Source organism: Neomoorella stamsii (assembly GCF_002995805.1).
GTDB lineage: Bacteria > Bacillota > DSM-521 > Neomoorellales > Neomoorellaceae > Neomoorella > Neomoorella stamsii.
Genome location: NZ_PVXL01000025.1, coordinates 1 through 56387 on the forward strand (window position 1 = coordinate 1; position 56387 = coordinate 56387).

Here is a 56387-nt window from a genome sequence, read left to right on the forward strand (position 1 = left end):
CTCCATGGAGCACCCAGTTGGCCATTGTCTGCCGGGAAAGGTCTATACCCAAACCTTTAAACTGCTGCTCCTGGCGGTAGAGGGGTAACCCTGCCCCGTATTTCTGGGTCATAATGTAGGCCATGAGTGAGGGAGATACCGGGCTCCCGGGAAGTATAGGCGCCGGAATAGGTGCCGTGACAACGGGAGTGGTTATCTCTTCCCGCTCGCAGCGGCGGCAGGAATAGACGTAGCGCACATGCTTAACCACTTTCACCTGGGCCGGGATGACTTTTAGTTCCTGCCGCACCTCGGTGCTCATTTCATGTAAAGGGCCGCCGCAGCACGGGCAGACCCGTTCTTCTTCCGGCAGGCGGTGCTCTACTATTTCTATCGGCAGGTCTTCCAGGTTCATCTCCCGGCGGGTACGCCCTTTGCGGCGCTGGTAGGTGATGGTTTCCAAATCCGGCTCAGGTGCCTCCGGCCGGGCTTCCACTTCCGCCTCATTAAAAAGCAAGAGCTGCTCTTCTTCTAAAGGCCTGGTCCGTTCGCTGGAAACACCGAATTGCCGCTTCTTGCTTAAACGGAACTGCTCAATAAACCAGTTTAGCTTGGAGGTCAGTTCGGCATTTTGTTGTTCCAGCTGCATACATTGCTTTTCCAGCTGCAGGCAGCGGCTTTGCAGCTCTTTTATGGTCATGGCGGCGATAGATTGCGAAGTGTTCATGCATTAATAATTCGACGAATCGCGTCGAATTCCTCTAGAATCAACCACAAACAGAAAATATTTCTTTCTGGCGATTTCTATTACAAGATGGTGCGCGCTTTTACCTCAGGATGAGCTTTAGGCTGTTTTAAAGGAAGGCCGTCAAGCAGCCAGCGCAGCTCCCGGCGGCTTATGGTGATGGTTGCCGAAGTGGTATCTTGAGGCCAGGGAAATTTGCCCTTCTCCAGGCGGCGGTAATAAAGCCAGAAACCGTTATGCTCCCAATGGAGGATCTTTAGTTTATCGTGCTTGCGGTTACAGAAAACGAAAAGGCAGGAAGAGAAGGGGTCCAGCTCAAAGCTTTCCTTGACTAGCACCGCCAGGCCGTCAATGGACTTGCGCAAATCCGTTGCGCCGCAGGCGAGATAAACCCGCTCGATGCCTAATTCGTTTAGCATAACTCTACCAGCACCCGGACCACCTGAGAGAGCAAGGCCGGAGCAAGGCCGGATCAAAGCCGGGTCTTACCTCGATGTTGACCGGTCCTATTTTGACCAGTAAAGCATGGTCCTTTTCTATAGATGCCTGGTCGCTTATTTCTACCGGCAACCACCGGTTTGATTTTCCCGGGGAAACTACGTCCTGGTTCTTATACTTCCGCAGCCAGTACCATAATTGCCTGGGGCTAACGTCTTCATGGGCGGCGCACCATTCTTTAACGCTTTGCCCGCTGGCCTGGTATTCGGCTATCCGGGTTTCCCATAGTGCTTGCCGTTCGGCTTTGGTCATAATAAAAAATCCTCCTCAGGTTGTTTTCTGAGGAAGATTATCCCTTAAACTTGGGTATTGCGCCAAGGTGGGTTGTATTTGACGCTTACGCTGATCTGGACCCCGTGCACTTCAAAGTAACGGCCACTAAAACCTGTATACCAAACGATGTTGATGTCGAGATGCCGGTAGAAAATGTGGCCGTTATATTAGGCCGGTTTCTTTTCCGGGTGATGTTGCCAGAGGGAGATAAGTACCCCGCCCAGGGCTAAAATTATACCTATAGCATGATACCAGGCTAGCTTTTCCTTAAGGATTAAAGCTGCGAGGGCAATAGCAAAGAGGGGGGTTAAGTTGTTGAACATGGCCACCGGTCCGCAGCCAAGGCGGTTGATAGCCTCAAAGTTAAGTAACAGCGCCAGACCGGCAATGATACACCCCATATAGATAAGTAATAGCCATCCCTTCCAGGGCAGGTACCAGCCTTGGTGGACCACCTCCCACAGAGCCCCAGGAAGCAGGAAAAGGGTGCCAAAAAAGAGGCTCCAAGTACTGGTAATGATTGCTGGATAACGCTGCATCATTTTTTGCACCAGGATATTAGACAGGGAAACGGCAATAACATTAGCCAGGAGAACCAAATCAGACGATTGGAAGCGTAAAGTTAGTATGCGTTCAAGGGAGCCCTGGGCAGATACCAGGGCCAAGCCAGTGAAGGCGATTATAATTCCCGAGATTTGGTAACGACTGGGCTTTACGTGCCAGCCCATGGCCAGCAGGACCAGGGTAACGGCCGGGAAGGTCGCAATGATTATGGCGGCATTAATTGCCGGGCACTCTTGCATGGACCAGGCAAAGGTACCATAGGCCACGCTGATCCCAAGAAAACCTACTATAGCCAGATAAGGCAGGTCCTGGAGGCGCGGTTTATGGGGTTCCCGCCAGGTAAAGGGTAGCAGTATTATAAGGCCCAGTAAACCCCGGATGGCGGACAGGGCCATGGGTGGTACCATGGGGGCGACCAACCGGCCGGCTATAACATTGCCCCCGTAAAGGAAAGTAGCGAGGAGAATGGCTCCATAGCCCAAGTGGCGAGATCTTTTGTTGTGATGACAGGAAACGGTTAGCTCCTCAGTTTCCTGGTATAGAGCCATGCTTATGTAACCTCCGCAAATAACTGGTAGCAATCCTATATTAGCATAGCACCGGGGACAGGCTACAGGCAAAGTTACCCTGCAGGGGTTGATGGCCGAAAAACGGCCTGGATAACTTACTGACGGGAAAAACTTCTCGCTAGAGCAGCGTACCAGTAAGTTAGAGCCAAACGATAGCAAGTACAAAACGTTTTAAGTTCAACCGCCTAATACTCGGGAGAAGATAATCGAGGTGGTCGGTGCACATATTCCGACCACCTCGATTATTAATAGGGTTGTTAACTTGGTAGCAGCTCAAATTGCGATATGCGCCGGCACTTTACCTCGGGGACAAATTCTTTCTGCAGCGTTCCGGGAAGGAAGACAGCGTTAATTCGTCTATAAAAAGCAAAAGACCAAGGCTTTCACGCCTTGGTATTATTGGTGCCGAAGGCGGGGGTCGAACCCGCACGGCCTCGCGGCCACCGGATTTTGAGTCCGGCGCGTCTGCCAGTTCCACCACTTCGGCCCATTCGCTATATCATTTTAACATAGACTTCATATTCCTGCAAGGCCTAAAAGGATAAAGGAAGAGAGATGTCGAATAGGAAAGAAGCTGGAAGGTGGTGGCAGCCGTGGTCCCGGATGAGGAATTGCTGGCCCGGAGCCAGAAGGGCGATATGGAGGCCTTTACCCTCCTGGTAGAGCGTTACCAGAAGATGCTCTACACCATTGCGTACCGTTTCCTGGGCAATCACGAGGATGCCGGTGATGCCGCCCAGGAGGCCCTGGTGCGCGCCTATAAAAACCTGCCGGGCTTCCGGGGCCAGTGTTCCTTTAAAACCTGGCTGCAGCATATCATTGCCAATGTCTGTCGCGATGCCCTGCGCCGCCTCAGCCGGCGGCCCACCCTTTCCCTGGAGGGCCTGCAGGAAACAGAGGGAGTACCCTGGGAACTGGCCGCCGGGGAAGCAGTCACTTCACCGGAAGAAATTATCCTGGCTAGGGAAGGGGAGGACCATTTACATAAATTAATCCAGGCTCTCATGCCGGAATACCGCATGGTAATCATCATGCGGGATGTGCAGGGCTTTAGCTATGAAGAGATAGCGGCCACCCTGGGCTGCTCTGTGGGAACAGTTAAATCGCGCTTGAGCAGGGCGCGGCAGTTTTTACGGCAGCACCTGGTACGGGAAAGGGAACATTTTGCGAAGCAAAGCGTCTATATAAGCAAAGGGGGTGAGGGGCGATGAACTGCAGCCAGTACCGGGAACTCCTGTCACCATATCTGGACGGCGTCCTGGCGGCAACCCAGCGCCGGGCCGTGGAGAATCACCTGCGCCTGTGCAACTCCTGCCGGGAAGAACTGGAGGCCCTGCGCCAGACGGTGAACCTTCTCCAGGCCTGGTCGGAAGAAGAACTGGATTTACCGGCCGGTTTTGAGGAGCGTTTGCGGTCGCGACTTGAGGCGGCCTGCCGCCCCTGGTACCGGCGCTTGCCGCAAAGATGGCTTTCCCTGGCAGTAGCAGCAGCCATTGTGGTGGCAGTGGCCATTACGGCCTATGCTGATTATTTCCATTTTCTCCATCCATTCCAGGTGAGGGAAGCAGCACCTACGGTTACGCAGGGAGAACAGGGACAGGTTAAAGCTTTGCAGGCCCCGGTTGTCCCAGCACCAGCAAGGGATTTCTCTATGATAGTTACAGACCAAGAAAATAAACCACCAGCACCAGCAATAACCCCCTCGCAGGAAGAATCCCGGCCGGCGCAGCCCCAAAGGCGACAGACGGCGAAGCCCCCCAAACCCCAGCCAGTTTTCAACAGCATGGAGAGAAATCCGGTTGCCCAGGCCAGTACCAATGTTAACTCCCGGGGACAAAACCTTGATGCGGCATTAGGAGAGAACCTGCAGGTAGGAGAGGGACAAAAATTACCTGGTGAACAGGTAACTGGTCCTGAGGACAAGCAAGCCCAAAAGCAAATTACTCCAGGGGTTAACAGGCCGGAAGTAAATAAGGAAAAGAATGAGGCCACCCTTGATGCCAGGATGTCCTCGCATAATAATATTGAATCAGCAGGTATAAACCAATCTTTGACAGTACCGGCAAAGGTATATAAGGAACCAGCCCTAACCGGCATACCGGAAGTGCTTTCCAGACCACCCTTACCTTAAGGGTGGTTTTTTGATGGTTGGCCCCGGCAACTTAGCCGCAACTGGTGAAAATAATTGCCACCGGAAACATAAAAAGATAAAATATAAGCAGCGTTTTTAATAAAGAAGGGTGACGGATGCCCGTAAAAAGAGCAAGATTACTCCTGGTAGACGGCAACAGCATTATTCACCGGGCCTTTCATGCCCTGCCACCGCTCCAGACAAGTGCCGGCGTCCAGACGAACGCCGTTTACGGCTTTGCCACCATGCTGCAAAAGGCCTTTGACCTGGTAGCGCCGGACTATGTAATCGTAGCCTTTGACCACAGCAAGGTTACCTTCCGCCACGACCTGTATAACGAATATAAAGGGACGCGTCCTGAGACCGCCCCGGAACTCAGGCCCCAGTTTGCCCTCGCCAAACGCCTCCTGGCAGCCTGGAAACTGGCAAGCTGCGAAGTAGAAGGCTACGAGGCTGACGATCTCATCGGGACTTTAAGCCATAAAGGGAAAGAGGCCGGGCTGGAGGTTTTAATCCTGACCGGTGACCGGGATGCCCTGCAACTGGTAGATGACAGGGTTAAGGTCCTCCTCATGCGGCGCGGCCTTTCGCAGGTAGAATTATTGGACCGGGAGGCCATTAAAAAAACTTATGGCCTGGAGCCCGGCCAGCTCATTGACGTCAAGGCCCTCATGGGTGATGCCTCCGACAATATCCCCGGCGTACCCGGGGTAGGGGAAAAGACGGCCGTGCAGCTGGTCCGCCAGTATGGCGACCTGGAAGGGGTCCTGGCTCATGCAGGTGAGGTCAGGGGGCGGAAAGTAGCGGCCAATCTGGTGGCCTATGCCGGCCAGGCCCGCCTGGCCCGGCAGCTGGCTATCATTCGCTGCGACGTGCCAGTGGAGCTTGATCTTGAAACCTGCCGCCGTGAGAAACCGGACTATGAGGCCGTCCTGGCCCTTTACAAGGAACTGGAGTTCAACAGCCTGGTCAAGGATGTCTTAAAAGCCATGCAGGAAGAAGGGGCGGGGGTGGCGCCTGGAACCAACGTTAAATCCCTGAACCTACCAGAACATGTTACTTTGAGCAGCCTGGAAGAGCTGGCTGTACTCGCCAGGCGCCTGGCCGGGGAGCAGGAAGTTGCTATCGAGCTGGCCCTGAATAACGCCAATTATTTAGACGCAGCAGCTTTAGCCGTGGGACTGGCCTGGGAAGGCGGGGTAGCCGTCCTAGATACGGCAGGGGTGCCGGGCGCCGACCTGGCTGGGGCACTGGAACCGCTGCTGCAGGCAGGGCCCGTCTTTCACGATGCCAAGGCAGCCCTGGTCTGGCTGAAGGAGGCCGGGGCACGGGTTACCGACCCGGGTGGCGACACCATGCTCGCCGGCTACCTCCTCAATCCCACTGCCTCCCGCCATGATTTGCCGGAACTCTGCCTGGAACACCTGAACCTGGCCCTGGTGGATGATGAATCTTTACTGCTGACTATTGCCCGGCGGGCCGTGGCTACCAGGCTTTTGCACAGGGAACTGATTGCCAAATTGCAGGTAGCCGGCATGGAAGAGCTTTATCGGCGGGTGGAACTTCCCCTGACCCGGATTTTAGGCGAGATGGAAAGCTACGGTGTGGCTGTTGACCTGGAAACCCTGGACCTTATGGCTGCCGAACTGGAGGGCAATATTGCCGCCCTGACGGAAGAGATCTATCGCCTGGCCGGGGAAAAGTTTAATATCAACTCGTCGCGGCAGCTGGGGAGCATCCTCTTTGAAAAACTGGGCCTGCCGCCGGTAAAGCGGACCAAGACCGGTTTTTCCACCGACGCTGCCGTGCTGGAGGAACTGGCCGCGAAACATCCCATTGCCGCCAAACTGGTGGAATACCGCCAGCTCACCAAGTTAAAGTCCACCTATGTGGACGGGCTGAAACCCCTGGTCAACCCCCGGACGAAGAGCCTCCATACCACCTTTAACCAGACGGTGACGGCTACCGGCCGCCTGTCCAGCAGCGAGCCCAATTTGCAAAACATCCCAGTGCGCCTGGAAGTGGGCCGGCGCCTGCGCCGGGCCTTCGTTTCCCATGCTCCCGGCCGCCTCCTCCTGGCAGCCGATTACTCCCAGATCGAGCTTCGGGTGCTGGCCCATATCTCCGGTGATGCCGGCATGATTGCTGCCTTCCGCCGGGGGGAAGACATCCATGCCCGGACGGCAGCCGAGGTCTTTGGTGTCCCCTTAAATGAAGTTACGCCGTTCATGCGGCGCAGCGCCAAGGCCGTGAATTTTGGCATTGTTTACGGCATCAGCGATTTCGGCCTCAGCCGTGACCTGGGCATCAGCCGCAGCGAAGCCCACGCATATATTGAGCGTTATTTCCAGCGTTACCCCGGTGTCAGGGCTTACATGGAAGAGGTCGTTGCCAGGGCGCGGCAGGATGGCTATGTAACTACCCTCCTGGGGCGGCGCCGCTACCTGCCGGATCTCTTCAGTTCCAACCATACTGCCCGGAGCTTTGGGGAGCGGGCAGCCATGAATACTCCCATCCAGGGCAGCGCGGCCGATATTATTAAAATCGCCATGGTTAAGATTTTCCGCCTGCTGGAGGAGCAATACCCGGCCGCCCGGATGATCCTTCAGGTTCACGACGAATTGATCTTTGATGTCCCTGAGGAAGACCTGCCGGCAGTAGCCGCCCTGGTTAAAGAGAATATGGAGAATACCCTGGAACTCCAGGTTCCCCTCCAGGTGGACTTAAAATACGGCCCCAACTGGTATGATATGGAACCCTATGATGGAGCGATAAAAGATGCCGGAACTGCCTGAAGTGGAAACCATCAAACGTACCCTGATCCCCCATCTCCAGGGGCAAACCATTGCCGGGGTTGAGGTTTACCACCCCGGCGTTATTGCTGTTCCCGACGCCGCCACCTTTAGCCATTTGCTGGCAGGTAAAAGGATAACCCGGCTCGACCGCCGGGGGAAATATCTCCTCTTCCACCTGGCGGCCGGCTATTGCTTGGTAGCCCATTTAAGGATGACCGGGCGCCTTATCTTGACGGCGGCGACTGACCCCTTGCTGCCTCATACCCATGTGGTTTTCCACCTGGCCGGTGGTACCACCTTGCGCTGGCTGGATACCCGCCGTTTTGGCCGCTTCTACCTGGGCCAGGAAGACGAGGTAATGGTAACGGCCGGGCTGAAAGAACTGGGGCCGGAACCACTGGACCCGGCCTTTGATGTCGCTACCCTGGCAGCCATCTGTGCCGGCCGCCGCCGGCCGGTAAAACAGGTTCTCCTGGACCAGCACCTCCTGGCCGGGATTGGTAACATCTATGCCGATGAAATGCTCTTCCTGGCCGGGCTGCACCCCTTAAGACCGGCGGGCTCCCTGACAGGGGATGAACTGGTGCGCCTGCATCTGGCCATGCAGGCCGCACTAGAGCAGGGTATAGCCAATTCCGGCACCTCTTTCAGGGATTACGTCGATGGCCGCGGCCAACAAGGGAAAAATCAGGATTACCTCCAGGTTTACGGCCGCGCCGGCCAGCCCTGCCGCCGTTGTGGTCGTACCCTGGAGCGGGTAAAAATAAGCGGCCGCAGCACCGTATTTTGCCCCGGTTGCCAGGTTTAAATGACAGGCACGTATCCCACCTTCTACCCGTATATTACTGTATAGAGCACAACAGGGCAAAGGGTGGGATAAATTACCATGTTGCTGGCAACGCTACTTTTAGCCCTGGCCGCCAGCCTGGATGGCCTGGGTGTGGGGCTTTCCTATGGCCTGAGGAAGATTAAGCTGCCCTGGCTTTCCCTGGGGCTGATTGCTCTGGTATCCACGGCGGTCAGCGTCCTGGCCATGGCCGGCGGCCACCTGGTGGCCAGGATATTTAATCCAACTCTTGCCGGGCGCCTGGGCGCTGTTATATTATTAACCCTGGGACTGAGCATTATTTTTGAGGCCTACCTGAAAAAAGACGAGCCCGGGGCGGCAGGAGAGACTTTAATAAAATTGCGCCTTCACCGCCTCGGCCTGGTAATCCAGATTTTAAAGGAACCCTGCCGGGCTGACCAGGATTTTTCTGGAAGTATTAGCAGCCAGGAGGCCATGACCCTGGGGCTGGCCCTGGCCCTGGATACCCTGGGGATAGGCTTTGGCGCCGCTGCCGCCGGTTTTTCCCTCTTCCTGACGCCTGTATTCATTGGCTGCTGCCAGTTGCTCCTGGTCCAGGCAGGCCTGGTCCTAGGGCGACGCTGGCAGCCAGAAAAAGCCAGCTGGCGGGGGGCAGCCCTCCCGGGATTAATTTTAATCGCCATTGGACTCTGGCGATGGTAGGAGCAATGTTGATGTTCATCATCGGCCTTACCGGCGGTATTGCCAGCGGTAAAAGTACTGTGGCCGGGATTTTAAAAGAACTGGGGGCTAAAGTCATCGACACCGACCAGGTGGCCAGGGAGGTAGTGCTTCCCGGTGAGCCTGCCTACCGGGACATTGTCGCCGCCTTTGGCCGGGGGATTTTACAGCCTGATGGCCACCTCAACAGGCGGGCTCTGGGCCGTATAGTTTTTAGTGATGCTGCCGCTCGGGAACTGTTAAACGCCATTACCCACCCCCGCATCCGGGAGAAAGTCCAGGCGCAAATAGCGGCTTTACGGCAGGCTGACTCGGAGGCGGTGGTGGTTATTGAGGCACCTCTCTTAATTGAAGCCGGCTTGGACGACATGGTGGATGCCATCTGGGTGGTAACCGCACCGGCAACGGTGCGGTTAAAAAGATTGATGGAACGGGACAACCTCTCGCCCCAGGAAGCTGAAAGCCGTCTCAAGGCCCAGATGGGCGAAAGGGAAAGGTTGCGCCACGCCACCCGTATTATTCCTACCGGTGGCGATTTGAGCGCCACCCGTGCCGCAGTCCTGGCAGCCTGGCAGGAACTTCAGCGGGCGGAAAGGTTGTCATGAAGAAAGGATCCTGTTGGCAATGTTAAAAACCTGGCGCCGTTACCTGTGGCTGCTGGTACTGGTGGCGCTGCTTTCTTTCCTCCTTCCCCGGGCGGCCCGGCTCCTGTACCCCCTCCCTTACCGGGAAATTATCGTAACCTATGCCCACCGGGAAGGGCTGGACCCCCTCCTGGTAGCAGCCGTCACCCGGGTGGAAAGCAAATTTTATCCCCGGGCCCAGTCCGAACAGGGCGCCCGGGGGTTGATGCAGCTGATGCCGGAAACAGCCAGGCTGGCTGCCGGGCAGCTGGGGTTACCCTACGATCCTGACCGGCTCTTTTCCCCGGAATATAACCTGCGCTTGGGCAGCTGGTACCTTGCTGCCCTCCTGCGGGAATTTGGTAACCTCACCCCGGCCCTGGCTGCCTATAACGGCGGCCGGGGTAACGTCCATAACTGGCTGGAGAGGGGCATCTGGGACGGTAACAGCCGCAACTTAAGCCAGGTTCCCTTCCCCGAAACCAGGGAGTTTGTCCGCCAGGTGCTCCAGAATTACCGGATATACCGTATCTTATATCCCGATGTGCGGTAGCAGGTATTTGGCCGTGGAAGCAGAATAATATAGGGAAACCTTTGGCAAAATGAACTTACAGGTCGAGGAGTGGATTTTAATGGCGACGGAGGTCATGGATTCCCTGGCCAAGGTACGGCAGCTCCAGGTAGCACCTGGCAGGCGCTTCTATTCCGCCCAGCATGACGAGATAGCTAGCGGGGCAACTACCGACATATATTTTGTCCGTACTTATGAGATTCTCCAGGCACTGGGTAAGGTTGATACTATTGTTACGGCAGAAATTTTTCCTCGCCGCGCTGGCATCCTCTGCGGCGTCAATGAGGTCCTGGAGTTGCTGCAGGAGAAAAGGGTTACCATCTGGGGGCTACCGGAGGGGAGCACCTTTTCCCCCAAGGAAGTGGTCATGCGGATCCAGGGGCCCTACAGTGAATTTGGCCTCTTTGAGACTACCCTCCTGGGGATGCTGGCCAGTTCCAGTGGCTGGGCTACTGCCGCCCGGGAAATCAAGGAAGCAGCCGGCGAGCATCCCTTTTTCTGCTTTGGTGCCCGCCACGTCCACCCGGCCGTGGCCCCGGTCATGGAGCGGGCGGCCATTATCGGCGGCGCCAGTGGCGCCAGCTGTATTCTAGCAGCCAAACTGGCCGGCAAGGAGCCCCAGGGGACGGTCCCCCACGCCATTTTCCTCATTATTGGCGATACTGTCGAGGGAGCCCTGGCTTATGATCGCCTTATGCCCCCTGATGCTAAACGGACCATCCTCGTCGATACCTTTAAGGACGAAGCGGAAGAAGCCCTGCGGGTAGCGGTAGCCCTGGGGCCAGCCCTGGCCGGGGTACGCCTGGATACCCCCAGCGAGCGGGGCGGTGTTACCCCGGAGCTGGTGCGGGAGGTGCGCTACCGCCTGGATACCGCCGGCTTTAACCATGTGAGGATTTTTGTCTCCGGCGGCCTGACACCGGAGCGTATCCGCGCCCTCATTGAAGCCGGAGCCGATGCCTTTGGTGTGGGTAGCTATATTTCGGGGGCAGCGCCCATTGATATGACTATGGATTTAAAGGAGGTTGACGGCCGGCCGGTGGCCAAGCGCGGCCGCCTGCCCGGAATTATCCCCAACCCCAGGCTGGAAAAACTCAAGTAGAGAATGGAAAAAGTTAAGCCAGGCCTGTGTTACGCAGGAGTGCCTGCCAGTACAAAGCCGGGTCTTGCAGGTCATTCAAGCCAGTCTTATCCTTGACAGGAATACCGTCCAGGGTTTATAATTAACCATGCCAGACGTGCGGCGATGGCGGAACTGGCAGACGCGTACGTTTGAGGGGCGTATGGGTACACCCGTGCGGGTTCAATTCCCGCTCGCCGCACCAAATATTGATTTAAAAGGGCTCCAAAACTTTAAAATTAAATGGGACGTATCGCGGCTGACGAACCGCATACGACCAAGGGTAGTAAACCTCCTTAACCTGCTTACTTAAATACGTTAGCAGTGAGGAGGTTTATTACTTTATAGCGAAAAGGCAACGCAAAGTCAATCCCCCCTGGCAAGACCGCTGATGGTTGTTAATCACGGCCTGATTGATTATACTGATACCCGCTTCTTAACCCAGGAAGTTTTTACGATATTGCTGCCGGTGAAAGACGCTGCGTCGATATCCTGGCAGAGGCCCGCTACAATAATGGTAAAATCCGGCGCCGCCGTTTTCAATGACCCCGTCCAGGGGTCTTATCTTTTTCCCTTGATGAATATACATTAACGATGTTGAACGCGAGGGGGATGAAGGTGGTCCGGGTTTTATTCTTGCGCCGGCGGTGGATGAAGCTAGCTGTTGCAGGCGTCATCCTCTTGGCCGGTATGGTCTTTTTCCTGCTTAATCAGAAAGGCCTGCCGGTAATGGCGCCTCCCGCCCCTGGTGAGTTAGCGGAGCACCTGACAACCATTTTCACGGCCCGGGCCAGGGCCCTGGTCAACGGTAATTATGAAGGGCTGGAGGCTTTTTATGACGCCACGACGACCAGCGGCCGGTTTGCCCTGAACCATGAAATCGGCCGCATTAAATACGTCCAGGAGTGGTTGCAAAAACGCCAGGTAACCTTGACTGGCAGTCACTTGGACCTGGCCGTTGTCGACAGCGGTAGCAAAGGGGATAAGGGCTGGGCCTCGGTATCCCAGCATCTGATCCTCAGTTACCGGCACCAAGGAGAAGCGTCAAAAGCAGTAAACCAGATGGGATTCCGTACCCTCCACTGGGTGGAACTGGTCAAGCGGGACGGCTGTTGGCTGATCAACCGCGACTGGTACTGGGATCCCTTTGAAACCGATGACCTGAAACCAGAAATCGCCCCCGGTACGGCTGTATGCAAGGTGCTACCGCCGCCGGTAAAGAGTAAATACCGCCGTGAGGCGGCGGTGGCCTATGCCGACCGCTACAGCGGCGTGCGCCTGGGTCCCGGGGATGGTCGCTATAACCAGGCTTACCGGGACTTCACCGGCCTGGGTGGCGATTGTACCAATTTTGTTTCCCAGGTGTTAAGCGACAAAAACGCCGGCGCTTTACCCCGGGACTGGGTATGGAATTACCATAACGGCGAGGGCAGCCAAACGTGGGCCCAGGCCGAGGCCCTGGTCCATTACCTCCTGGACAGTGGCCTGGCCGTAAGAATCATGCGGGGTAATTTTGAGGAGGTTACCAGGACTCAAACCACCTACCCCCAGGGGGCCGTCAATGCCCTCCAGCCGGGGGATATCATTGCCTATGAAGAAAAGGGCGAGATCAGCCATGTGTCGGTGGTTGTCGGCCGGGATTCCGCCGGTTACCTCCTGGTCAACAGCCATACGGCTGACCGCGCCCGTGTCCCCTGGGACATGGGCTGGGACAGGCGGACGATCTACTGGCTACTGCAGGTGGTCTATTGACCCTCGTTTTACCAGCCCGTGTCAAGAATAAGGAAAGTCCAGCGGCCCGCATAAACCTGTGTTTAAAGGGGATAAACTAGCAAAAACATTTATTTTTACCTGGAGGTGACGGCATGCCTGATCAGGAAAAAGAATGGGAAAAGTGGAAGGCTTCCCTTTCTATGGTGGTTAATCTGGGCGAAAAACTGGGTTTTGAGGAAAAGACCATGAACAATATAGCTTTTCGCCTGGGCAACTGGCTGGCGGAACACGTTGATCCTATGAACCGGGAGCAACGGGTCATTAAAGAACTATGGGACGTTGCCAGCGATGATGAAAGGCGGGTCCTGGCGGCCCTGATTACCAGGATGGTGAGCGATGGCCGTCGCCAGGAGGATATGGTCCATTAAAAAGAGGGGGAGCTGAAACATAGCTCCCCTTTAGTACTTGGCTTCCCTATAGTCCGGGAACCAGGACTGGGCCCATCCCCGGTCATGATTAAATTTCTTTGATAGCATCGGTTGGACAGGACTCAATGGATTCTCTGGTACAATCCTCGGCGTCTTCCGGTACTTCCTCCACGATAACGTGAGAAAGCCCTTCATCGTCCCAGTCAAAAACACCGGGGCACAGGTCGATGCAGGTGCCACAGGCAATGCAGAGATCCTGATCAACGCTAACCTTCAAAGTCATCCCCCCAAGTCTATTCCCAAAGTATTTGCTATTGTGCACCGCCGCCCGCCATTTCATACTAGCGAGTTGCCTCTTTAGTACGCGGTGTTTTCACCCAGGTCTGGGGCTGGCGGTTCAAAGCCTTCATGATAGAAGCCGTTGTGTAGGGTAGCGGCAGGAAGAAACTGGCGAAGGGCAGGGCCAGGAGCTGCAGCGCCCCACCTAACTGCTGCCACCAGGTAACCGGCGCCATATGGCGGCTGAAGTGGCCATAGGCATAAAAAGTAAAGGCAAAGTAAATAAATACCAGGTAGTGAAGCACAGTACGAAAGCCCAAGGGCAGGATGGAAGGATCCAGCCCGCCGTTCAGTCCCAGGAAAAGAATGGACAGTGGTACCAGGACGGCGCCCTGGTAAAGGAGCCATTCTCCCTGGCCCTTCCAAAAGAGATTGTACAGGAGGGGCCCCCGTTTATCCCAGGAATACTGGTAGGCATAGCGGAATTTATCGCAGACCTGGAGGTGGCCGCTACCCCAGCGCAGCCTCTGCCGGAAAAAGGCATGGAAGGTAGCGGGAGTCTGTTCGGTGCTGTAGTAAGGGAAGTATTCGGCCCAGACGCCTGTTTCCAGGTAGGCCCTTACTCCCAGTTCCAGGTCCTCCGTCAGGGCGCGGTGGTCATAGCCGCCAATACGCTCCAGCAGGCGCCGCCCCACGAAAAGGTTGGTCCCCCCTACGAAGGGCAACTTCTTCATCAATACCGGCAGGTAGATTTCATGGGAAGTGGCCTGGTAAATGGCAGCTATTTTAGTGATGACGCCAAGCTGGTAGAAATTGCGGACCTGGAAAACCGGCCCCTGCCAGATACGCTCCCGGGGGTCGTGGAGCCATGACCAGGCTATGTAGAGCAGGACATCGGCTTCGGGATGGCTTTCGGCATCGTAAAAGCCACAGATGGTGGTCCTGGGGTCGACAAACTCCAGGCCGTAGTTCAAGGCCCGGCCTTTAGTTGATGGAATACTGTAGCCCCGGCGCGAACCCCTGAAGCGCCCGTCAAAATCATAGGGAACGGTACAGTGTTTCAGCTGCGGTACATCCTGGCGAACGGCAAATTCCCGGATCTTGGCCTCCACTACTTCCATGGTCGTGGGACCGGTGTGTTGACCGGAAGCTTTGGCCAGGGCTTCTTTTTCGTCGGTAATTACCAGGATCTCGTAATGGTCATTGGGATAATTTAAAGACGCCAGGTGTTCAATGGTATTGGCGATAACGTCGGCCTCGTTGCGGGCCGGGACCAGAATCGTAAAAAAAGGTAGCTCCAGGTTTTTGCTAGCTGCCAGGGCCGCCACCTTTTCCCTGTCAAGGGCTAACCGCTTGCTCCAGTAATTACGGTAGGAATACCACTTCCAAAAGAAATACCTCAGGAAGAGGGCGAAAAAAAGCAAGTAAAAGCCAACAGCAATTAGATATAAAACCTGGGCAGGGCTTATTATTTCCCAATCCATCCTTATCTCCCCCAATCAGGGTAATTGCACCGCCAACTATTATAGCATTAGAAGCCATTACCACCAATTGGTTTTAATGACGGTACAAAGGCAAGAAGTATTCTTCAGGTAGTAAAGGACTTATTTGCCGGGGCTTTTGTCTCATTTGCTTATCATACTGCTTTATCCCTTTTCCTGGCAGCATTATATTGACGGCGTAACGGAAAAATAATATAATCCAAAAGAGGTGAATGACCTTGGGAAACGGGTCTATAGTCATGGCCTTCGCCGCCGGGATGCTATCCTTTTTTTCTCCCTGTATTATACCTTTATTGCCGGCCTATTTTACTTACCTGGGCGGTTCGGCGGTAGCTACCGGTAAGGCAGAGGACATGGACCGCTCTTTTTTAGCCGGCCGGGCGGCCCTCTTTACCGCCGGCTTTTCCCTAATTTTTATCCTCCTGGGGGCCTCGGCCGGCGGCCTGGGCTCCCTGCTCCAGCTGTACCGTCCCTTTTTAAACCGTGCCGGGGGAATCCTGATTATATTCTTCGGTTTGCAGGTAGCCGGAATTGTCCGCTTGCCCTTTTTAAGTCAAGAAAAAAAGTGGTACCTGCAGCCCCGGGCTCCCGGTGCCGCCCCTTCCTTTCTGCTGGGGATGGCCTTTGCCGCCGGCTGGACGCCCTGCATCGGCCCGGTCCTGGCTTCTATTTTGATTTATGCCGGCAGCCAGGCCACCCTTTTTAAGGGTATGCTTCTCCTCACCTTTTATTCCCTGGGACTGGCAGTTCCCTTTATAGCCAGCGCCCTGGCCCTAGGACCGGTTTTACGCCTTTTACGCCAGTTTTCCCGTTATTTACCCATTATATCCCTGGTAAGCGGGATTATACTTATTATTATGGGGCTGCTGGTCTTTTTCGGGCAGCTAAATACTTTTATCTAGGAGGAGTCTCCATGCCGAAAAACTGGAAGGTGCCCCTCATAATCATTGTCATTATGTTTGCTGTCCTGGCCGCTTCCTTCATCCTGCCGGGCCGCCAGGGCAACAAGGTCCTGGCACCCGCATTCACCCTGCCAGTCCTGGATGGCGGCCAGGTCAGCCTGGCAAGCCTTAAGGGCCAGGTGGTAGTATTGAACTTCTGGGCCACCTGGTGCCCCTACTGTGTCGCCGAAATGGAGGAACTGGACGCGGCGGCGGGGAGACTGGCGGACCGGGGGCTAAAGGTCCTGGCCATCAATATCATGCAGCGGGAGACAGAGGCCGGCATCCGGGCCTTCCTGGGAAATAAGGAGCATAATTACCTTGTACTCCTGGACCACGACAGCCGGGTAGCGAGGAGTTACGGAGTCGGCGGTATCCCTACTACCTTTATCATCGACCGCCAGGGCCAGATCCGCCGGGTCAAACAGGGGCCCCTGGGGCCAGGAGAACTGGATAATCTTGTAAAGGATCTTCTTTGACCTGCCTGTTACCTGGAACAAAATGGGCATCAATGGCTTAGTTTTCATCATGAGTAGAAACTAAGGGAAACAGCCCCATTCTTATTATGGGGCTGTTTCCCTTAAAGTTTAGTAAGACTAAAAACAGTGGCTTTATAGACCCAGGTAACCGCGCATCATGGCGGGGCCGTAGAAGGCAGAATTCTGGTTACCCTGGTTGGGGTTATTACTGAAACCTCCCATGAAACCGCGGCCCCAGCCGCCCATCATGCCATAGCCCGCCCCGCCATGGCAGGCGCCGGGAACTATACCATATTTGCTATGGTATTCTTCCATGTCCCGGATCCCTTCCTTAATCGCCTCACCTTGTTCCTTAGTTAGTTCGCCTGCTTCGACATACTTGTCGACAATTTTCTGGCGCAGCTCGATAATCTGCTGGTACAAGGCATCAATCTCTGCTTTTTGCTGGTCGGTAACTGCCGCAAAGGCTACCGGCGCCAGCACCCCCAGCATTAAAATTATGGCGAGGACGATGGCAATTTTTTTCGTCACCCGCGCCACCTCCTTTCGAGGTATATTCTATCCGGCAGGTATGATAAAAATATGGGCAAAGTATGAAGAAAATTTGAAACTTGACAGGGCTGGAGCTTTTAATTTATACTTTGTTCGATAATACTATAAGTTAATTTAAATTATATCCCAGGAGAGCGAAAGAGAATGCGCGTCTGTGGTAAACGCATCCGGGAACTGAGGGAAGAACGGGGTTATTCACTTCAGGACCTGGCCAGTAAAGCGGAAGTCTCAGTTTCATACTTGAGTGAAATCGAACGGGGGGCCAAAAAGCCTTCCCTGAAAACTTTAGAGAAAATTGCCAGGGCCTTAAATTTCCCCCGGGAACAACTCGTGGAGGCCGGTAGCGAGAGGGGCATCGCCCTGGGGGACAGGGTCCGGCTCTTGCGGGAAAAGCGAGGCAAAAGTTTGAGCACCCTGGCCGAGGAAGCCGGCATCTCCATTTCCTACTTGAGTGAAATAGAGAGGGGTAATGTTTACCCGGCCATCGATACCCTGAAAAAAATTACTGCCGCTCTGGATGTACCCTTAAGTGCAATTATCGGTACGGGCGGTTCCCTGGGGCATAAATTGCGCCAGGCCCGGGAAGAACAGGGTCTTACCCAGGCTGACCTTGCTAGGGCCGCCGGGGTTTCGGCCGGCCTCATCGGCCAGATTGAACAGGGGAAGGTACAGCCATCCTTAAAAACCCTGGAAAAAATAGGCGGAGTCCTGAATATTTCCCCCTGTTATTTTATAGCTGACGATGCCGGGTTGGATGAAGTACTTAACCAGATGAGCCCCGAAGTACGCCGGTTGCTCATGGAACCCAAGGTACAGTCTGTATTGCGCCTGGTATGTAATTGTACCGAGGATGAACTCCGCTTTATCCTCAATTTTATCCAGCTCTATAAACGCTGCCACTAACCCGGAAGACGGAGGCGGGTGATAATTTCCTGGAGGGTGGTCGCCGAGTGCCTGAGGGCAGCCAGTTCCCCGGCTCCCAGGGGAATGGCCAGGATTTTTTCCCGCCCCTGGCTGCCTACCAGGCAGGGGAGACTGAAGGCTACTTCACCCTCAAGGCCGTAAAGACCGCGGATAACGCTGGAAACGGTGAGGACGCTTTTCTCATCCCGGAGAATGCTTTCGGTAATCCGGCTCAAGGCTAAGGCTACGCCATAGGCAGTAGCCCCTTTGCGTTCGATGATTTCATAAGCGGCCTCTCTGACCTGGCGGCTTATTCCGGTCCGGAAGGTCTCTTCTTCAGTGGTACCGTCCAGGAGGTAAAACTCCTCCAGGTCAACCCCGGCCACATTGGCCAGGCTCCAGATGGGCACTTCGGTATCGCCGTGCTCGCCGATGACATAAGCATGGATGTTGCGGGGGTCGACATGGAGGTGGCGGCTCAATAGGTGGCGGAAACGGGCACTGTCCAGGACAGTCCCCGAGCCCAGGACCTTGTTTTCCGGAAGTCCTGAAATCTTCCAGGCCACATAGGTCAGGACATCTACCGGGTTGGCCACCATGAGGATTAAAGCATCGGGGCAGTATTGTAAAAGGGGCGGCAGGACCTCGCGGACAATGGCCGTATTGCGGTGCACCAGGTCCAGGCGAGTTTCCCCGGGTTGCTGGTTGGCGCCGGCGGTGAAAATAATAATGCGGGCGCCCGCGCAGTCGGCCGGGCCGCCGGCATAAATTTTTACGGGGCGAATTAAAGTGGCCGCGTGGGCGAGGTCCATAGCTTCCCCTTCAGCCCGGCGACGGTTAATGTCGACAAGGACCATTTCTTTGACGATGGGGCTGAAGAGGAGGGCAAAGGCGGTACTGGCGCCGACATAGCCGGCGCCGATGATGGCTACCTTGGCAGGGCCCTGCAGGGGCATAATATCACCTCAAGGCATATTCTCCACTGTTACCAGGAGAGTTATGCAGGAACTGGAGCCGTAAATTTATGAACCTCAATTACTGGTTAACTTTTATTACCACGGTAGAAAAAGGCACCCTTTCCGCGGCAGCCGAGGAGCTGCATCTTACCCAGCCGGGGGTCAGCAAGCAGCTCCAGGCCCTGGAGGATTACTACGGCCTGCGTTTACTTGAACGCCGGGGTCGCGAAGTGCGGCTGACGGCTGCCGGGAAGATCTGTTACCGGCATGCTAAAGCCATTGCCCGCCACCTGGAACAAACCCAGCGGGAACTGGCCGAACTGGCCCGGCTGGTGAAGGGCCGCTTACTTTTGGGGGCCAGCACTACGCCGGGCCAGTATATCCTGCCCAGGCTGATTGGCGGTTTCCGGCGGGAATATCCTCGGGTGGAGGTGGTGGTGGAGATTGCCGACTCCCAGGAAGTCATCCGGCGCCTCCAGGATGGAGAAATTGACCTGGGGGTTGTCGGCGCCGGGGGCCGGGGCCGGAGCCTTTCCTATAGCCGCCTGGTAGAGGATGAACTGGTCCTCATTGTCCCCCCGGGGCACCGCCTGGCCGGGGTTACAGCCGCAACTCCCGGGGATTTACAGGGTGAGCCCCTGGTCTGGCGGGAGGCCGGTTCCGGTACCCGCAGGGTGGTGGAAGAACGCCTGCAAAAAGCCGGTTTCACCGTCGATCCTGCCCAGGTCGTCATGGAGCTGGGCAGTACGGAAGCCATTGTCAGCGCCGTGGAGGCCGGCCTTGGTATTTCCCTGGTTACCTGCTGGGCGGTGGAAAAAAGCGTCAAACTCGGCCGCCTGGTTACCGTTCCCCTCCAGGGGGTAAATTTGAAACGCGAACTGTACCTGGTCCGGCGCCGCCAGCCCTTAAGCCCGGCCGCCGAGGCCTTTACCTGCTTTCTGGAAAAACACCATCTCCAGCTCCCGTTGCCTGTTAATAGTTGATCGATAGTAAAGGTTCTTCTCAATATCTTGACGGGACAAAGGGATAAGGGTATGATAAAATAAATTAAATACCATCTCCGAGCCGGTGTTACCTAAGGGCTGCCAGCCTATGGGACACCGGCCTGGGTCGCATTACCCACGGGGTAGGCCGGGAAACGGGCCTGCCTCCCCCTTGCTCGGAAAGGAGATGCAGCGTGGCAGGGTCAATGTTGCCCCGGCATCCTTTGCGAGCCGGGGCATTTACTTATGTGGGGCCGGCAGGCTCATAAAATTGCGGGAGGTTGATTAACTTTGAGACGAATCTTGAAGATGGCAGTCATTACTATGCTGGCAATGCTGGCAGTTCTTTTTTTAGCTGGTTGTACCTCGCAAAAGGAAAGTGTAACTCCGGGCAGGCAAGGAGAAACTAAAGAACTACAGGTCTTTGCCGGGGCGGCCAGTAAACCTCCCCTGGAAGAGATTGCTACGCTTTTTATGCAAAAGTACGGCGTTAAAGTAAACCTTACCTTTGGCGGTTCGGGTACCGTCCTTTCTCAGATGAAATTGTCCCGCCAGGGCGATATTTACATCCCCGGTTCTTCTGATTTCATGGAGATGGCCAAGAAAGAGGGCGTTGTGGACCCCAAAACCGAACAGATACTGGTCTACCTTATACCAGCAATTAATGTACCAAAGGGCAACCCGCAAGGAATCCGGTCTTTAAACGATTTAGCCCGGCCCGGGATGCGGGTGGGCCTGGCGCGTCCCGAGACGGTTTGCGTAGGCCTTTATGGGGTAGAAATTCTGGAGAAAGCTGGCCTGGCTGACAAGGTTAAAAAGAATATTGTTACTTACGCGGAAAGCTGCGAGAAAACAGCCAACCTGGTAGCCCTAAAGCAAGTTGACGCCGTTATGGGCTGGGATGTCTTCCAAAAGTGGGACCCGGCTAAGATTGAAACTATCTATTTGCCACCGGAACAGGTAACCCGCATTGGTTATATTCCCGCAGCCATCTCTAGTTTTTCCCAACAAAAGGAGTTGGCCGCCTTATTTTTGGCTTTTCTCACCTCAGAACAGGGTAAAGAGGTTTTTCGGAAATACGGTTACCTGGGAAGCGTCGAAGAGGCGCGTAAATTTGCTCCGGAGGCCCCGGTAGGCGGCGAATACCAGTTGCCTGCAGGCTGGCGCTAAGCTACCAGGCCAGGGTTTTAAGAATGAGGGTGAAGAAGGAAAGTGGGCCGGAAAAAAATTGCCGCCAAGGCCTTTACCATGGCTTTTAGCGGCCTTCTTACCATGGTGTTAATGTATATCTTGCTGCTTTTATTCTCCCAGGTTAGCTATTTGAACAAAGAAGTACTTCTCAGCAGCCTAAAAGATAGGGAGGTTCATTTTGCCCTGGCCCTCTCTTTAGAATCGGCCCTTGTAGTGGCTGCGCTGGCCCTTTTAATTGGCATCCCTGCCGGTTATGCCCTGTCGCGCTTTACCGTGCCGGCTAAAGCGGTTATCGATACCATTATGGATCTGCCGGTGGTCATCTCACCCGTTGCCCTGGGGGCGATGCTGCTGATTTTTTTTAACACAGCTCCGGGGTTGTTTTTTCAGGAGCATTTTTTCCCGGTAGTTTTTAACGTGACCGGCATTATTGTGGCTCAGGCTACCATTGTCATTTTTCTGGCCATTCGTTTGATGAAATCTATTTTTGACGCCATCGACCCGGCCTATGAAATGGCGGCCCGGGTCCTGGGGGAAAGCAGGGCCGGGGCCTTCTGGCGGGTGACTTTGCCTATGGCCAGGCCCGGTATTATGGCTACCTTTATTCTCTCCTGGGCCCGGGCCCTGGGTGAGTTTGGCGCCACCGTTACCCTGGCAGGAGCTACCAAGATGAAAACTGAGACCTTGCCCATTGCCATTTATTTAAATCTCTCTGCTGTAAAGATCGAAAAGGCAGTGGCCCTGGTAAGCATTATAGTTCTGATGGCTTTTTTAATTCTCCTGGCTTTACGTTTACTGACGGATAAAGGAGCATTATACCAGTGATCCAGGTTGAAAATCTAACCGTGGCAGGACCCGGTTTTTACCTGGGCGACATTTCCTTCAGGGTAAACAAAGCCGAATATCTGATTATTCTTGGGCCGTCCGGTGCCGGGAAGACAGTCCTGCTAGATACCCTGGCTGGCCTTAAAAAACCCCAAAAAGGTAGGATACTCTTTTCCGGCCGGGATGTTACCAGTGCTTTGCCGGAAGAACGGAAGATTGGTTATATTCAACAAAACCTGGCTTTATTTCCCCACCTTTCTATCATGGAAAACATCACCTTTGGCGCCCGTCCCAACCGGATCCCGTCTGCCAGGGCCGGCGAGCGGGCCAGGGAATTAGCGGCTTTACTCGGCATTGAACACCTTTTAAGCCGCGCTAATCCTCTGACTTTAAGCGGTGGCGAAAAACAGCGGGTGGCCCTGGCCAGGACCCTGCTAGTGGAACCCGATATTATACTAATGGATGAACCTTTTTCTGCTTTGGATAGTTTTACCAGGAGACAGTTAATTTTTTTACTACCGGAGATTTTCGCCCAATTCCAGGTGACAGTTATCCATGTCACCCATGACCTCCAGGAAGCCTTTCTCCTGGGGGATAAAATTGCCGTTTTAATTGACGGGCGCTTGCAGCAAATAGGCAGCCGGGACGAGATTTACCGCCGGCCAGCCACCCTGGCAGTAGCCAGGTTATTATTAAATCGGAACACATTTAGTGGCAGGGTGGTTACCCTTTCAACCGGAGAAATTGTAGCTCAAAATGATCGGGGACTTGATTTTAGACTGCCGGCAATCCCCCATTTAAAGCAGGGCGATAAAATTCATTTTGGCATCAACCCGCGGGAAGTCGTTATCATCCGCCCTGACCGTCCCTTGACACCAAGGGTGCGGTCCAATATTTTTCCCGCCATTGTCCGGCGGATTTTTGACCAGTTTGGCAGTTACTTATTGTTCTTAGATCTTGCCGGTACAGGAATGGAGATTGAATTGGAGCTGCCGGGTTATATTTACCATGACATGGCTATCAGTATAGGTAACCACGTGACTGTATCTTTAAAAAAAGATTCTTTCTGGGTCTTGCCGGTAGATGAAGAAGGATAACGGAGGCGCAACTTGCAGTGTACAAAGCAGCCGGGATCGTCCTGGCAGGAGGCAAAAGTACCCGCATGGGTACCAATAAAGCCCTGCTGCCCCTGGGGCAGGAGTCCATGCTGGCCACGGTAGTGACAGCATTACGGCCGTTATTTCCCGAGATAATCGTTGTCACCAACACCCCGGAGCTGTACCGGGACTTAAAGGCACGCCTGGTCCCGGACGTTATCCCCGGCAGGGGACCATTAAGCGGCTTCCATGCCGGGCTTCTGGCATCGTCGTACTGGCACAACTTTATCGTGGCCTGCGACATGCCCTTCCTGGACCCGGATTTTATCAAATACCTCCTCGAACAGGCTCCGGGTTATGATGTGGTGGTACCGCGCCGGGGTGAGTACCTGCAGCCCCTGCACGCTGTTTATTCCCGGGGTTGTTTAAAGGCCATCGCAGATTGCCTGGCAGGGGGAAACTACCAGGCCTTTGCCTTTTATCCCCGGGTGAAGGTGCGTTATGTGGATATTGACCGGCTCGCAGGTTTCAGCGACCCGGAGAAGATATTCTTTAATATCAATACCCCGGCCGACCTGGCCCGGGCGCGGCGAATGCTGCATAAGAAGGACCTCCTGCCGTGAGGCGCGCCCCTGATGGCAGGAGGGGAATAAATTCGTCTATTCCTGGCGAAAGGATGCAATGGCATGTCACTCTTATCCCTGGAGGTGGCCCGGGCGATGTTGCTGGCCGGGTTAAAACAGCCCGGCCGGGTTAAAGTAAAGCTGGAGGAGTCTGCCGGGCGGGTGCTGGCGGCAGCGGTAACAGCCCCGGGTCCCTTTCCTCCCTTTCCCCGCTCCCTGGTCGACGGCTACGCCCTGGGGCCGCCGGTTGCCGATCCTGGTACCCTCCCTACCGGGCTTGCGGGTCCGGGGGTAATCTACCGCCTCCTGGGGACGGTTCCAGCCGGGAGCAACCCGGATATAACCTTAAGTCCGGGGACGGCGGCAGCCATTTTTACTGGCGCCCGGCCACCGGCCGGGACCGTGGCCATTGTCCCCAGGGAACTGGTAGGGCGCCGGGGTGATTTCATCAGCGTACCCGGCCTGCCTCCCGGCCGCTACCTGGAACTGGCTGGAGCCGAAGTGGGCGCAGGGGAAGAGGTCCTGGCCGCCGGTACAACCCTGGGACCGGCGGAAATTGGCCTTTTAGCAGCCCTGGGCTTCCGGGAAGTGCTGGTTTACCAGCGGCCCCGGGTGGTCCTGGCCACCAGCGGGAGCGAGTTGCTGGACCCGGCCGGCAAGGCTGGAAGCCTCCTAAAAAGCAATCCGGCAGGTATCCCTGCCGGTAGCCAGGCGGGTTACCGCGGCGTAAATGCCCCTCCCTGCATATATAATAGTAACTTTTACACCCTGGCAGCGGCCGTAGAAGCTGCCGGCGGGCGGGTAATATCCCTGGGTCCCCTGGCTGACAACCTGGAGGAACAGGTAAGGGCCTACCGGTCTGCCCTGGAGGAGGGCGATTTGCTCCTGGCCACCGGCGGTGCCGGCGGCAGCGCCTGTGACTTCACAGCCGCCGCCTTTACCCGGGTCGGGGGCGAGGTGCTCTTTACGGAACTAAATATCCGCCCCGGCCGGCGGGTCATAGCTGCGCGCTCCGGGGAAAAATTGATGCTGGGCCTGCCCGGCAACCCACCGGCAGCCCTGGTGGCCTGTTACCTACTGGCGAGGCCGGTTATCCGGGCCCTGGGAGGTAGGGAACCGGCGCCGGTAACTTTCCCGGCCAGGCTGACGGCAGCCATCGACCGGCCGCGGGTGGAACGGGCTTTCCTCTGGGCCCAGGCCCGGGCCAGCGGTAGCGGTTGGGAGGTCACGCCCCTGCCGCGCCGGCCCGGCGGCATCCGCGCTGCTATAGGGGCCAACGCTCTAATTGACCTGCCACCCGGTACTGCTCCCGGGCCCGGGGAGGAAGTAACGGTGGTTATGCTTAGCTGAAGGGAACAACGGTAAAAGTAAGGAGGTTTTCCATGACAAGCAAAACTCCCATTATTTCCGTTGTCGGCAAGTCCGACGTCGGGAAAACAACATTACTCACCAAACTCTTACCCGAGTTAAAACGGCGAGGTTACCGAGTCGCTACTATCAAACATGATACCCACGGCTTCGACATCGACCGCCCCGGCAAAGACACCTGGCGCCACGCCGAAGCCGGGGCCAACGTTGTCGTCATCTCTTCACCCACCAAAATGGCCCTCATTGAAAAGGTAGATACGGAGTTGCCCTTGGACGCCATTGCGGAACGCATCCATCATGTCGACCTCATCATCACCGAGGGCTATAAGCGCGGTGATAAGCCCAAGATTGAAGTCCACCGGGCGGCCGTGGGGGGCGAACTCCTCTGCACCCCGGGAGAACTCCTGGCCGTGGCCACCGACGAACCCCTGGCCATTGACGTCCCTTGCTATGACCTGGACGATGCTGCCGGCCTGGTGGACCTGATTGAAGCCAGGATCCTGGCGCCAGCAGGCCGGGCCCGGCAACAGGGCAATTAACCCTGAAACCGGGGGAACTCGAGCTTTCACCAAAGCCCGGGAAAGCCGGGCAAAAAATCAGTACGCCGGCCCTTTATCCCCGGTGGCAAGAGGAATATAATATAAGGTAAATTTGTCTTGGAGGGAGTCCCATGGGCCGGCCACTTAATGCCTATGACCGGGCGCTGCTGGAATTGCAAAATCAAATTTTACGGATGGGTGATTATGTTGCCGGCCAGGTGGATAAGGCCCTGGCTGCCTTGAAGGCCCAGGACAGCAATCTTGCGCGGCAGGTGATTCAGGGGGACGATGTTACCGATAACCTGGATTACGATATCGAGATGGCGGCCCTGGACCTGATCTCTTTGCAGCAACCCACTAACGAAGACCTGCGTACCCTGGCCACCGTCATGCGGGTAGGCAAAGAGCTGGAACGCATCGGCGATTACGCCGTCAATATTGCCGAGGCGGCCGAACGCCTCACCCGCCTGGGACCGTATTTTAAGCCCCTGGTGGATATTCCCCGGATGAGCGACCTGGCCCGGGCCATGCTGAGGCAAAGCCTCCAGGCCCTGGTGGACCGCGACCTGGAAGCGGCCAGGGAGATAGTCCGCGCCGATGACGCCGTCGACCGTCTTTTTGAAGACCTGTACGACGAACTGGTGGGCTTTATGAAGCGGGGGCCGGAATATGTCGACCAGGCCAGTTATCTGGCCCTGGTGGCCCGTTACCTGGAACGTATTGCCGACCATGCCGTGAACGTGGCCGAGATGGTCGTCTACCGGGAGACGGGCCAGCGCCGCGCCTTCAAAGACTACCAGGGACCACAGAAAACCGTCCTGCCGGGGTTGGGGAATAAAAGGGCCAACACCGGCAATTTTGAGGGATAATAGCTTGAGCACGTTGTTTTTCACCATCGCCACCGGGCTGGCAGGGGGGCTGGCCCTTTTCCTTTTCGGGATGCACCTCATCAGCACCGGCCTGCAAAAAGCGGCAGCCCGCCAGGTGCAGCAACTCCTGGGGGCAGTAACGAAAAACCGCTTTTTTGGCATGCTGGCCGGGCTGGTGGTGACCATTTTCCTCCAGACCAGTGCCGTCACCACAGTGCTGCTGGTGGGTTTTGTCAGCGCGGGACTCATGAGCCTAGGCCAGGCCCTGGGGGTCATCCTGGGGGCGGCCATTGGCTCTACCCTTACGGCCCAGCTCATTGCCCTGCGCCTCAGCGACTACGCCCTCTGGGCCGTGGTCGCCGGCCTCATCCCTTATCTTTTTGCCAGGCGCCTGCGCTGGCACCACTTGGGCCAGGCCGTCCTCGGTTTCGGCCTTATTTTTTACGGTGCGGCCCTCATGGGTACGGCCGTAGCACCCTTAAATACCCTGCCCGGCTTTGTGAGTACCTTGAGCCCCCTGGCAGACCACCCCTGGGTAATGATGCTGGCAGCGACCCTTTTTACCGGCATTGTCCAGGCCAGCGCGGCGACGGTGGTCCTGGCCATGACCCTGGCCGCCCAGGGAGCCCTGCCCCTGGAACCGGCTCTGGCCATGGTCCTGGGAGCCAACCTGGGCACCACGGCTACGGCCCTCATTTCCAGCATTGCCCTTTCCCGGGAAGCCAAAAGGGTGGCCCTGGCCCATTTCTTTTTTAAGCTGGCCGGTGTCCTCCTCTTTTTACCCTTCCTGGGACTGTACAGCCATTTATCCCGGCTGACATCCCCGGATATTGCCCACCAGGTGGCCAACGGCCACACCCTTTTCAATATTATTAACATGCTCGTCTTTCTTCCCTTTACTCCGTGGGTGGGCCGCCTTATGGAAAGGATCCTCCCCGACGCCCCCGAGGAAGAAAAGGTGGCCAAATACCTGGATACAAAAGTCCTGGATATACCCGAATTGGCCCTGGCCCGGGCGACCCAGGAGCTTTTACGCATGGCCGGCCTCATCCGGGAAGAAATGTTTCCCCGGGTGATGCAGCCCCTGGCCGAGCGGGAGGTTGAGTTGCTGGAAAAGCTGCGCGGCCTGGATAATATCCTTGACTATCTCTACCGGGCGGTGGCCAGGTACCTCGCCCAGTTGAACCAGGGTAACCTTACCGACGACCAGCTAGTGGCCCAGACCAGACTCCTCTATATAGCCAATGACCTGGAGCATATTGGCGACGTGGTCGTGGAAATGGCCCACCAGTGGCGGAAAATCGAAGCCAGCGGGGTGGAATTTTCCCCTGCGGGGCAGGCTGAACTCCAGGAGATGTTCAATAAAGTTAAAGAGAACTTTACGACGGTCATCCAGGCCTTTGCTACCGGTGACGAAGCCATGGCCGCCAGGGTCATAAAGGGTCATCCCGAGATCTTACGCCTGGAAAAGAACCTGCGTTACTCCCATTTCCAGCGCCTGCAGCAGGAAAACCGCCTGAGTCTAGAAACCACGTCCGTTCACATGGACCTTATTAACCAGCTCCTGCGTCTCAACATCCATAACGTCAGTATAGCCCAGGCGGTCATGGGCATTATTTAACTGGCAGGCCTTGAGGTGAAGGTATTTTTTTGCTATGATAGCTTTCTGGATAAAAGGAAGGAGTTGTTGACTTTGCAAGGCATCTGGTTTTCCGAACTACAAACCCCCGGGCTGGCCATATCTGTCAAGCTGAAAAAAACCCTGCACCATGAAAAAACGCCCTACCAGGACCTGGCCGTGGTGGAAACGGAGTCTTACGGGCGCATGTTGCTCCTGGATAACATCATCCAGACAACCGTTGGCGATGAATTCTTTTACCACGAGATGATCGCCCACGTACCTTTAAATACCCACCCCAATCCCCGCACAGCCCTGGTCATTGGCGGCGGTGACGGCGGCGTTATCCGGGAGATTATCAAACATCCCAGCATTGAAAAGGCTACCCTGGTGGAGATTGACGCCCGGGTGGTGGCTAACGCCCGGGAATACCTGCCGGAGATTTCCTGCGGCCTGGATGATGCCCGGGTGGAGATCCGCTTTGAAGACGGCATCGAGCACGTCCGCCAGATGGAAAATACCTATGACGTGATTATCGTTGATTCTACTGATCCCATTGGCCCGGCGGTAGGTCTCTTCAGTGCCGAGTTTTACCGTAACGTTTACCGGGCACTAAAGCCGGACGGGCTCTTTGTCGCCCAGACCGAGTCCCCCCTCTTTAACGGCAGGCTCATCCGCCGCATCCAGCGCGACCTGGCGGAGATATTCCCCATTGCCCGCCTGTACCTGGGAACGGTACCCACTTACCCCGGCGGCCTCTGGAGCTTCAGCCTGGGGAGCAAGGAATATGATCCCCTGGAGGTCGACTGGAAAAAGGCACCCCAGCTGGTGACCCGCTACTACACCCCGGCTATTCACCAGGGGGCTTTTGCCCTGCCCCCCTTCGTCCAGGAGATTCTAGAAAAGCGGGACGAAGAGGAGTTTTAGGTGGGCCCCTCTCTGCAGGGTTCCGCGCCCAGTGCCGGCCAGGTAATATAGTTATGTAAAAATGGTTGAAACGGAGGAAACAATTCAAGTGCTGGCAGGTTATGTAAAAAACCAGGGCTTCCTGGCCAGCGGCGATAATTATGAGGCCGCCCGGGTGGTCCTGGCGGGCATCCCCTTTGACGCTACCACCAGCTTTCGCCCCGGCGCCCGCTGGGCCCCCCAGGCCATTCGTGCCGTGTCCGAAGTCCTGGAGGAATACAGCCCTTACCTGCAGCGAGAACTGGGGCAGGTGCCTTTTTACGACGCCGGTGACCTTGACCTGGTACCGGGCCGGCTGGAGGCCAACCTGGAACGTATGGAGGCTGCTGCTGCCGCCCTTTTCCAGGACAAAAAGATCCCCCTTTTTCTGGGGGGTGAACACCTGGTGAGCTACCCCCTCATCCGGGCGGCCCGCCGCCGCTACCCCAATCTTGCTGTCCTCCACTTTGACGCCCATGCCGATTTAAGGGAGGAATACCTGGGGGAAAGGCTTTCCCATGCCACCGTCATGCGCCTGGCGGCGGAGGAAATTGGCCCGGGCAACCTTTACCAGTTTGGCATTCGTTCCGGCACCTGGGGCGAATTCGCCTATGGCCAGGAAGAAACCAACTTTTTTATGGATGTCATCACTACCCCCCTGGAAAAGCTGGTGCCCGAACTGGGCTCCCGCCCCCTTTATGTCAGCATAGATATTGACGTCGTGGACCCTGCCTTCGCCCCCGGCACCGGTACCCCCGAACCGGGGGGCTGCCCACCCCGGGAGATCCTGCAGGCCATTTACCTGTTGCGGGAGGCCAACGTGGTGGCCTTCGACCTGGTGGAGGTCTGCCCGGCCTACGACCAGGGTAATATTACCGCCATCCTGGCGGCCAAAATCGTCCGCGAGGCCATCCTTGCCTGGGGAAGGTAAAATAACTGAGGGAGAAAATATATTTGACTTCGGGGGAGTACCATGCTATAATATCTTACGCGACAGGTACATGAGGGCGGTTAGCTCAGCGGGAGAGCACCTGCCTTACAAGCAGGGGGTCGGCAGTTCAATCCTGCCACTGCCCACCAGAAGAGGAGCCGTAGTGTAGCGGTTTAACATGTCGGCCTGTCACGCCGAAGATCGCGGGTTCAAATCCCGTCGGCTCCGCCAGACATGCCTCGGTAGCTCAGTTGGTAGAGCAGAGGACTGAAAATCCTCGTGTCGGCGGTTCGATTCCGCCCTGAGGCACCAGCACGGAAGGCCTGGAAGAAACCAGGCCTTTTCTATTATCCCGGTGGTTGCCAGGAGCATTTTCGTGGCTTAGAATAAGAATTAGAAAGGTTAATCATGGAGGCTGACAATGACCACTGAATACCAAGAGCGTCTCAAGCGTTTCCAGGAAGCCCTGCAGGCCCGGGAATTAGATGGCGCCCTTATTTTCCAGGCTGCCGACCTGTATTACCTGAGCGGTACGGCCCAGAGCTGCCACCTGTTTGTCCCGGCGATGGGAGAACCCTTGCTCCTGGCCTACCGGGATACCACCCGGGCGCAGGCGGAGGCTGCCTTAAATCAGGTACTGCCCCTTAGCAGCTTTAAAGAAATACCAGGGCTAATAGCAGGGGCCGGCTGGAGCGGGCTTAAGCGGTTGGGTTTAGAAATGGACGTCATCCCTTTAAGCCTGTTCCGGCGCTACCAGGAGCTTTTCCCGGACTGCCAGTGGGTGGACATAAGTCAAATATTGCGGTCCCAGCGCATGGTCAAGTCCGGCCAGGAACTGGAGGCCCTGCGGTATGCAGCGGACAGGCACGCCGAGGTCTTCAAGTACATAAGTAGCGTAATAAGGCCGGGGATGACGGAACTGGAAATTGCCGCCGAGTTTGAAGGTTACGCCCGCCGCCTGGGCCACCAGGGTACGAAACGTTTCCGTGGCCAGGAGCAGGGAATGATACCGGGCATTGTGGCGGCCGGGGCCAATGCAGCCCTGGCTTCCTGTTTCGACATTCCCCTGGCCGGCCGCGGCCTAACACCCCTTTACCCCCTTGGTCCCAGCCGGCACCGCTGGGAAGCAGGAGAACCCCTGCTCATTGACTACGCCGGCGTGTATGGCGATTATACCGTCGACCAGACGCGGATTTACCTGGACGAAGACGTAGCACCTGTTTTGCAGAAAGCCCAGGAAGTAGCCATGGAAATAGCAGCCAGGGTGGCGGAGAAGGCCAGGCCTGGGGTAATGGCAGGCGAACTTTATGACCTGGCCGTAACTATGGCCAGCCGGGCCGGGCTGGGCGAACATTTTATGGGTCATGGCCGCCAGGTGAGTTATATTGGCCACGGCATCGGGCTGGAATTGAACGAGTGGCCGGTGATTGCCAGGGGGGATAAGACCGTCCTGGCAACCGGTATGGTCTTTGCCCTGGAGCCCAAATTTGTCTTCCCGGGCCAGGGCAGCGCCGGGGTAGAGGATACGTATGCGGTCACTGAAAATGGAGCCGTAAAGCTTACTTATTAGCGGGAGTACATTTATTAGGGCGGCTAACCAGGCCGCCTTTATAAGATTTTTTAGCCAATCCCTTTGAATATTTCTACCACCAGGACCGGCGTGCCTGCACATTTTTAGGAATCAGGAGCTGGCGGCGGTTGAGAAAACAACATAATCCTCATAAGTAAGTCCCCCGGCGGCAGCTATCTCCTAATGTGCCAGGCTCATAATTAAACCCTCCTTTTCTGGTTCATTATACCATTAAAAATTTTTAAGGCTATAGAAGGCATTAAGCGAATTTTATCTAAAGGATCTTTTGCTGGCCCGCCTGACAGAGGTGGGCTTACGAAGCAGGAGGAATCAAATGGACCGCAATTGCCAGAAAGTTATTGATGCCCGTCTCAACTTAGCAAAACTTGAGCTCCAGGTGGCCCTTCTGGCCCGGGCCGGTTTAAAGCGCTGGGAGATAGCAACGGCTCTGACAATCCAGCAGGGTACAGTTAAATCCCAGCTGGAAAGAGTGGCCGCCAAGTTCGGCTCCGGTTGGAAATACAGGACGGATATCATCTGGCCGGAACTGGAAGAAGACGTGCGGCAGGCAGTACAGGCCTTGAAGGAGCAGGGTAGTAATAGTAGCCTTACCCGGGAGGGAACGGAAGTCATCATTACCGGCCAGGATGGTAGCCAGGGCGCTGGCGGGGAAATAGCTGCTACTGCCGTCCAGCAGGTTATTAGCTTTAATTCTGCCCGCCGGGCTATGGAAGGTGATCTCTCTCCCCATGAGGCCGCCATCCTCCAGCTCCAGGGCCTACCTTCAAAAGCAGGCAGCACCTACCTGCATCAGGCCCGGGCCGTCCAGTGGCAGCTACTTCTCCTTGGTGAAGGCCGTGTTTTGCATGTGGGCGCCGCCGCCCGCTTCTGGATGAAACCGGCCCTGTCGGGCCTTGCCGGCAACAGATATATCCGTTATTTACACAGCGATAATGTAGACGAGCCTTACCGGCCCTGGTGGCTGCCCTATACCACTAATGGCCGCGTCCGGGGTACCCGCGCTGCCTATTACAAAATCGGGGATGCCTCTGACGGCGATTATGTCTGCAATTACCTGGAAGCCTGGCTTGATGGCGAGCTGGGGGATTACGTCGCCCACCTCCACGCCCGGATGCAGCAACGATGGCAGGCTTTAAGCCTGATTGCCCGGACCTCAGGGCGACCTGAACCAATGCCGCCGCCCACCTGGGTTCAGCTCCTCGCAGAGGCCCGCCGGGTCGTGGGGGTAAGTTAAAATGTTTTAAAAACCTGAAGAGCAGCTCCTCCCATGTCACAAGGGGCTGCTTTTGTTTTCCTAGCGGAGTTCGCGCTTTAGTTTTACCGGGCAGTTACGGCGTTTGCCGGCATATTAGGACTTTTTCCCCAGGGTCCGGGCCAGGTCATTAATGGCCACCGTCAAATCATCAAGCTTTTTCTCCTGTCCCGGTCTGTACCTGCAGGCGTAAGGAAGTGACCAGCGGGGTACCGGCCGGTGCAGAAACCAGCCCGGAAAGAATAAAATTTACCAGCGGCAGGAAGCGGGGATGTGGTGGCGAATAGTTATAGCAGAAAGGGGTTGGGTCATGAGGATTGTAGTAGTCGGTGGCGGTAAGGTTGGCTACCAGGTAGCCAAACAGTGTGCCGCCTGGGGTTGTGAAGTAGTGGTGGTGGAAAATGACCAGGAAAAGGGTGAGAAAATTAAGCAGGAACTCGGCCTGCCGGTAGTCATTGGTGACGGTACCAGACCACAGGTTTTGAAAAAGGCCGGAGCTGGAGAGGCTGATATAGTTATTGCTATCACGGATGACGACCAGGATAACCTGGTAATCTGCCAGCTGGCGGAGCGCCAGTTTAAAGCCAGACGTACCCTGGCCCTGGTGAATAATCCGGGCAATGAGAAGCTCTTCCGTTGGCTGGGGGTCAACCAGGTAATTGGCCCGGCGTCCCTTATCCTGGGATTAATCCAGGAAAGGGTGGATATGGATGCGACTACGGCCCTGTGGATGCAGGGCATTAAAGATTTAAAAATGATTCAGTTTAAACTTGGTCCTGATGCCCCTGTCCTGGGGCGGAAAATCAAGGAGATACCATTTCCCAACGAATGTATCCTGGTGACTATTGTCCGGGGTGATACGGCCATTGTCCCCTGTGGCAATACGGTCCTGAAAGCAGGGGACCTGGTCTTTGCCCTCACTAACCCATCTGTCCAGGCGGAACTGGAGTATATCCTGACGGGCAGGAGCGAGAGTGGGGCCGTATAATGGTACCTCTTCCTCCGGTAAGATTATACTTTTGGTTAGCCTGAGTGATCGCGGATGCTTGACAGGACTTTTTGCCCGTGCTATAATCTAACATGCAGTGAGCGAGCGGAAGTAGCTCAGCGGTAGAGCATCGCCTTGCCAAGGCGGGGGTCGCGGGTTCAAATCCCGTTTTCCGCTCCATTTTTTTACCTTGGCGCGGTGGCGAAGTGGCTAACGCCGCGGTCTGCAAAACCGCTATTCGCCGGTTCAAATCCGGCCCGCGCCTCCAGGTTGGTAGGTGGAAGACCATTTTGCCGGTGGGCAAATGGTCTTTTTGTATTATCCAGGTGTTGCCTGCAATTTACGCCTGAACCTGCAGCATCTTACTTCCCAGAAGTTGACATATCAGCAGCTAACTGTTAGGATGGAATTGTTCCTCCTTTTGTTGCTGGAGCAACTTTTCCAGCTCCTCTTCCAGGTCTTCCAATTGCTGGAACATAGCGGGCTTTAAGGAATGGGCAGGGAAACGCCGCTTCAAATCGGCAATTTCCGCCTGCAACTGGTTGATGCGTTCTTGTAAAGTTGCCAGATTAATCCCTCCTTTGTCCTTTATAGCATTAGGAGGCACAGTAATTTTTTCAGGGTAACCCGTTTGCGATTCATTATAGCAGAAGGGGTGGCATTATGGGAGGGGATTTTTCCTGGGCATTAGGTGAACTTGATGCGGAAAAATGGCAGGCCATCGTTCAACCGGACAATCCCTTTGCTGAGTTGATGGGTATAGAAGTAGCCGGAGTAGGGCCGGGGCGGGGCCTAGTACGCTTGAAAGTCCTTCCCAGGCATCTGAATTCCTGGCGGATCCTCCACGGGGGCGTCTATGCTGCCCTGGCCGACCGGGCCATGGGTATTGCCGTGCGTTCTATTGGCAGGCAGGCTGTTACCCTGAACCTGCAGGTTGGTTATTTAAGGCCGGTAGAGGCTGGCCAGGTGGTGGAGTGCCGGGGGATGGTAATCCACAACGGCGAAAAGATAGTAGTAACAGAGGCAAGGATGGCTGTTGCCGGACAGCCGGTGGCAACCGCCGGGGGAATATTTTATGTGAAATAATCCGGTTTTTACCGGGAGATACTGGCGACATCTACTCCAAGGCGCTCAGTAAAATACCGCAGTGTCACCGGCGGGTGACAGGAGAGTTTAAAACTTAGTATTGAATATCCCCACCGTTATATGCTATAATATTTTCTGCCTGCGAGAGTGGCGGAACCGGCAGACGCCCGAGACTTAAAATCTCGTGGACCTTTAGGTCCGTGCGGGTTCAAGTCCCGCCTCTCGCACCAGCTAGAGAATCAGCGGTTTATGGGCTTAACAAATCGACCCATAAATCGTTTTTTATTTTATAGTATCGTGTAGCTAAAGAGAGGAGTATCGGGTAGTTGGGCCAAAAATCTCGTGTATCCAAAATTACACGAAACGCTAGCACCGCCTAGAAAAAGGTGATCTTTTTATGGCTAGGAAAAGAAAATATGAGATAATTGTACCGATTTCCTGGCAGGAAGCCCGCAGACGGGGACCGATACAAACGGACAGCCCGTTTACCGGCTGCGCTCCTACAGCCGGGTGAAACCAGCGGCTACCGACCAGGATGTCTTTGACGTGGCCCAGGCCATCGGTACCCTGCAGGTTAATCCAGTTATCGCCATCAGCCGGTTGAACGAGAACGACCTGGCCGCCGGGTCCTAATACCCGGGCGGAAGCGTGAACGGTGAAGCAAAGCAACAGATAGACAGTTTCTGGCTCCCGCTTACAAGATAACCGGTTCAAGTGGTGGAAAATAACTCCATATATAATTAACCTGTGGTATACTTAAATTACTACATTGCAGGAAAAGAATGAGAAACAAGGCTACATAAAGCTGTTTTAGCAGGGGGCTAAAATATGGGTACCCAACCTGAAGAACTGGCTGCTTATTATGCGAAAAAATACCCTTTGACTTTTACCGACGATTTTTCAAAACCTGACCCCTCCCTAACCGAGCGTTATAAAGAAGCCTGGCAGGTTGCTGCCAGAGCTGCAGCAGTCTTAAAAGAGAAATATGGTGCCCAAAAAGTGGTGGTCTTCGGCTCCCTTGTTGACCGTTCCCGTTTTACCCGCTGGTCCGATATTGACCTGGCGGCCTGGGGCATCCCGGACGAACGGTTTTATGCCGCAGTAGGGGCGGTGACGGGTCTTAGCGAAAAATTTAAAGTTGATCTGGTTGACCCGGAAGACTGCCGCGAATCTTTGCGCAGGGCTATTGCAAGCGAAGGGGTCGAGCTATAATTTTTCAGTATTTGCTTGTGTTTTTAAAAGAGCTATAGCAGATGGCTGTATAGAGGAAGGAAACGTGATATATTTAAAGTAAAGTAATGTGCCAGGGGGGGAAAGTGCCAGTGGGTCTCGAGCAAAGGCTTAATGAGCTGGAAGCAAGGGTAAATAACCTTGAAAGAAAATTTAATACCGAAATGGAAGTGGATTTCTTAAGAAAGGAATTATCTCAACCTGTGGACAGAAGTGCAGAGGATATAGAGCAGGCCTTAAAAATAATAGGTATGGGCGCAGGCCCGCGGGATATGGCGAAAAACTTTCGCCGCTATATTTATGAGGGGAAACAATGAGCAGGGCCGTTTTTGTTCAGCCGCTGGCCGGGTCCCGCCGCGTTCTTGAGGGCGTGGCTAATAGCAACAACCCTCATACACGCGGCGGTGAATTTTATTGTTATCAGAGAAAACAAATTCAGCGTTTTAATTTGGTGCCCAATTGATGCCGGAAGGGTTGAGATGGTGCCGGAATACAAAGCGATTGATAAATATATGCTTTTATTTTTAGGACAGGGCAGATAAACCATGATAGGAAGGACGCATATCTTAGGACTTAAAATCTCGTGGACCTTTAGGTCCGTGCGGGTTCAAGTCCCGACTCTTGCACCATAAATCAAGGTCTGCGGGCCTTTTTTATTTTGGCCTTTAGAGCGTTTTCCCCAGCTTTTTTTCGCATAGTGCGTTGTATTCTTTTCCATCCCGGCATAGGCTATAAATATAAGCCCCCGTGTTAACGGGGGCTATGCTAAAGGGACGCTACTGCATCTTGCCCTGCGCCTGCTGGAAAACCTTGTACTGGGGTTCCTGGCTTTCCAGGTAGTTGACCCGGCCCTTTAAGCCCTGGGCGATATTTTCGATCTGGTTGGCGTAATCGGTAAACTGCTTCTTGGCGTTTTTATCCTGGGTTTCCAGGGCATAGGTTTTCAGATCGGCGGCGGCGCCTTCCAGGCTGGTGAGGGTCTGGTGCATTTTGGTGCCTACAGTCATTTTTTAAAAGCCCTCCTTTGCAGTATTGGTCCCTATCCAGTTGCTAGTTTTGACCCTTAAAGAGAATAATATAAGAAGCAGTTTCTACCCAGAAGGGAACCCTTGACCAGATATGGCCGGAAGCGTATAATAAAAACAAAAATTGGTCTTTTGGGAGTTTTGGGGGGTGGTAGCCGGCGTTGACAGGACGTAAGGGCTACCATTTTGTGTTTATAAAGCTGGAAAGGAGGTCTTGCGCGTGAACCTGGCGGCAACTTATGTGGGGGAAAAGTTGCTGGAGCAGGGGGTTAAATTAATCCTTAATAACCCGGAAAAGAATATTCCCCGCCTGATTGCCGTAGCTGAAAAGCTGGCCCGGGATCCCTATCACCGGGAGATGGTGGCCAATGTTAAGAGAGTTTTAGCGGATAGAAATGGCAACTGGTACCGATTTGCCCAGCGACTACTGACCCAGACCCACCCCAATGTCAGGCAGCGCCTGGCCATGGATTTCTTTGTTAATTCAACCTTTATCGGTGTGCCGCGGCAGAAGGAATGGGCGGCGAAACTCGGTGTCGCCGTACCGTGGGCCATCCTAATGGACCCAACGGAAAAGTGTAATTTGCACTGTCTGGGCTGCTGGGCGGGGGATTACCAGCGGGCGCAAGAACTGGATTTTGCTACCATGGACCGCATTGTTACCGAAGGCGAGAAGCTGGGCATTAATTTTATTGTTCTTTCCGGCGGTGAACCCATGCTGCGCCGCGACGATATTGTCCGGCTGGCAGAGAAGCATCCCGACCAGGTTTTCCACCTCTTTACCAATGGTACTTTAATTGAACAAAAATTTGTCGACGATATGGTCCGCCTGGGTAATATTACGGTAGCCTTAAGCCTGGAAGGTTTTGAGGAAAGAACTGATAGCCGCCGCGGCAAAGGTGTTTTCGCCAAGGTTATGCAGGCCATGGACCTCATGCGGGCCGCCGGGGCCGTCTATGGAGTATCGGTAACCTACAGCCGCAATAATACCGAGGAACTTGGCAGCGACGCCTTTGTTGATATGCTGGTGGACAAAGGAGTTGCCTTTGGCTGGTATTTTACCTATATCCCCATTGGCAAAGACGTGGACCTGGAAATGATGGCCACCCCATCGCAGCGGGCCTGGATGTTTGAGCGTATCCAGTATTTCCGCCGGACCAAACCTATCTTCCTGGTGGACTTCTGGAACGACGGCGAGGCCAGCAACGGCTGTATCGCCGGTGGCCGGCGTTATTTCCATATTAACGCGGCCGGTGAAGTCGAGCCCTGCGCCTTTGTCCACTACAGTACCTGCAATATCAAGGATGTGAGCCTGGTGGAAGCCCTGCAGAACCCCCTTTTCCGGGCCTACCAGAAGCGCCAGCCCTTTAACCAGAACCTGCGCCGTCCCTGCCCCCTCATTGATAACCCGGAAATGCTGCGGGACATTGTGGCCGAGTCGGGTGCCCGCTCAACCCAGTTGCATGATGACGAGACGGCAGCCGAGTTTGCCGCCAAACTGGCTCCCTATGCCCGGGCCTGGGGAGAGGTGGCCGACCGCATCTGGGCGGAAGAAGGAAAAGCTGTGGCCGTAGCGGTGGAAGGGGAAAATTGTTGCCAGACCCATTAGACAGAAAGCGGGTAAAGATGGTAAAATGGCCTTGAGAGAAGGCTCTTGAGGTCATTTTTATTTTCTGGAAAGGTAAGTGAAGAGATTGGCTGAGGAAAAGTTATTTAGCCTGGAAGAGGCCATGGAGTTTTCCCGCCAGGAGACGCGGGAAGTATACCGCCGCTATGCTAATCCCGGCCTGGCGGGCATGCTGGCCCTGCTGGATTTTGACAAGGCCTTTGTCCGGGCGGAGGGGGTTGCCGTCTGGGACAGGGAGGGCAAACGCTACCTGGACTTCCTGGGTGGCTATGGCGCTCTCAATCTAGGCCACAACCCGCCGGAGGTACTGGCCGCCATTAAAAGGGTCATGGGGCGGCCCAATCTCCTCCAGGCCTCTTTGAATCCCCTGGCCGCTGCCCTGGCCCACAACCTGGCCCGGGTGACGCCCGGGGACCTGGAGCGGGTCTTTTTCTGCAACAGCGGCACCGAGGCTGTGGAGGGCGCCCTGAAGCTGGCCCGGGCCGCCACCGGCCGGGAGAAGATCATCTACTGCCGGAATTCCTTCCACGGCAAAAGTTTTGGTTCCCTGTCCGTCACCGGGCGGGAGAAATACCAGCGTCCCTTTGCTCCTTTACTGCCAGGCTGCGAGGCGGTACCCTATGATGACCTGGAGGCCCTGGAGGCCAAACTGGCCGGTGGCGATGTGGCTGCCTTTATCGTCGAGCCCATCCAGGGTGAGGGTGGTGTTATTGTCCCCCACGACGGCTATCTTAAGGGGGCGCGGGACCTCTGCGACCGCTACAGCAGCCTGTTAATCCTCGACGAGATCCAGACGGGCTTTGGCCGGACAGGCTATCTTTTTGCCTGCGAGCATGAGGGTGTGGTACCGGATATCATGTGCCTGGCCAAATCCCTGGGCGGCGGTGTCATGCCCATTGGCGCTTATATTGCCCGGCCGGCTGTCTGGGATAAGGCCTACGGCGGCATGGATAAGGCTTTGCTCCATACTTCCACCTTTGGCGGCAATACCCTGGCGGCGGCTGCCGGCCTGGCGGCCCTGCAGAGCATCCTGGACCAGGACCTGGCGGGTCAGGCGGCAGCCAGAGGGCGCTTCTTCCTGGAGCGGCTGCGGCAGCTTAAAGAGAAATATGGCCTAATTAAAGAAGTCCGCGGCCGGGGTCTCCTCATCGGCCTGGAGTTTAACCAGCCCGTGGGAGGGTGGTTCGACAAACTTACCCGGGGCAAGGTGAATGAGCTGGCCGGGGAATATTTCGGGTCCCTGGTGGCCGGGGAATTGATGAATAAACACCAGGTGATTACGGCTTATACATTGAATAATCCCAATGTTATCCGCCTGGAACCGCCTTTGATTGTCACCGAAGGGGACATTGAACAGGTGCTAGCGGCCCTGGAAGCTATCTTGCACGGGTATGGCTTTATTGGTGTAACTTTAAGCAGCGCCAAAACGGCCCTGGGTTCCCTGTTAAAACGCAAGTAGAGGGTGAAGGAGCGATGCTGTAGCCGTACGTGACTGGCCGGGTTTGCTACAGGTAAAGGCATAAAGCTTGCGGCTTCCTGGCAGACTAAGAAAAAAGTCTCCCGGGAGGTTAGCCTCATGCCAGATAATGTCATCGTCTACACCACTCCAACCTGACCCACCTGCAAGACGGTGAAAGAGTATCTTTCCCAGCAAGGTGTTAACTATGAAGAAAAGGATATCAGCGTGGATGACCGGGCCAGGGAGGAATTGTGCCGGCGTAATGGCGGCCTGGCGGCCGTGCCCACCCTGGTCGTTGACGGCCAGGTAATTGTAGGTTTTGATGAAAACCGCTTAAATAAAATATTTCATTAGAGAAGCCGGGGTACGTGCCCCGGCCTGGTTTTTATTGGTTACCATTTTTATGTATAGGCCCCTGCTGGTGGGGAAAAATGATCCCTGGTAACATAAATATACGGAAGGAGGCCATACCATGGCAGGTTTAACCCAGGCTGAATTAATGCAGCTCCGGGAAAATTTAAGTAACGAATTATTGATGATCCGGAAATTCGGGGCCTACGCGGCCCAGTGCAGCGACCCCCAGTTGAAGCAGGTTCTGAGTTCTGTGCAGCAGGCCCACCAGCGCCACTATAATACCCTGATCCGTCACTTGGGCGGGCAGCATATGATGTAGGGGGGAAAAGGTGATGCCTATACAACGTTTTGACGACAAGACCATGTGCAGCGATTGCCTGGCCAGCGAGAAGCTTTTAACCAGCTGCTATAATACGGCAATTACGGAATGTGCCAGCGACCAGCTGCGGCGGGATTTTATGACCGTTTACCAGGATGAGCAGAACTGCTTGAAGGCTGTGTGGGATGTTATGCATTCAAAAGGGTGGTACCAGCTCAACATGGCCAGCCAGCAGGAGATCAGCCAGCTGCAACAGCTCTTGCAGCAGGAACAAATGCAGCTCCAGCAGGGCGGCATGATGGGAGCCCAGATGGGAATGGCGCCCCAGGTGGGTGGCGGGATACCCCAGTACCGGGTGTAAGTAACAGTTGGGAAATTTAGTAGTCAAGATAAAATTATGGCAGAACATGAAAATTTACCAGGATTAAAGGACGAAAAATGCCTCCGGGTGGGATAGTTACCGGAGGCTATCTTTATACCGGCCCTTGCCGGTCATTCCGGTGCTCATGAACTTGCGGCAGGAATTGGCGTCTCGACGTCGAAAATGGTGATAAAAAGCTTGGGCTTTTTGCTCAAGCGGGTCGCCAGGTGTGGTCACCCGGTGTTCCCGGCAGTGCAGGGGGGTGCTGCCACAAGTGGCAAAGGTGCGTAGCAGCGGGGAGAGGCCCTCAGCCGGCGGCTAAAATCTGCTGCTACCGGCCTGTGGTTGGAGCCGGTTTAGCGGCCCAGGAGGTAAAAAATATGGATGCGGCCAAAATGGTAACGGAACTGGTAGCTTGGTTGCAGGAGGAGGTGCATAGGGCCGGTGCCCGGGGTGCGGTGGTGGGTTTAAGCGGCGGTATTGACTCCGCCGTAGTGGCGGCCCTCTGCCGGCGGGCTTTCCCTGATAATTGCCTGGGGTTGATCATGCCTTGCCACAGCGACCCGGCTGATGCCGGGGATGCCCGGCTGGTGGCCCGGCATCTGGAACTACCGGTGGTTGAGGTGGTACTGGATGGCGTCTACGACCAGCTGGTACTGCTCCTGACGGGAAAACCCTACGCAGCCGGCCGGCGGAGCCTGGCCCTGGCCAACTTAAAGCCGCGCCTCAGGATGATGACCCTCTATTTCCATGCCAACGAGCGCAATTACCTGGTCATTGGCACCGGCAATAGAAGTGAGCTGGCAGTGGGGTACTTTACCAAGTATGGCGACGGCGGTGTGGACCTGCTGCCCCTGGCCAACCTGGTGAAGTCCCAGGTAAGGGAGCTGGCCCGTTACTTAAGACTGCCGGAAAGGATTATTACTAAAGCCCCTTCAGCAGGGCTATGGGCCGGCCAGACTGATGAGGGCGAGATGGGCCTCACCTATGAAGTCCTGGACCATTATCTCCTGACGGGGGAAGCGCCGCCGGCGGCGAAAGAGAAAATAGAGGCCATGACCGCCTGCAGTGCCCACAAAAGGCGGCTGCCCCTGGTACCGCCATTTTAGGCGCCAGTAACCCCGTTAAGCACGCGGCTAATCAGGCTGGGATTTTTAACGCCGCCCCCCGTCGCGGCGGCTGTAGGGCAGGGGCACGTACTGGACCGAAGGCCGGCGTCCGGCCGGCTGGGGATAGAATTCCATGAGCTGGTATATTTCCCGGGGCAAACCGGTTTTCACCGGCAGCCCCATTTTTATTAACTGCTCCACGCCGATGGGATAGTCATGGGTCCAGCGGCCTTCACTTAAAATAGTGGCCAGTTCTTCGGCCTTCTGGCGCTCCATTTTTTCAGCCAGGAGTTCTACCAGGCTCTCCCGCACCTGCCGCATGGCCTTGCGGGCGATATCGCCCAGGATAAGGGTACGGTCGTCAATCTCATTTTTATCCTTTTCTTCGATAACCTTAAGGATCGAGGCCGCCGGGTACTCGCCCAGCTGGGGGTCGACGGGACCCAGGACAGCGTTTTCGTCCATGATGATTTCATCGGCTGCCAGGGCAATGAGGGTGCCGCCGGACATGGCATAGTGGGGTATGTAGACGGTTACCCTGGCCGGGTGTTTCAAAATGGCGTGGGCGATCTGCTCGGCTGCCAGGACCAGGCCGCCGGGAGTATGGAGGACCAGGTCAATGGGCATATCCTCGGGGGTTAGACGAATGGCCCGCAGGAGCTGCTCCGAATCTTCGATATTAATGTAGCGAGTAAGGGGAATGCCCAGGAAACTCAGAGCTTCCTGGCGGTGGATGAGGGTAATAAGACGCGAATTCTTCTTTCTTTCAAAGGTCCGGATGAGGTGCAGGCGGGCGGCTTCGATCCGCCGCTGGTGCAACATGGGTAAAAAGGCCGAGAGCAGGAAGATGATCCAGATGATACTCAGGAAATCCACGGCCGGGGTACCTCCTTCTTATATTGAAGTCAGAAGCAGGAAGTCGGAAATCGGATTGCCTGTACGAATTGGCTGTGCCAGTTCCCGGTTTTAATTTTAAGCCAGGGCAGAATTACTACTCAGGCCAGGTCTGCTACTATTATTCCTTATTACCACCAGTATATGCCAATTCCGTTATTGAGGTACCGGAATTTTCGTCGTTCACTATGGTCAATAAATTTGCGATAATGCCGAACAAATAGGGCTATGGTACAGCAGGAATACCAAAATTAATGGCGAATTTGTTTTAACGTAAGATACAGAACAGCATTTGATAATGCCGGATATAGCCAGCCGGGAGAGGGTAGCATTTGAGGGAGATTTATTGTATACTTAAAACATCGAATTAGGTTCGGCTATATAGAACGGAGGCTGGCATAATGGCAATAAAGGACCAGAATAATGCCTCGCGGATTCGCTCGGTGGCCAAGGCATTAATGATACTTGACCTGCTGGCCGCCAACCAGCGAGATATGTCCCTGGCAGAAATAGCTCGCGCAATGGACCTGCCCAAAAGCACCCTCCATGGTTTGTTAGCGACCATGCGGGATTTTGGATATTTGGAGCAGTCGCCCTTTGACGGCCGCTACCGTCTGGGGGTGCACCTTTTTGAAATCGGCAATATTGTGGCCAATAACTGGGACGTCCGCAAAGTAGCCGGCCCCTATATACAGAAACTGGTAGACGAACTGGGAGAGACAGTCCACCTGGTGATCCTCGATAAGGGGGAAGTACTTTATATTGATAAGCGGGAAAGCCAGCAGTCCCTGCGGATTGTTTCCCAGGTAGGGATGCGCCTGCCGGCCCACTGTACCGGCGTGGGCAAAGTACTGCTGGCCTACCTGCACCCCAGCGAAGTGAAGCGCATCATTGCCACAAAAGGCCTACCCCGCTACACCCGTCATACCATCACCGACCCGCGCCGGCTGGAGGCAGAATTGGAAAAGATCCGGGCGGCAGGGTATGCCGTAGATAATGAGGAAATTATGGACAGTCTCCGTTGCGTTGCTGCTCCGATAAGGGACCATAATGGCAAAGTATGTGCTGCGATTAGCGTAGCTGGCCCGGTGGCGCGGCTGGAAGGGGAGAGGTTCCAGCTGGCCATAGAACTGGTCACCCGGACGGCAGCGGAGATTTCGACCGGGCTGGGTTACCGGCCTGCTGCAGGAAGTGATGCCAGTGGAGCTTAGGGAATATCTCTTTGCCCCCCTGGAGGGGCATACCCTGGCCTTTGCCATCACCGCCCGGGAAAGGGGGATATTCTCCGGGGCAGCCCGGCTACAAGAGCTGGCCGGTGAGCTGGGACTTAAGGTTACCTGGATAGCCCCCGAGGGTTATGCCCTGGAAACGGGAAGCTGCGTTTTCCGGGGCAGAGGAGGGGCTCAGGAGATTATCCGGGCTGAAGAAATGCTCCTGGGGGTCATCGGTAAGCCCTCCGGGGTGGCCTCGGCGGCGGCTAATTTTGTCCGGCAGGCCAGGGGGCGGATAAAAGTCGTCTGCGGCGCCTGGAAAAAGGTAGCTCCGGAAATAAGGGGCGAGTTGCGCCAGGCCATCGCCACCGGTGGTGCCGGTATCCGCATTACCGATCGCCCCTTTATCTACCTGGATAAAAATTACGTCCGCCTCCTGGGAGGCGTCGAGCCGGCGGTGAGCCGGGCGCGAGCCTATGACCCGGAGCGGGTGATCGCTGTGCAGGTCCGCGGGGAGGGCCGGCCCATCGCTGGTGAAGCGGAGGCGGCAGTAAGGGCCGGGGCAGGAATTATCATGGTAGACACCGGCCGTTTGGAGGACCTGGCAACAGTGGTGACAGCAGCACAGCAAGGCGGCTGGCGGGAAAAAGTAAAACTCGCCTTTGCCGGCGGCGTCACGCCGGCAGGCCTGGAGGAGGTAATTGCCGCCGGGGCGGATATCGTCGATGTCGGCCGGGCCATTATCGATGCGCCGCTGCTAGATTTAAGCCTGGATGTGGAAGGGATTTTTCTATAAACGGAAGCATAACATTTTCCTGTATATTCCAACTCAAGCAAATTATACACCAGCCTGTTGGCATCATATGGCAATCTAAGCCTGGTCAAATACTGTGAGAAGGGGGGGATTACCCCGTGGAATGGGACTTGCTGGAGAAAACGACCTTCTGGATCGATAACATTGAACTAACCGCCGCCGACCTGGGCCAGGTGGCCGCGGCAGCAGCCGCCGCCCTGGAACTACCAGCTCAGGAAGTAATGGTGGTGGACGTCCGGCCGGGCCTGGTGGCCTTTGATATCCTGCGACGCCGGGTGCGGGCGGAAGCAGTAGCCGGCAAGGAGAAGGAAATCTTAAGGCGCCTGGCGGAGCTGCCGGGGGTAACTTTAAGGCCGGGGGCTGCCGTCCATTCCGAAGGGGTCCTGGGGCTCATTGCCCTGGATCCGGGAGAAGCGGCCCGGGTGCTGGCAGAATCAACCCGCATGGCCCGGGGTATCAGCCAGGCTGTTGCCCGGCGAGCCATGGTTTTTGCTTCCGGAGCCGAAGTTATAGCCGGGAAAATCAAAGATACCAATTCACCTTATATTATAGCGGCCCTGGAAAAAGCAGGCTACCAGGCGAGTTTCGGCGGTATCCTGGAGGATGACGCCATAACAGCGGCCAACCGCCTGGAAGGGGCCCTGGAAGAAGGCTATGGATTGCTGATCACCACCGGGGGCGTCGGGGCCGAGGACAAGGACTTCAGCATTGAAGCCATCTTACGCCTGGACCCGGAGGCCTGTACCCCCTGGATCTTGAAGTTTAAACCTGATTATAACCGTCACCATAAAGAAGGGGTACGCATTGCTGTGGGCAGGGTAGGTATAGCTTACCTGGTGGCCCTGCCCGGTCCCCATGAAGAAGCCAGGCTGGGCTGTGACCGGCTGCTTGCAGGCCTGGAACAAGGGCTGGAGACAGGCACCCTGGCAGAATATATAGCCGGCGCTCTACGGGAACGCTGGCGCAACGTAATGAAAGAAGGAGGACATGAACATGGATTACCAGGGCATTGCCACTGAACTCCTGGCAGCAGAAGCCAGCTGCCGGCCCATTGAGCCGCTGACCGCTACTTATCCGGATTTAACGGTAGAGGATGCCTACCGCATCCAGCTGGCCGGCATTGAGATAAAGAAAGCGCGGGGCAGCAAGGTTATTGGTAAAAAGATCGGCCTGACGAGCAAGGCCATGCAGCAACTCCTGGGGGTCAATGAACCCGACTACGGGCACCTGCTGGATAACATGCTACTCCTGGAGGGAGAGCCCTGCCGGCGGGAGGAACTCCTTTTACCGCGGGTGGAGGGGGAACTGGCCTTTATCTTAAAGGACACCCTCAAAGGCCCGGGGGTAACCATTGCCGACGTATTCCGGGCCACGGAAGGCATCATGCCTGCCTTTGAGATTGTCGACAGCCGCATCCGCGACTGGAAGATCAAGCTCCCGGATACCATTGCCGACAACGCCTCCAGCGCCCGCTTGGTCCTGGGTAGCCGCATGGTTCCCATCAAAGACTTGGACCTGCGCCTCATCGGCATGGTGCTGGAGAAGAATGGAGAAGTGGTCAGTAGCGGCGCCGGTGCTGCTGTCTGGGGGCACCCGGCGGCGGCAGTGGCCTGGCTGGCCAATAAACTAGCTGCCTTTGACATCGCCCTGGAGGCCGGCGAAATCATCCTTTCCGGTGCCGTCACGGCAGCTGAAAACGCCAGCGCCGGCGATGTCTTCACCGTTTCTTTCCACGGCCTGGGCAGCCTGAGCCTGAAATTTGTATAGCATGGGCGCTGTTGCTGGCCGGCAAAGCCCGGCCGTGAATAAATGTTAAAAGGAGATGTGACAGTGGATAAAATTAAAGTGGCCGTCATCGGCCCGGGGAATATCGGTTCCGACTTGATGTACAAGATCCTGCGCAGCCGGCACCTGGAGATGGCCCTGATGACCGGCATTATCGAATCCGAAGGCATCAAACGAGCGCGCGGGCTAGGCATCAAGACCTCCACCGCAGGCGTCCAGGCTGTCCTGGAGGATAAAGACATAAAAATAGTCTTCGACGCCACCGGGGCCAAACCCCACCTGCAGCACGCCCCTCTTTTAAAAGAGGCCGGTAAAATCGCCATTGACCTGACGCCGGCCGCCGTCGGCCCCTATGTCGTGCCCTGTGTCAACCTGGACCAGGTCAAGGCTGAGCCCAATCTCAATATGGTCACCTGCGGCGGCCAGGCCACGGTGCCCATAGTCTATGCCATCAACCGCGCGGCGGGTGCCAGGTATGCCGAGATTGTAGCCTGCATTGCTTCGAAAAGCGCCGGGCCAGGCACGCGCCAGAATATCGATGAATTCACCCAGACGACGGCTAAAGCCCTTACCGTTGTGGGCGGGGCCCAAAAAGGCAAGGCTATTATTATCCTGAACCCGGCCGAGCCGCCCATTATGATGACCAATACTGTTTACGTAGAGGTAGAGCGACCGGACGAGCAGGCCATCCGGGCCTCGGTAGAGGCCATGGTGAAGGAAATCCAGAGTTACGTACCGGGTTACCAGCTCCGGGTACCGCCCCTGCTGGACGGGAACAAAGTAACGACTATTATCCAGGTGGAAGGGGCCGGCGATTTCCTGCCAAAGTACTCCGGCAATCTTGATATTATTACCTCCGCAGCCGTGGCCGTAGCGGAAAAACTGGCCCAAAAGATTTTAGCAGGGGAAGTGGCAGCATGAAAAACTCCAAGTTTATCCACCTGGTAGATACAACTTTACGCGACGGCAGCCATGCCGTAAGCCACCAGTTCACGGCGGAGCAAATTGCCGCCATTGCCGGCGGCTTGGACGCAGCCGGAGTGGAATATATAGAAGTTTCCCATGGCGATGGCCTGGCCGGTTCTTCCTATAACTACGGTTGGGCGTTGTTAAGCGACGAAGGAATGCTCAAGGCGGCGGCCGGGGCTATTAAAAAAAGCAACCTGACAGTCCTGCTCCTGCCGGGCATCGGTACCCAGGAAGACTTAGAAATGGCGGCTCATTATGGCGCGAAAGCCGTAAGGGTCGCCACCCATGTTACCGAAGCTGACATTGGCGAGCAGCATATAGGCATGGCCAAAAAGCTGGGGATGCAGGCTTTCGGTTTCTTGATGATGTGCCACATGGCACCGCCAGAAAAGGTGGTCGAGCAGGCCAAACTCTTTGAATCTTACGGGGTTGATTTTATCTATGTGGCCGATTCTGCCGGGGCCATGCTACCGGAAGATGTCAAAGCCCGGGTGGGTGCCGTGGTCGAAGCAGTAAAAGTACCTGTCGGGTTCCATGCCCACAACAACCTGACCATGGCTACGGCCAATGCCCTGGCGGCGGTAGAGGCCGGTGCGACTTTCCTGGACGGTGCCTGTCGTGGCCTGGGGGCCGGTGCCGGCAACGCCCAGACCGAGGCCCTGGTAGGCGTGCTGGAGAAGCTGGGCTACCAGACGGGTGTCGATTTCTACAAGATTATGGATGTGGCCGAGGATATCGTCGAACCCATCATGCACCGGCCCCAAGTGGTGCGCAACGCACCCTTGATGCTGGGCTATGCCGGTGTCTACTCTAGTTTCCTCTTGCACACCTACCGGGCGGCCGAGAAATTCAACCTCGACCCCCGGGACATCCTGGTAGAGCTGGGAAGGAGGCGGATGGTCGGCGGCCAGGAAGATATGATTGTCGACGTGGCTTACCAGCTTGCACAGAAGAGGGGAGGGGCTTAAGCTTTGAAGGTAGTCAATTTATTGGCGGCAGTCGATGCCGGAAAGTGCCGGGGCTGTAAAACCTGCGAGAAGGTCTGCCCGGTGCTGGCGATCAAGGTGGTGAACCGGAAAGCCGTTGTCGACGCAGAACGCTGCCGCGGCTGTGCCGCCTGCGAGCAGCGCTGCCCGGACTACGCCATTACCATGGTGAAGCGGGAGCAGCCGGTTGTGGTTAAAGTCGACGTAAGCGCCGTTGACTATGAGCAGGTGGAAGATCTATGCCGTCGAGCCAGGCTGAACCCGGAGCAGATCATCTGCTACTGCACCGCCACGCGGGCGGAAGAAGTTGCCGCCGCCATTTTGCAGGGGGCGAGGTCCCCGGAAGAGATTTCTTTCCTCACGGGGGCCCGTACTGGTTGCAAGGTGGAATGCATCCAGCCCATCTTGCGCCTTCTGGAAGCAGCCGGCATTAAACCGGAACCACCTAAAGACGGCTGGCAGTGGTACGGCCGTACGGTAACGGTGTGGGAGATACCCGAGGAAGTTAAGCACAAGTATGCTACCCGCGGCTTTTACTTTGACGAGGACATTAAACTTTTGGACCGGGTAGTGGCAGCACCTGTACAGGGAAGGAGGGATTCCTGATGCGTCCTCCCATTACACCCATACCACCAAGGAAGTCCCAGTATGGCATTGACCCCTCCCTGGTTAAAACTCGCGTCAGCGAGTTGCCGGGCATGACCTCCGTATTGCTGAAAGAGCTTTTCCCCGACCTGCCGGAAGTGATTTATCCAGGTGAAGGGGGAGTCGCTGCCGTCCGGAAAGCTACAGAGGAAGCCCTCAAAAATATCGACATGAGCAGGATCAAGCCGGAGCACTCGGTCAATATCCTGGCCTCCCATCACGGCTTCACCCTCCTGGGGGGCGAACCCTACGCCGAGATGCTGAAGACCCTCAAAGACGTTATCGAAGCCCGGACGGGGTGTAAGAATATCCGCCTGCGGGCCGGTGTGGGCCTGCGCTTCCGGGAGACGGAAGAGTATATCAAGCGCTATGGCCTGGATAAGCACTTTGACGGCAAGGCCATCGGCGTGGCCCCCATCGACCAGGGAATACCCATTGAAACCGAGATAGGCACGCTGTATGGCATCCGCAAGGTCTATGACGCTGACTGGATTGTCCATGCCCACAACAGCGATGTGCGCGAGGTCCACTTCCACCGCCAGGTAGACCGGGCTGTGAAGCCCTTCGGCATGTCCTACGCCCGTATCGAGACCAGGTCTACCTACCACCAGAACCTGGGGCCGCGGGCGGCCAACTTTACGGCCAGGGCCATCTTTGACTCGCCCTTTGTCCAGAGCAAGTTCGCCTTTGCTTCCTTCCTCACGGTGGCACCCAACGGCATCATCGGCGTCGATGCTGATAACAATCTCTATGCTCTAAACGACCGGGTGACGCAAATCGGCTGCCGTTACTACGGCAAGATGATGACCCTCTTCGGCGAGATAGACGAGTGCATTGCCGCCCTGGATTTCCCCTGCCCGGTGGTGTATGTCTTCTCGGCCGGGGTCATTTACGCCAACTTTGCCGGGGCCAATACCGATCTCTACGACCTGGATTTGCCCCTGCCGGCCTATACCTGGTACACGGAAGCCTTCTACGGCAAGGCAGGGAAGCCGCTCCTGAAAGATATACCACCATTGAACCCGGCCATCAAGATGTGCGTCCACAACTACGCCTGGACGGGATATCCCAGCGCCTTCTTCAGCGAGCACATCCCCACGGTGGTAGTGGGCCAGGAGCAGGCGGACCTCTTCAACCGTGATCCCCAGAACCTGACCTATATGAAGCATGCAGTAGTGGCCGAAACAACGGAAGCGGCCATGGAGTTTGCCTATAAGACTACCGGCACCCGCAAGGTCCTCATCTTTGACGGTGCCATGGGCGGTATCAACGTCAGCGAACCCCTGGCCGAGCTGCTGCTCAAGAAAGCGCCGGCAGTCAGCGAACGGGTGGATAACGAGCTGCTCCCCAAGTGGCTGCGCCAGCGGGGCGTTAAGCTGTGAAGGGCAAAGGGACAAAGTTGTTATCAACAAAGGAGGTCTAGTCTAGATGAAAATTAAGCGTAGTTTACTGGCTGCATTATTGTTAATCATGGCATTGGCCATAGCCACCTTTGCTGCCGCCTGTGGCGGGCAAAAAGAAAAGGCCCCTGCCAGCAATAGCGGCCAGGCCCAGTCTAAGGCAAATGAACCCTTAAAACTCAACATAGCTACATTTAATATGGGCAGCAGTTGGTACACTTATGGTGCCACTATTGCCGAAGTAATTAGGGGAGTTTTACCTGAAGGTTCGCAAGTAAACATCCTTGCCCAGGCCGGCGGTGTAGGCAATCCTAAACTGATCGGCGACGAAAAAGTCCAGATGGCTATCGGATTCAACGTTACCGATAAATGGGCCTACGATGGCAAAGAAATATATAGCGATAAGAAACGCGATAATATTCGCGGCATTGCCGGTTACCTGGATGAATACTATTTCGGCATCGTAGCCCGCAAGGATTTAGGTATTACTGACCTTGCCCAGCTAAAGGAGAAGAAACCTAAAATCCACCTCATGACTGTTCCTGTCGGTGGATTAGGTGAAGTAGCGACAAAACTTGTACTGCAGGCATATGGCGTCAGTTACGATGACATCAAATCCTGGGGCGGCACCGTGGAACACAGTGATTTTAACGCCATTGTAGATGCTTTCCGCGACGGCAAGGCGGATATGTTCATGCAAACGATTACGAAAGGCCACCCGGCCGTTACTGAACTAGCAACTACAACGCCAGTTGTCTTTATCCCCATTGGCGAAGATAAAATACAAGAACTGAGTTCCAGCTACGGCTTTGTGCGGGCCGAAATCCCGGCCAATAGCTTCAAAGGCCAGGATAAAAACATACCTACTTTGGGCCTTACCAGCACCCTAATTACCCATAGCAATGTTCCCGACGAAATAGTTTATAAGATTACCAAGGCCATTATCGAAAACGAGGACCGAATTCGTCAGGGGCATAAAGCTCTAGAGGTCTTTGACCCTGCCAAGGCGTCGCGATTGGATGGGCTGGGTGTACCGCTTCATCCAGGGGCTGAAAAATATTACAGGGAAGCCGGTCTTCTGAAATAATAGATAAAGAATGCAATACGGTGGAACAGTTGGAAAACTGTTCCACCGTATTAAAAATGTACAAGCCTGAAAGGGGTAACTTTTAATGGCTTCTATAATAGAGAAACCCGACTATAAACGCTTTTTAGCCTTGCCGTCCTTGATAGCCCTGGCATGGACTTTGTTTCAGCTCTATATCGTTATTTTTGGCAGCCTGCATGCCCAGGTCCAGAGACCCATCCATGTAGCATTTGCCATAGCTTTAGTTTTGGTATCAAAACCCCTAATCAAAGGCCAAAAAGGATACAAATGGTACGACGTTGTTGGTGCAGTTATAACCTTTGCCTGCGTTTTTTACCTTATGGCCAACTACGAGCGAATTACTACCCGCATACCCATGGTCGACCCCCTATATCCCCTCGATATTATTGTGGGCCTGGCCTTTATAATCCTGCTGTTTGAAGCCGCCCGCCGGGCAACCAACCTGGCCTTGCCCCTGATCGCCTTAGTCTTTGTCCTTTATGGTTTCTTTGGCCAGCATCTTCCCGGACTATTCGGCCACCAGGGGATAAGCCTGCAGGACTTTATTGAAAATCAATTCTTTTCCACAGTAGGTGTTTTTGGCTCGCCGGTAGCAGTTTCCGTTAATATGGTATTTTACTTCCTGCTTTTCAGCGCCTTTTTAGAAGCTACACCGGCAGGCAAGCTCTTTATTGACCTGGCCAGCGTCAGCACGAGCAAGTCCCGGGGCGGTACCGGCAAGGCAACTATTATAGCCAGCGGGCTATTTGGCATGATTAGTGGCAGCGCCGCAGCTAACACAGTCTCTGTAGGTACTTTTACTTATCCTCTAATGATAAAAAATGGCTTCAAGCCCAAATTCTCAGCCAGTGTCCTGGCTATCGGCGGTACAGGAGGCCAGCTTATTCCTCCCATCATGGGGGCTGCCGCCTTTATCATGGTGGACATGATCGGGGTTTCCTACGCCGAGATTATGAAAACGGCCATCATCCCTTCCATTATTTATATCGCTGCCCTTTATTTCGTAGTCCACTACGAGAGCTTACGAGCCAATATTAAAACCATTGCTGTTGATATAACTGAAGCGAAAAGAAGTATAGCGACACGCATACATCTTTTAGGTTCAATAATAGTTTTGGTCACCTTGATTATACTAGGCCGTTCTCTTATGTTTTCTGCCTTTTGGGGCACAGTTACCCTCTTAATACTTTGTTTTCTGCGCAAAGATACTCACGCCAGCCTTTATAAAATTATTGGCGCTTTAGAGGTAACGGCACGTACCGCGGTAACAATAGCCATTCCTTGCGCTATAGCAGGCATAATCGTAGGCGTTATTACAACCTCGGGGCTAGGTCTGCGGTTTAGCAGCTTAGTTGCCCAGCTCTCGCAGGGCAACCTGCTTATCGCCTTGTTTTTAACTATGGTAATGGCCATAATCCTGGGCATGGGTATGCCCACCAGCGCTGCCTACATTATGGCTGCCGTCTTACTGGCTCCGGCCATTGAAAAACTGGGCGTTGCGCCCATAGTAACTCACTTTTTCATCTTTTACTTTGCCAACCTCTCCATGATTACCCCGCCGGTAGCCCTGGCTTCTTACGCCGCGGCTGGCTTGGCTAACCTAGACTTGTGGGAAGTCGGTTTAGAAGCCTTTAAACTCAGTTTTGTCATCTTCCTGTTACCCTTTGCCTTCGTTTTTAACCCGGGCCTCCTCGGCATAGGAAATTTACCAGAAATCCTATGGGTTACCTTTACCACCCTGGTAGGCACATGGTCCATGTCGATGGCGGTAATCGGTTACAGTTCGACGCCACTGAACAAATGGCAAAGGTTATTGCTTATTTGTGCTGCCATGTTATTGATTGTGCCGGAAGTCATGACTGATATTGTCGGGCTTGTCATCTTTGTGGCAGTTATTTTGCCTAAAATGGTGGCTGGAAGGAGGGTGGCTAAGACTTTTTAATTAATACTTCCCTTTATCTTAGGTACCTCCATCGCCTTGACTAATTAATTACTAAGAAAAATTGTGGTTTAAGTGAACTAGAATGATATTCATATCGATAAAGAGGTAAACAAGAAGGTGATACATTGTGGCTTTAACCTCTTTACGCCAGTGGCTGGCTGAATTACAACAGAGGGGATTCTTAAAACATGTTAATAAAGAAGTAGATTTGCATTATGAATTGGCGGCCGTGGGAAAGAAAGCCGATGGCCAATTTGCCTTGCAATTTAATAATGCCGGCAACTCATCAATCCCTGTAGTAACAGGTATCGCTGGAACGCGGGAAATTCTGGCCCTGGCCATGGGGGTAGCAAGGGATCAGGTAGCAGAGCGCTTTGCCCAGGCCCAGGCTAACCCGGTAGAATGTGTCCTGGTAGCATCCGGGAAAGCCCCTGTTAAGGAAAATGTTAACTATGATGTTGATTTAGGATCTCTTCCCATACCTGTTCACCATGAGAAGGATGCCGGACCGTATATAACCGCAGGGGTCCTGGTAGCCAAGGACCCCCGGACCGGAATACGCAATATATCCATTCACCGGTTGCAGGTTTTAGGTCCTAATCGCCTGGGGATTTTGATTTTACCGCGCCACCTGTCCCATTTCTTCCGGGCGGCTGAAGAGGCCGGCAGGCCCCTGGAGGTAGCTATAGCTATCGGTCTGGACCCGCTGCTACTGCTGGCATCCCAGGCCCTGACGCCACCCGGGTTCGATGAATTTACCATTGCCGGAGCTCTATATGGCCAACCCCTGGAGCTGGTGAAATGCGAGACTGTCGACCTGGAGGTCCCGGCCCAGGCGGAAATAGTATTAGAAGGGATGCTCCTCCCGCGGGTGAGGGAGATGGAAGGGCCTTTTGGAGAATACCCCAAATATTACGGTCCGGCGTCACCAAAGCCGGTAATAGAGTTAACTGCCATGACCTCACGCCGAAATCCTATTTACCAGACGATTGTTCCAGCAACAATGGAGCACCTACTACTGGGAGCCATTCCAAGAGAGGGGGGATTATTACAGGTAATAAAAAATGCTGTACCTAATGTTAAGGGGGTGCATCTCACCCCGGGTGGTACCTGCCGCTATCATGCTGTAATTACCATTGATAAACAAAATGAAGGCGAGGCCAAGAACGCCATCTTTGCTGCCTTCAGCAGTAGTCAGGAAATTAAGCATGTAGTTGTAGTAGATAAAGACGTTGACATCTTTAATCCTGAAGATGTGGAGTGGGCTATAGCAACCCGCTGTCAGGCTGGCCGCGATGTCTTTATCGTAGAGCGAGCCCTGGGAAACAAATTAGATCCATCCAGTGATAATGGTCTTAGTGATAAAATGGGAATTGATGCCACGGTGCCTTTGGATGCAGAGCCCGGGCGTTTTGAACGAATTCGTATTCCCGGTGAAGAAGCAATTAGGCTGGAAGATTATTTAGATTAAAGTATTTAAGTGGCAAGAATTAATCACCACAAATTAAGCATAGGAGGCCTATACATGTTTAAAAAGAGTAGATTCTGCAAGTGGCTAGTAATAGGTCTTGTGGTAGGGCTATTTACAGTAGCCATAGCTGGGTGTGGTAGCAGTAATAATAAGCAACAAAGTGAAGGAACGAAGCAAGGAACAATCAATTTAAGGTTAGCTGATGTTGTCCAGCCAACCCATCCTATGAACGTAGCTGCAGAAAAATTTGCTAAGAAAGTTCAAGAAAAGAGCAACGGCCGCATCAAGATTACCATTTATCCAGCCCGGCAGCTTGGTGATGACCGCCAGTTGTTTGAACAGGTTCAGCAGGGTTCACTGGATATGGCTGAGATATCAGTAGCTCCAATGGGTAGTACTAATCCCATTGTGATGGCTTTGCAGATGCCATTTTTGTTTACTGATTGGGATCAATATACTAAAGTTATCAAGAGCGAGGCCACTGATAAGTTACTGAAAGGCTTGGAAAAAAATAATGTTAAAGCCTTAGCTGTTTATAATGCTGGTTTTCGTCACATCCTTACAGTTAATAAACCTGTCAAAACACCGGCAGATTTACAGGGAATGAAGTTCCGGACTGCCGA

Annotated in this window: 61 protein-coding genes, 8 tRNA genes, 1 pseudogene and 1 riboswitch (1 of these 71 running past the window's edge); of the genes and pseudogenes, 58 read left to right on the forward strand and 12 right to left on the reverse strand. The window is 55.0% G+C overall.

Going from position 1 to position 56387, the window contains the following annotated elements:
• From MOST_RS03765 to MOST_RS03785, 5 genes are all read right to left on the reverse strand, one after another.
• Positions 1 to 706, reverse strand: a 706-nt coding sequence (locus MOST_RS03765) for an IS66 family transposase zinc-finger binding domain-containing protein (RefSeq protein WP_211295963.1), incomplete at its 3' end; no start/stop codon positions are given.
• 80 nt (positions 707 to 786) lie between these two features.
• A complete protein-coding gene (gene tnpB / locus MOST_RS03770; protein ID WP_054937435.1) occupies positions 787 to 1143 on the reverse strand; it encodes an IS66 family insertion sequence element accessory protein TnpB in 357 nt (118 codons plus the stop codon).
• A gap of 4 nt (positions 1144 to 1147) precedes the next feature.
• A complete protein-coding gene (gene tnpA / locus MOST_RS03775; protein ID WP_244267136.1) occupies positions 1148 to 1474 on the reverse strand; it encodes an IS66 family insertion sequence element accessory protein TnpA in 327 nt (108 codons plus the stop codon).
• Between the two features lie 188 nt (positions 1475 to 1662).
• Positions 1663 to 2607, reverse strand: a complete 945-nt coding sequence (locus MOST_RS03780; protein ID WP_054935698.1) for a DMT family transporter — start codon at positions 2605 to 2607, stop codon at positions 1663 to 1665.
• A gap of 421 nt (positions 2608 to 3028) precedes the next feature.
• Positions 3029 to 3115: transfer RNA gene (locus MOST_RS03785), tRNA-Leu, on the reverse strand.
• A 97-nt stretch (positions 3116 to 3212) separates the two neighbouring features.
• On the opposite strand from MOST_RS03785, the gene MOST_RS03790 reads away from it, so the two are divergent.
• The 12 genes from MOST_RS03790 to MOST_RS03845 all read left to right on the forward strand — a co-directional run bounded on the left by MOST_RS03790 (position 3213) and on the right by MOST_RS03845 (position 13537).
• A complete protein-coding gene (locus MOST_RS03790) occupies positions 3213 to 3839 on the forward strand; it encodes an RNA polymerase sigma factor (RefSeq protein WP_208974789.1) in 627 nt (208 codons plus the stop codon).
• The gene (locus tag MOST_RS03795; protein WP_054935700.1) at positions 3836 to 4759 is read left to right on the forward strand and encodes an anti-sigma factor family protein; all 924 of its coding nucleotides are present in this window, start codon (positions 3836 to 3838) and stop codon (positions 4757 to 4759) included. Before MOST_RS03790 ends, MOST_RS03795 begins: the two co-directional genes overlap by 4 nt.
• A gap of 116 nt (positions 4760 to 4875) precedes the next feature.
• Positions 4876 to 7554 carry a DNA polymerase I gene (gene polA / locus MOST_RS03800; protein ID WP_054935701.1) on the forward strand — a complete coding sequence of 893 codons (2679 nt, stop codon included), beginning with the start codon at positions 4876 to 4878 and terminating at the stop codon, positions 7552 to 7554.
• The gene (gene mutM / locus MOST_RS03805; protein ID WP_054935702.1) at positions 7538 to 8362 is read left to right on the forward strand and encodes a bifunctional DNA-formamidopyrimidine glycosylase/DNA-(apurinic or apyrimidinic site) lyase; all 825 of its coding nucleotides are present in this window, start codon (positions 7538 to 7540) and stop codon (positions 8360 to 8362) included. The genes polA and mutM overlap by 17 nt, the downstream gene beginning before the upstream one ends.
• Positions 8363 to 8440: 78 nt before the next feature.
• Positions 8441 to 9064 (forward strand): sporulation membrane protein YtaF, encoded by a 624-nt coding sequence (ytaF, locus tag MOST_RS03810; protein WP_054935703.1) that lies wholly within the window; start codon positions 8441 to 8443, stop codon positions 9062 to 9064.
• A gap of 11 nt (positions 9065 to 9075) precedes the next feature.
• Positions 9076 to 9687: a dephospho-CoA kinase gene (gene coaE, locus MOST_RS03815; RefSeq protein WP_054935704.1), complete on the forward strand. Its 612-nt coding sequence runs from the start codon at positions 9076 to 9078 to the stop codon at positions 9685 to 9687.
• 19 nt (positions 9688 to 9706) lie between these two features.
• Entirely contained in the window at positions 9707 to 10258 is a 552-nt protein-coding gene (locus MOST_RS03820; protein WP_054935705.1) for a lytic transglycosylase domain-containing protein, read from the forward strand.
• 79 nt (positions 10259 to 10337) lie between these two features.
• Positions 10338 to 11378: a nicotinate phosphoribosyltransferase gene (locus tag MOST_RS03825; protein WP_054935706.1), complete on the forward strand. Its 1041-nt coding sequence runs from the start codon at positions 10338 to 10340 to the stop codon at positions 11376 to 11378.
• Positions 11379 to 11516: 138 nt separating this feature from the next.
• A tRNA-Leu gene (locus tag MOST_RS03830) sits at positions 11517 to 11601 on the forward strand.
• Between the two features lie 186 nt (positions 11602 to 11787).
• Positions 11788 to 11988, forward strand: a complete 201-nt coding sequence (locus tag MOST_RS17050) for a hypothetical protein (protein WP_054935707.1) — start codon at positions 11788 to 11790, stop codon at positions 11986 to 11988.
• 26 nt (positions 11989 to 12014) lie between these two features.
• Complete coding sequence (locus tag MOST_RS03840) at positions 12015 to 13148, forward strand: amidase domain-containing protein (RefSeq protein ID WP_054935708.1); 1134 nt, start codon at positions 12015 to 12017, stop codon at positions 13146 to 13148.
• A 113-nt stretch (positions 13149 to 13261) separates the two neighbouring features.
• Positions 13262 to 13537, forward strand: coding sequence for a DUF3243 domain-containing protein (locus tag MOST_RS03845; protein WP_054935709.1), 276 nt, complete (start codon positions 13262 to 13264; stop codon positions 13535 to 13537).
• 88 nt (positions 13538 to 13625) lie between these two features.
• Here the strand turns inward: MOST_RS03845 and MOST_RS03850 are convergent, their stop codons facing one another.
• Entirely contained in the window at positions 13626 to 13814 is a 189-nt protein-coding gene (locus MOST_RS03850; protein WP_054935771.1) for a ferredoxin, read from the reverse strand.
• A gap of 64 nt (positions 13815 to 13878) precedes the next feature.
• The gene (locus tag MOST_RS03855) at positions 13879 to 15300 is read right to left on the reverse strand and encodes a glycosyltransferase family 2 protein (RefSeq protein WP_054935710.1); all 1422 of its coding nucleotides are present in this window, start codon (positions 15298 to 15300) and stop codon (positions 13879 to 13881) included.
• Between the two features lie 236 nt (positions 15301 to 15536).
• On the opposite strand from MOST_RS03855, the gene MOST_RS03860 reads away from it, so the two are divergent.
• Complete coding sequence (locus MOST_RS03860) at positions 15537 to 16220, forward strand: cytochrome c biogenesis CcdA family protein (protein WP_106007033.1); 684 nt, start codon at positions 15537 to 15539, stop codon at positions 16218 to 16220.
• Positions 16221 to 16231: 11 nt separating this feature from the next.
• Positions 16232 to 16738 (forward strand): peroxiredoxin family protein, encoded by a 507-nt coding sequence (locus tag MOST_RS03865; RefSeq protein WP_054935712.1) that lies wholly within the window; start codon positions 16232 to 16234, stop codon positions 16736 to 16738.
• 132 nt (positions 16739 to 16870) lie between these two features.
• Here the strand turns inward: MOST_RS03865 and MOST_RS03870 are convergent, their stop codons facing one another.
• Positions 16871 to 17269: a YckD family protein gene (locus MOST_RS03870; protein WP_054935713.1), complete on the reverse strand. Its 399-nt coding sequence runs from the start codon at positions 17267 to 17269 to the stop codon at positions 16871 to 16873.
• 165 nt (positions 17270 to 17434) lie between these two features.
• Here MOST_RS03870 and MOST_RS03875 point away from each other — a divergent pair, with 165 nt between their 5' ends.
• Positions 17435 to 18193, forward strand: a complete 759-nt coding sequence (locus tag MOST_RS03875; protein WP_054935714.1) for a helix-turn-helix domain-containing protein — start codon at positions 17435 to 17437, stop codon at positions 18191 to 18193.
• On the opposite strand, the gene MOST_RS03880 is transcribed toward MOST_RS03875, so the two are convergent.
• Positions 18190 to 19149, reverse strand: coding sequence for an L-lactate dehydrogenase (locus MOST_RS03880; protein ID WP_054935715.1), 960 nt, complete (start codon positions 19147 to 19149; stop codon positions 18190 to 18192). The genes MOST_RS03875 and MOST_RS03880 overlap by 4 nt on opposite strands.
• A 68-nt stretch (positions 19150 to 19217) precedes the next feature.
• On the opposite strand from MOST_RS03880, the gene MOST_RS03885 reads away from it, so the two are divergent.
• The 19 genes from MOST_RS03885 to MOST_RS03975 all read left to right on the forward strand — a co-directional run bounded on the left by MOST_RS03885 (position 19218) and on the right by MOST_RS03975 (position 34237).
• On the forward strand, positions 19218 to 20132 hold the full coding sequence (locus tag MOST_RS03885) for a selenium metabolism-associated LysR family transcriptional regulator (RefSeq protein WP_054935716.1): 915 nt from the start codon (positions 19218 to 19220) through the stop codon (positions 20130 to 20132).
• A gap of 63 nt (positions 20133 to 20195) precedes the next feature.
• A riboswitch (molybdenum cofactor riboswitch) is annotated at positions 20196 to 20335 on the forward strand.
• A gap of 88 nt (positions 20336 to 20423) precedes the next feature.
• Positions 20424 to 21302 (forward strand): molybdate ABC transporter substrate-binding protein, encoded by an 879-nt coding sequence (gene modA / locus MOST_RS03890; protein WP_208974790.1) that lies wholly within the window; start codon positions 20424 to 20426, stop codon positions 21300 to 21302.
• Between the two features lie 42 nt (positions 21303 to 21344).
• The gene (locus MOST_RS03895) at positions 21345 to 22148 is read left to right on the forward strand and encodes an ABC transporter permease (protein WP_054935718.1); all 804 of its coding nucleotides are present in this window, start codon (positions 21345 to 21347) and stop codon (positions 22146 to 22148) included.
• A complete protein-coding gene (locus MOST_RS03900; protein WP_054935719.1) occupies positions 22145 to 23245 on the forward strand; it encodes an ABC transporter ATP-binding protein in 1101 nt (366 codons plus the stop codon). Before MOST_RS03895 ends, MOST_RS03900 begins: the two co-directional genes overlap by 4 nt.
• A 17-nt stretch (positions 23246 to 23262) precedes the next feature.
• Positions 23263 to 23868, forward strand: coding sequence for a molybdenum cofactor guanylyltransferase (gene mobA / locus MOST_RS03905; RefSeq protein ID WP_244266971.1), 606 nt, complete (start codon positions 23263 to 23265; stop codon positions 23866 to 23868).
• A 63-nt stretch (positions 23869 to 23931) separates the two neighbouring features.
• Positions 23932 to 25218 (forward strand): molybdopterin molybdotransferase MoeA, encoded by a 1287-nt coding sequence (locus MOST_RS03910; protein WP_083476465.1) that lies wholly within the window; start codon positions 23932 to 23934, stop codon positions 25216 to 25218.
• Between the two features lie 32 nt (positions 25219 to 25250).
• Complete coding sequence (gene mobB, locus MOST_RS03915) at positions 25251 to 25775, forward strand: molybdopterin-guanine dinucleotide biosynthesis protein B (RefSeq protein WP_054935721.1); 525 nt, start codon at positions 25251 to 25253, stop codon at positions 25773 to 25775.
• A gap of 131 nt (positions 25776 to 25906) precedes the next feature.
• Positions 25907 to 26644: a phosphate signaling complex protein PhoU gene (gene phoU, locus MOST_RS03920; protein WP_054935722.1), complete on the forward strand. Its 738-nt coding sequence runs from the start codon at positions 25907 to 25909 to the stop codon at positions 26642 to 26644.
• 4 nt (positions 26645 to 26648) lie between these two features.
• Positions 26649 to 28265, forward strand: coding sequence for a Na/Pi cotransporter family protein (locus MOST_RS03925; RefSeq protein WP_161952795.1), 1617 nt, complete (start codon positions 26649 to 26651; stop codon positions 28263 to 28265).
• A 72-nt stretch (positions 28266 to 28337) separates the two neighbouring features.
• The gene (gene speE / locus MOST_RS03930) at positions 28338 to 29189 is read left to right on the forward strand and encodes a polyamine aminopropyltransferase (protein ID WP_054935773.1); all 852 of its coding nucleotides are present in this window, start codon (positions 28338 to 28340) and stop codon (positions 29187 to 29189) included.
• Positions 29190 to 29280: 91 nt separating this feature from the next.
• The gene (gene speB, locus MOST_RS03935) at positions 29281 to 30138 is read left to right on the forward strand and encodes an agmatinase (RefSeq protein WP_422879868.1); all 858 of its coding nucleotides are present in this window, start codon (positions 29281 to 29283) and stop codon (positions 30136 to 30138) included.
• Positions 30139 to 30212: 74 nt separating this feature from the next.
• Positions 30213 to 30287, forward strand: a tRNA-Val gene (locus MOST_RS03940).
• A 5-nt stretch (positions 30288 to 30292) separates the two neighbouring features.
• Positions 30293 to 30369, forward strand: a tRNA-Asp gene (locus MOST_RS03945).
• A 5-nt stretch (positions 30370 to 30374) separates the two neighbouring features.
• A tRNA-Phe gene (locus tag MOST_RS03950) sits at positions 30375 to 30450 on the forward strand.
• A gap of 109 nt (positions 30451 to 30559) precedes the next feature.
• Positions 30560 to 31708, forward strand: coding sequence for a M24 family metallopeptidase (locus tag MOST_RS03955; protein WP_054935725.1), 1149 nt, complete (start codon positions 30560 to 30562; stop codon positions 31706 to 31708).
• Positions 31709 to 32042: 334 nt separating this feature from the next.
• On the forward strand, positions 32043 to 32963 hold the full coding sequence (locus tag MOST_RS03960; protein ID WP_054935726.1) for a helix-turn-helix domain-containing protein: 921 nt from the start codon (positions 32043 to 32045) through the stop codon (positions 32961 to 32963).
• Between the two features lie 289 nt (positions 32964 to 33252).
• Entirely contained in the window at positions 33253 to 33969 is a 717-nt protein-coding gene (locus MOST_RS03965) for a potassium channel family protein (RefSeq protein ID WP_245909659.1), read from the forward strand.
• Between the two features lie 105 nt (positions 33970 to 34074).
• Positions 34075 to 34149 (forward strand) — tRNA-Gly (locus tag MOST_RS03970).
• A gap of 12 nt (positions 34150 to 34161) precedes the next feature.
• Positions 34162 to 34237, forward strand: a tRNA-Cys gene (locus MOST_RS03975).
• A 123-nt stretch (positions 34238 to 34360) separates the two neighbouring features.
• Here MOST_RS03975 and MOST_RS03980 read toward each other — a convergent pair.
• The gene (locus MOST_RS03980) at positions 34361 to 34576 is read right to left on the reverse strand and encodes a hypothetical protein (RefSeq protein WP_054935728.1); all 216 of its coding nucleotides are present in this window, start codon (positions 34574 to 34576) and stop codon (positions 34361 to 34363) included.
• 56 nt (positions 34577 to 34632) lie between these two features.
• On the opposite strand from MOST_RS03980, the gene MOST_RS03985 reads away from it, so the two are divergent.
• The 6 genes from MOST_RS03985 (at position 34633) to MOST_RS04010 (ending at position 36827) form a co-directional block, all read left to right on the forward strand.
• Positions 34633 to 35055 carry a PaaI family thioesterase gene (locus MOST_RS03985; protein WP_054935729.1) on the forward strand — a complete coding sequence of 141 codons (423 nt, stop codon included), beginning with the start codon at positions 34633 to 34635 and terminating at the stop codon, positions 35053 to 35055.
• A gap of 141 nt (positions 35056 to 35196) precedes the next feature.
• Positions 35197 to 35285: transfer RNA gene (locus tag MOST_RS03990), tRNA-Leu, on the forward strand.
• 280 nt (positions 35286 to 35565) lie between these two features.
• A complete protein-coding gene (locus tag MOST_RS18420) occupies positions 35566 to 35688 on the forward strand; it encodes a DUF1659 domain-containing protein (protein ID WP_244266973.1) in 123 nt (40 codons plus the stop codon).
• A gap of 195 nt (positions 35689 to 35883) precedes the next feature.
• Positions 35884 to 36267, forward strand: coding sequence for a nucleotidyltransferase family protein (locus MOST_RS04000; RefSeq protein ID WP_054935731.1), 384 nt, complete (start codon positions 35884 to 35886; stop codon positions 36265 to 36267).
• 110 nt (positions 36268 to 36377) lie between these two features.
• Positions 36378 to 36602, forward strand: a complete 225-nt coding sequence (locus MOST_RS17055) for a hypothetical protein (RefSeq protein ID WP_054935732.1) — start codon at positions 36378 to 36380, stop codon at positions 36600 to 36602.
• A gap of 12 nt (positions 36603 to 36614) precedes the next feature.
• Complete coding sequence (locus tag MOST_RS04010; protein WP_054935733.1) at positions 36615 to 36827, forward strand: hypothetical protein; 213 nt, start codon at positions 36615 to 36617, stop codon at positions 36825 to 36827.
• 234 nt (positions 36828 to 37061) lie between these two features.
• On the opposite strand, the gene MOST_RS04015 is transcribed toward MOST_RS04010, so the two are convergent.
• Positions 37062 to 37292, reverse strand: coding sequence for a DUF1657 domain-containing protein (locus MOST_RS04015; protein ID WP_054935734.1), 231 nt, complete (start codon positions 37290 to 37292; stop codon positions 37062 to 37064).
• A gap of 238 nt (positions 37293 to 37530) precedes the next feature.
• On the opposite strand from MOST_RS04015, the gene MOST_RS04020 reads away from it, so the two are divergent.
• The 6 genes and pseudogenes from MOST_RS04020 (at position 37531) to nadE (ending at position 42539) form a co-directional block, all read left to right on the forward strand.
• Positions 37531 to 38919 carry a radical SAM/SPASM domain-containing protein gene (locus MOST_RS04020; RefSeq protein ID WP_054935735.1) on the forward strand — a complete coding sequence of 463 codons (1389 nt, stop codon included), beginning with the start codon at positions 37531 to 37533 and terminating at the stop codon, positions 38917 to 38919.
• Between the two features lie 121 nt (positions 38920 to 39040).
• Positions 39041 to 40396 (forward strand): aspartate aminotransferase family protein, encoded by a 1356-nt coding sequence (locus tag MOST_RS04025; protein WP_083476472.1) that lies wholly within the window; start codon positions 39041 to 39043, stop codon positions 40394 to 40396.
• A 168-nt stretch (positions 40397 to 40564) separates the two neighbouring features.
• Positions 40565 to 40750: pseudogene (locus MOST_RS04030) on the forward strand (glutaredoxin family protein); the annotation flags it as partial.
• Between the two features lie 118 nt (positions 40751 to 40868).
• Positions 40869 to 41069 (forward strand): hypothetical protein, encoded by a 201-nt coding sequence (locus MOST_RS04035; protein WP_054935738.1) that lies wholly within the window; start codon positions 40869 to 40871, stop codon positions 41067 to 41069.
• Positions 41070 to 41082: 13 nt separating this feature from the next.
• Positions 41083 to 41430: a spore coat protein gene (locus MOST_RS04040; RefSeq protein WP_054935739.1), complete on the forward strand. Its 348-nt coding sequence runs from the start codon at positions 41083 to 41085 to the stop codon at positions 41428 to 41430.
• 380 nt (positions 41431 to 41810) lie between these two features.
• Positions 41811 to 42539 carry an NAD(+) synthase gene (nadE, locus tag MOST_RS04045; protein ID WP_054935740.1) on the forward strand — a complete coding sequence of 243 codons (729 nt, stop codon included), beginning with the start codon at positions 41811 to 41813 and terminating at the stop codon, positions 42537 to 42539.
• A 45-nt stretch (positions 42540 to 42584) separates the two neighbouring features.
• On the opposite strand, the gene MOST_RS04050 is transcribed toward nadE, so the two are convergent.
• Positions 42585 to 43415, reverse strand: a complete 831-nt coding sequence (locus MOST_RS04050; protein WP_054935741.1) for an SDH family Clp fold serine proteinase — start codon at positions 43413 to 43415, stop codon at positions 42585 to 42587.
• A 419-nt stretch (positions 43416 to 43834) separates the two neighbouring features.
• On the opposite strand from MOST_RS04050, the gene MOST_RS04055 reads away from it, so the two are divergent.
• From MOST_RS04055 to MOST_RS04110, 12 genes are all read left to right on the forward strand, one after another.
• Positions 43835 to 44644 (forward strand): IclR family transcriptional regulator, encoded by an 810-nt coding sequence (locus tag MOST_RS04055; RefSeq protein ID WP_054935742.1) that lies wholly within the window; start codon positions 43835 to 43837, stop codon positions 44642 to 44644.
• Positions 44628 to 45440, forward strand: coding sequence for a nicotinate-nucleotide diphosphorylase (locus tag MOST_RS04060; RefSeq protein ID WP_106007035.1), 813 nt, complete (start codon positions 44628 to 44630; stop codon positions 45438 to 45440). The genes MOST_RS04055 and MOST_RS04060 overlap by 17 nt, the downstream gene beginning before the upstream one ends.
• A gap of 116 nt (positions 45441 to 45556) precedes the next feature.
• Entirely contained in the window at positions 45557 to 46477 is a 921-nt protein-coding gene (locus tag MOST_RS04065) for a molybdopterin-binding protein (RefSeq protein WP_054935744.1), read from the forward strand.
• The gene (locus MOST_RS04070) at positions 46452 to 47225 is read left to right on the forward strand and encodes a 2-keto-4-pentenoate hydratase (protein ID WP_054935745.1); all 774 of its coding nucleotides are present in this window, start codon (positions 46452 to 46454) and stop codon (positions 47223 to 47225) included. Before MOST_RS04065 ends, MOST_RS04070 begins: the two co-directional genes overlap by 26 nt.
• Positions 47226 to 47288: 63 nt before the next feature.
• Positions 47289 to 48164: an acetaldehyde dehydrogenase (acetylating) gene (locus MOST_RS04075; RefSeq protein WP_054935746.1), complete on the forward strand. Its 876-nt coding sequence runs from the start codon at positions 47289 to 47291 to the stop codon at positions 48162 to 48164.
• Complete coding sequence (gene dmpG / locus MOST_RS04080) at positions 48161 to 49180, forward strand: 4-hydroxy-2-oxovalerate aldolase (protein ID WP_054935747.1); 1020 nt, start codon at positions 48161 to 48163, stop codon at positions 49178 to 49180. Before MOST_RS04075 ends, dmpG begins: the two co-directional genes overlap by 4 nt.
• A 3-nt stretch (positions 49181 to 49183) precedes the next feature.
• Positions 49184 to 49804, forward strand: coding sequence for a (2Fe-2S)-binding protein (locus tag MOST_RS04085; protein WP_054935748.1), 621 nt, complete (start codon positions 49184 to 49186; stop codon positions 49802 to 49804).
• The gene (locus tag MOST_RS04090; RefSeq protein ID WP_054935749.1) at positions 49804 to 51225 is read left to right on the forward strand and encodes a hypothetical protein; all 1422 of its coding nucleotides are present in this window, start codon (positions 49804 to 49806) and stop codon (positions 51223 to 51225) included. The genes MOST_RS04085 and MOST_RS04090 overlap by 1 nt, the downstream gene beginning before the upstream one ends.
• A gap of 46 nt (positions 51226 to 51271) precedes the next feature.
• Complete coding sequence (locus tag MOST_RS04095; protein WP_054935750.1) at positions 51272 to 52330, forward strand: TAXI family TRAP transporter solute-binding subunit; 1059 nt, start codon at positions 51272 to 51274, stop codon at positions 52328 to 52330.
• Positions 52331 to 52415: 85 nt separating this feature from the next.
• Positions 52416 to 54293 (forward strand): TRAP transporter permease, encoded by a 1878-nt coding sequence (locus MOST_RS04100; RefSeq protein ID WP_054935751.1) that lies wholly within the window; start codon positions 52416 to 52418, stop codon positions 54291 to 54293.
• 127 nt (positions 54294 to 54420) lie between these two features.
• Positions 54421 to 55764, forward strand: a complete 1344-nt coding sequence (locus MOST_RS04105; RefSeq protein WP_054935752.1) for a UbiD family decarboxylase — start codon at positions 54421 to 54423, stop codon at positions 55762 to 55764.
• 54 nt (positions 55765 to 55818) lie between these two features.
• Positions 55819 to 56387, forward strand: partial view of a TRAP transporter substrate-binding protein gene (locus tag MOST_RS04110; protein ID WP_054935753.1) — the 5' portion only. 475 nt of this gene lie beyond the right edge of the window; 569 of the gene's 1044 nt are visible here — the first part of the coding sequence; its start codon is at positions 55819 to 55821; its stop codon lies off the right edge, out of view.

Coding starts and splice junctions, on each gene's coding strand:
- MOST_RS03855 (WP_054935710.1), bottom strand. CDS start 15,300: ATGGATTGGGAAATAATAAGCCCTGCCCAGGTTTTATATCTAATTGCT.
- MOST_RS04055 (WP_054935742.1), top strand. CDS start 43,835: ATGGCAATAAAGGACCAGAATAATGCCTCGCGGATTCGCTCGGTGGCC.
- MOST_RS04070 (WP_054935745.1), top strand. CDS start 46,452: ATGGATTACCAGGGCATTGCCACTGAACTCCTGGCAGCAGAAGCCAGC.
- MOST_RS04025 (WP_083476472.1), top strand. CDS start 39,041: ATGGAGTTTTCCCGCCAGGAGACGCGGGAAGTATACCGCCGCTATGCT.
- MOST_RS03875 (WP_054935714.1), top strand. CDS start 17,435: ATGCGCGTCTGTGGTAAACGCATCCGGGAACTGAGGGAAGAACGGGGT.
- MOST_RS03960 (WP_054935726.1), top strand. CDS start 32,043: ATGGACCGCAATTGCCAGAAAGTTATTGATGCCCGTCTCAACTTAGCA.
- MOST_RS03780 (WP_054935698.1), bottom strand. CDS start 2,607: ATGGCTCTATACCAGGAAACTGAGGAGCTAACCGTTTCCTGTCATCAC.
- tnpB (WP_054937435.1), bottom strand. CDS start 1,143: ATGCTAAACGAATTAGGCATCGAGCGGGTTTATCTCGCCTGCGGCGCA.
- MOST_RS03885 (WP_054935716.1), top strand. CDS start 19,218: ATGAACCTCAATTACTGGTTAACTTTTATTACCACGGTAGAAAAAGGC.
- MOST_RS04000 (WP_054935731.1), top strand. CDS start 35,884: ATGGGTACCCAACCTGAAGAACTGGCTGCTTATTATGCGAAAAAATAC.
- MOST_RS03965 (WP_245909659.1), top strand. CDS start 33,253: ATGTGGTGGCGAATAGTTATAGCAGAAAGGGGTTGGGTCATGAGGATT.
- MOST_RS04015 (WP_054935734.1), bottom strand. CDS start 37,292: ATGACTGTAGGCACCAAAATGCACCAGACCCTCACCAGCCTGGAAGGC.
- MOST_RS03825 (WP_054935706.1), top strand. CDS start 10,338: ATGGCGACGGAGGTCATGGATTCCCTGGCCAAGGTACGGCAGCTCCAG.
- tnpA (WP_244267136.1), bottom strand. CDS start 1,474: ATGACCAAAGCCGAACGGCAAGCACTATGGGAAACCCGGATAGCCGAA.
- MOST_RS04100 (WP_054935751.1), top strand. CDS start 52,416: ATGGCTTCTATAATAGAGAAACCCGACTATAAACGCTTTTTAGCCTTG.
- MOST_RS03910 (WP_083476465.1), top strand. CDS start 23,932: ATGTCACTCTTATCCCTGGAGGTGGCCCGGGCGATGTTGCTGGCCGGG.
- MOST_RS04060 (WP_106007035.1), top strand. CDS start 44,628: ATGCCAGTGGAGCTTAGGGAATATCTCTTTGCCCCCCTGGAGGGGCAT.
- MOST_RS03795 (WP_054935700.1), top strand. CDS start 3,836: ATGAACTGCAGCCAGTACCGGGAACTCCTGTCACCATATCTGGACGGC.
- mobB (WP_054935721.1), top strand. CDS start 25,251: ATGACAAGCAAAACTCCCATTATTTCCGTTGTCGGCAAGTCCGACGTC.
- MOST_RS04040 (WP_054935739.1), top strand. CDS start 41,083: ATGCCTATACAACGTTTTGACGACAAGACCATGTGCAGCGATTGCCTG.
- dmpG (WP_054935747.1), top strand. CDS start 48,161: ATGAAAAACTCCAAGTTTATCCACCTGGTAGATACAACTTTACGCGAC.
- MOST_RS03955 (WP_054935725.1), top strand. CDS start 30,560: ATGACCACTGAATACCAAGAGCGTCTCAAGCGTTTCCAGGAAGCCCTG.
- coaE (WP_054935704.1), top strand. CDS start 9,076: ATGTTCATCATCGGCCTTACCGGCGGTATTGCCAGCGGTAAAAGTACT.
- MOST_RS03820 (WP_054935705.1), top strand. CDS start 9,707: ATGTTAAAAACCTGGCGCCGTTACCTGTGGCTGCTGGTACTGGTGGCG.
- MOST_RS04035 (WP_054935738.1), top strand. CDS start 40,869: ATGGCAGGTTTAACCCAGGCTGAATTAATGCAGCTCCGGGAAAATTTA.
- MOST_RS03865 (WP_054935712.1), top strand. CDS start 16,232: ATGCCGAAAAACTGGAAGGTGCCCCTCATAATCATTGTCATTATGTTT.
- MOST_RS17050 (WP_054935707.1), top strand. CDS start 11,788: ATGGTTGTTAATCACGGCCTGATTGATTATACTGATACCCGCTTCTTA.
- MOST_RS03985 (WP_054935729.1), top strand. CDS start 34,633: ATGGGAGGGGATTTTTCCTGGGCATTAGGTGAACTTGATGCGGAAAAA.
- ytaF (WP_054935703.1), top strand. CDS start 8,441: ATGTTGCTGGCAACGCTACTTTTAGCCCTGGCCGCCAGCCTGGATGGC.
- mutM (WP_054935702.1), top strand. CDS start 7,538: ATGCCGGAACTGCCTGAAGTGGAAACCATCAAACGTACCCTGATCCCC.
- phoU (WP_054935722.1), top strand. CDS start 25,907: ATGGGCCGGCCACTTAATGCCTATGACCGGGCGCTGCTGGAATTGCAA.
- nadE (WP_054935740.1), top strand. CDS start 41,811: ATGGATGCGGCCAAAATGGTAACGGAACTGGTAGCTTGGTTGCAGGAG.
- MOST_RS03845 (WP_054935709.1), top strand. CDS start 13,262: ATGCCTGATCAGGAAAAAGAATGGGAAAAGTGGAAGGCTTCCCTTTCT.
- MOST_RS04090 (WP_054935749.1), top strand. CDS start 49,804: ATGCGTCCTCCCATTACACCCATACCACCAAGGAAGTCCCAGTATGGC.
- MOST_RS03880 (WP_054935715.1), bottom strand. CDS start 19,149: ATGCCCCTGCAGGGCCCTGCCAAGGTAGCCATCATCGGCGCCGGCTAT.
- MOST_RS04095 (WP_054935750.1), top strand. CDS start 51,272: ATGAAAATTAAGCGTAGTTTACTGGCTGCATTATTGTTAATCATGGCA.
- polA (WP_054935701.1), top strand. CDS start 4,876: ATGCCCGTAAAAAGAGCAAGATTACTCCTGGTAGACGGCAACAGCATT.